Origin of the sequence: Anabaena sp. CCY 9402-a, from assembly GCF_963920945.1 — a bacterium.
Classification (GTDB): domain Bacteria; phylum Cyanobacteriota; class Cyanobacteriia; order Cyanobacteriales; family Nostocaceae; genus Trichormus; species Trichormus minutissimus.
Map to the genome: position 1 here is coordinate 1 of NZ_CAWUDL010000029.1, position 57,671 is coordinate 57,671.

Sequence of the window (57,671 nt, forward strand, 5' to 3'; positions counted from 1 at the left end):
GACCTATATTCATCAATTCACTATTTTGTTATTCTGTCAATGCGTAAGTCCTAATAACATAGATAAACTCTGGAGTAAACACAGTAATGGACGATTTGGCTTTAATGTTCAAAAACGAGTTTTAGAGAATATTTATAAACAAAAAAAAGAACAGTTTTACTTTAGTCAATATCAAGCTATTGAACAATTTGGTGATTTAGTAGGTTGGCGAAAAAAAGATGATTGGTTGTACTATGTTGACTTGTATGACTCGTTAAAAACATCAGCCCCTGGTCATCTCCCTGTAGCTTATATGCTACACTCAGGCAAATTAGCCAAATGTAATGTTGATTTTGATATTTTTATAGTTATTTTTGAGCGTTTATAAAAGGGATATAACAAGCGATCGCGGCATAATTAAGTTGATGAAGCGGATCTTGCAGTTGATGAAACTGCACATGACTGGAATAATGAAAAATATCTGCTATTCGAGTTACAAGCTTACGGCTCAAATTCTGATCAAACAGTAGTTTCAAGACACACCCACCGAGGCAACGAGACGATGCTCTCGATCAGCCGCAAATTCTAAACAAGCTCTGATATCTGCTTCTGTCAACTCAGGAAAGTCATCTAGAATCTCAGTGTGAGACATACCTGCTGCTAGCCAACCTAGAACATCGTAAACAGTGATTCTCATGCGTCGAATACAAGGTTTTCCACCTCTTTTGTCGGGTTCTATAGTAATGATCTCGCGGTAACTCATCTTTTTTACAGGCTGTGTTCAATAAAATTGTCATCAAATGCTTGTGAGTTCTCCCTGGATTGCGATGAGCTACGCTGCACTTTATAGTGGACGAAGCCAGGGCGGAGCATCGTCGCGTCATGGGCGTTCTGAAAACTTATGTCCATGCACAATTTTTAACTGACACGAGACATCATGGTGATTAATCCCTGCTGACCTAAGAGAATCTCTCTCAGCAAGCTCAAAATCCCAACCCAAATAATAGGGGTGATGTCAACTCCGCCTATGGGTGTTACTAGTTTTCGCAAAGGGATTAAAAATGGTTCAGTTGGCCAGGCAATGAGATTAAACGGCAACCGATTCAGATCCACTTGTGGATACCAAGTAAGAATGATGCGAAAAATAAACAAAAACGTCATTAGCCCCAGCACAGGGCCAAGAATCCAAGCAGTTAGGTTAACACCAGTCATGAAATTGATCTGAGCTACTATTTGTGAACAGAGAACAAACTTAAGGCGCAAGCTGAAAAATTTAAGCTTTGTAAAGCATTCTCTATTTAAATTCTAACCAAATGCGGTTAATTATTAGCGCGTATCGAAAAGTAACTAAGCTCAAGACTGCATTCAAGCTGATCTAGTTTTCCCTATTTTCTGTAACCTGTCCCCTGTCCCCTGTCCCCTGTCCCCTGTCCCCTGTCCCCTTTTCTTTGTTGCCTTTCAACACAATAGGCTTCTCAAGGATGTGATACACCATTAGAATTATGATGAAGTGTGTAAATAAAGGTTGAGATCCATGACACCATCTTTATCAAATTTTCTTTGGAGTCTAGGTTGGGGTACTTTAATTGTTGTTATCCCTGCTACAGTTGGGTTGATTTTCATCAGCCAAAAAGATAAAATCCAACGTTCCTAATGTTTGAGGGAGTCAGTTCGACTTTCTCAAACGATTGTCTGTCAGCTTATTAGACCTATTGCTGACAGACTTAAGCTTTTTTTAGCTTGGGGTGAATAGCTTCAGAGCTTCTTTGCCAGTTGCTTTGAAGCTTAAATATTATATTGTGATTGCGTAAAGTAGTGATTTTAAGTGTGGCTCGTTAACATAGATTTGATATTGGGATAAAGAACAATGCTAAATTTTGGGCTGAACTCAGCCAGTGTTCTGGCTCAGGTAAATTTTGGGACGAACTCAGCCAGTATTCTAGGGATTTTCCTGGCTGTGGCTGGGGCAGCACTGTATTTTCTCCGTACCGTGCGTCCAGAACTGTCAAGAGATCAAGATATCTTTTTTGCGGCTGTCGGCTTATTGTGCGGGTTCATTCTTGTTTTCCAAGGATGGCGTTTAGACCCGATTTTGCAATTTGGTCAACTGCTTTTGGTAGGGACAACTGTATTTTTTGCTATTGAAAGTATTCGCTTACGGAGTATTGCTACTCAACAAGCTAAACGTAACACTCCGATTGTGGATGAGCGCGAGGTGAGCAGAGATTACTCGTATAACAGGAAACGGAGCGGATACGAAGCTGAAGTGGAATCAGACTATGAACCACTACCTTATCAAGAGGAGGAAGAAGAAGAACGTCCTGTACGCGCCCGGATTCGACCTAGCAGAGATGATCGTTCCTCTCGTGATGACTATTATGAGGAGCAACCACCCCGCAGGGAACGCCGCACCAGTAGCGACAGACCAGAGCCGACGACAGATAGAACCTCGCGCCGCCGTCCTCCTACGCGTCCATCCAATCGGACTCCTGAAAGATACGAACAAGAAGATTGGAGTTCTTCCTCTAATAAAGAAGTTGATGATTGGGAAAGTTCCAGCCGAGAAACCAGAAAACCTTCTCGTCGGGGTAATAACACTTCCCCTCGCTCAGAAGTAAACGAAGATACGCCACCCAGACCAAGAAAACGTCGTCCACCTGCTGATACCAATCCTCGCAGACAGATAGAGGATGATGAAGCAATCCCAACTGATTATGTACCGTATAAACCCATAGATTCATCAGATGTAGATTCTGATAATTCTACAGATTATGAGGATGTATAAAGCGGTCGGGATAGATGTAAGCTTATAGGCGACGGAAAACAGTAGATATCTGAGGTGAAAAAATTTACTTCTCAGTTTTGGCTGCAAAAACCAATTTATTGGAGCTTAGTTTTTGGTTTGACCGCTTTGCTAGGCTCTTGTGGCTCTGGTGATATTCCTCTTGGCCCTACTTCCCTTAATAGTCGCTACACAGAAGAACAACCAGCTTTAAGTGGTAATGGTCGCTTTTTGGCGTTGATTTCTCATCGTAATAATACTCATCGGTTACTTGTGTATGATTTGCAACAGCAAAGTTTTATTAGTACACCAGGCTTAAATCGACGCGAAACAATTATCGAAAGTCCTAGTCTCAGCTACACTGGACGCTATATTGCTTACCTGACCAGTGACCAAGGTAGACCAGTGGTAGCACTGTACGATCGCGCCACACAACAATCACAAATTGCCACCCCAACTTATCGCGGTTGGGTCAGAAATCCTGCTATCAGTCCCGATGGACGTTATATAGTTTTTGAAACCGCCGCCCGTGGTCAGTGGGATATTGAAGTTCTCGATAGGGGTCCGAATATTGAGTTAGATATTCCCAATGGTGCGACTGTGAATCCGCCACAGTAAATTCAAAATTCAAAATTCAAAATTGAAGAGTGACTGGAACTAGGGGTTAGGGAAACAAGGAGAGAAACTTTGACCAATGACTAATGACTAATGACTAAACTGACTAATGAATAAACGTATTTTTATTCCTATATTTGCTTGTACAGGCTTATTAACTGGCTGTTTTGGCTATCCTCGGTTGGTGAGTTATCCTTTTGATCCAGGGGGTAGGAGTCTTAATAGTCTTGCGTCGGAACTCAATCCGCAAACTTCGGGTAGATATATTGTGTTTACTAGCGATCGCCGGGGTAGCCAAGACGTTTATTTATTTGATACCCTGGCGCGTAATTTAATCGAATTACCGGGTTTAAATGCTTTAGATACGATCGCCTCTCATCCCAGTGTTTCCGAAGATGCTCGTTATATTGTGTTTGCTGCTAGCCGTCAGGGGCGATCGGCTATTTTTCTCTATGATCGGGAAACACGGCAAGCACGCAATTTAACTGGCAACCTACAAGCAGAAGTTCGCAACCCTACGATTAGTGCTGATGGCAGTAGGATTGCTTTTGAGTTGAGTAATAACGGGCAATGGGATATTTCAGTCTATGACCGTTTTGGGCAGCCTGTAAACGTCCCTCAAGATCCACGATGAGGGAGTGCTGAGTGCTGTTAGCGGTAGCGCGGCGTTTAGCCGGTGCTGAGTGCTGAGTGCTGAGTAATGAGTAATGAATGATTAGTTTTCTCCCCAGTCCCCAGTCCCCAGTCCCCAGTCCCCAGTCCCCAGTCCCCAGTCCCCAATCCCCAGTCCCCAGTCCCAAGTTATTTAATTTTGAATTTTGAATTTTGAATTTTGAATTGATTTGTCACCTCTCCCCTTCCTCCTGTTTCACAGCTTCAATGAGCGATCGCACTTGTTCTGTTCCCTCGGATGGCTCAAATGAGAGGGGAAATTTACCTTTGGCAATCATGCGTAATCCTAGCGGTGCAAGACTAAGTAACCCTCTGAGGTCTTTAAAGTAGTTACCAACTACTTGTACACCAAATTGTCTTTCATCAATCCAGCCACCGGCTTTGACTAAATCTACTAATACTTTGCGGTGGCGAATTGAGCGACTGTCACTAGCTTGTTTATGGCTGAGAATTTCCTGTTTAATTTTAGTGATTTGCTCTAAGGGGGCGACTTCCATTGGACAAACTGCATCGCAGTATAGACAACGGGTACAGCCCCACACGCCTTTAGTCCCTTCGTTGTAATTTTCTAGGCGATCGGCTGTATCGCTGTCGCGCAAGTCAGCAACCATACGGTAGGCTTTAGCGAGAGCGTGAGGTCCGACAAAATCGGGATTGACTTCACGAGCATTGCATTCTGAGTAGCAAGCACCGCACATAATACAGTTACCAGTTTGATCTAGAAGCGATCGCTCTTCGGGTGTTTGCAAAAACTCTCTTTCTGGTACAAGTCTTGCGGCGGTACTAACATAGGGCGTTACCGCTTCTAAATTATTCCAGAAACTACTCATATCCACGACTAAATCCTTAATCACTGGCATATTACCCAAGGGTGCGATCGTGATTTCTGGAATATTATTGGCTGGATTTTTCAATCTTGCTAGTTCACTACCCACATTTTCTTTACAAGCTAGAGCTGAACGTCCATTAATTCGCATCGCACAACTACCACAAATAGTATTGCGACAATTTTTGCGAAATGCTAAAGTTCCATCTTGCTCCCACTTAATGCGATTAAGGCAATCCAAAATGGTATTGCTAGATTCTGTCTCTAAAAGGTAAGTTTCCACAACAGCAGCAGAATTTTGCTGTTGCCGAATGATTTTAAAATTAACTTCCATGATTACCAACCAAATTCTTAAAATTGCTGCATCAGCCTAAAAAATCTTGTGTAAAGGCTGGTGGTTGCAAAAAGTGACCTATATATATTGTTGCCCCTAATTCGAGGATTGGCATTAATAGGCTGATCCTTCAAGAGCGACTGATTCTAGTTTAAAGATAACTAAGATAATTTCAGTCGTGGAACGACCATCAGCTAGATTTATATTGCCATCTCAGATCGGATGCAAAAATTGATTGTAGTGTATTATTCTAATTACCTGTTTGGCAGGATCAGTCAAGGGGGGTTTACCAGGAATGAATATAGGTTTATCCTCTATATTGGCGAAATATATACAATAAATGCTCTTGAGGTTAATGAGACATCTTGAAGTCAACATCTAAGAGCATAAAGATTCATAAAACACCCCAAAGAGTTACTAAATTTTAAATCTTTTGTCTGTATTGAAGCATTAAAGCTGAAAATAAACATTTGATCGTCGCATAAAGTCTCCAGCAGAAGTGAGTAAATTTATTCTTCCCATAGACAGACGTACATAAAATAGCAGACCTTTTTCTCTAAAGACAATAAACCAGGAGGGTAATACTCAGAGCTTTTTGTCTGGGCTGAATCAAGATAACCAAAGGATATAACTTACTCATCAAAACTGCTCATCTGAATTTAGATTAATTTTTATAAAAGTCATACAGCAATAGTCACTCTTCGTCATGAACCCTAAATAAAATCCTTGCTGCTTTTTGTTTCTAGGAGCTAGGGGATTTAGATATAAGTTTACTTGCAAGTTAAATTTTAAAATAAACAATTATTTTGCTATTATTAGTCCATGCTAGTATTTAATATAAAATTACGAAGCAACAAAACCAGGATCAATCGCTGTACAAGTACAGCCAACACTGTTTAGTTTCTTTGTAGTCTAGAGACAGAAATTTCATGTCTCGACAGGTAGGACAAAAGGGTGTATGTCCGTAAGACCATATTTAAATACGATGCTGTCCTTAGCTCAAGAGTAAAGTAGGTAAAACCTGAGAACTCAAAAGCTATAAAGGTAGGCAGTGCAAAAGTAAAACCTGTAATTTCTTTGGTCTATAACTTCTTTGTAACGGTAAGGCCAAAAGAAAAAATGATTGCCTTCCCAATCATGAATAATGGTTTAAAATGCCGTAAAATCACCGAAACTAATACCTGTGGAACTCATGACCTCTCATCTGTTGTGGTCATCCATAATAGAGGTGCTTGAGGACAATATCAGCAGGAATTCACCCTTTAACTTGAAGTCCCCAGTAGCTTTGTAAAAATGCTAAAAAGTCAAATACTGGAATAGGACGACATAATTTATCAGTTTGGAGAGAGTAAGGAAAACTTAAGAATAATGAGTGAAACTGCAACCGCGCCTTTAACTGGAAAATCACTGCTGGCAAAGGTAAAAGAACTTTCTAATTTACCACGAAGAGAAAGAGCCAAGCAGTGTGGTTATTACACTGTTACTAAGAATAACCAAGTCCGCGTCAATCTTACTGATTTTTATGATGCTTTGCTATCGGCGAGAGGAATTCCTCTGAGTCCAGAAGCACCAAAAGATGGTCGTGGTCGTGAACCGACATATCGCGTTAGTGTTCATCAAAATGGTCAAATTGTGATTGGTGCTACATACACCAAAGCAATGGGCTTAAAACCAGGTGATGAATTTGAAATCCGACTAGGATACAAACATATTCACTTGATTCAACTTGGTGAAAGTGATAAGAAGCTTGTACCTGATGTAGATATTGAAGACGCTGACGAAGATTTGGAAGACGAAGAATAAAAAATTTTCTGGTACTGGGAGTGAGTTTCCGTAACTTATCCCTAAAACCAGAGGAAACTAGTGTTCCTAATTAAATAATTTTGTCTAACCCAAAAATACGATTAGACCCCTTGCAGAAGTCACCAATTTTGGTAGAGTCTTGATTAATCACCAAGATGTTTACTCTGCAAGAATTTTATCGTGATTTTTTTGTTTAGTTTGACTAATTTCCTTCAGCCATCCATCAACAATGTACTGGCATTTATGAAAGATGCACCAGTAATAGTTGTCGTGATGGCATTTTTCATTGCTTGGATAGTTTGTTGGCTACCAATTGCATTCATATTACTCAGGCTGTTAAATTGGCAACCCATAAAACCGTTACAGCCAGAGCAAAAATTACCATTAATTGTCTCATTGTATCTATTAGCACCTCTGATTGTTTGGGGTGTTATTTGGCTAACTAATAGTTCTTTTTCAGACTATGGATTTGCTGCTAATTTTGCCATGCTAGGCTCTTTAGCACTAGGTTTTGGGTTAGGAGTGTTAACTATAGCTATTTCGTATACCTGTCAATTTTGGCTAGGTTGGTGCGACTTTAAAAAAATAACTATCAAGCAAATAGCATCTATCTTGCCATCTATTTTATTGATAGCGTTGTTGGTTGGGGGGATAGAAGAATTAGTATTTCGGGGTTTTTTATTGACGGAATTAGAGCGAGATTATTCTGTATGGATAGCAGCAGCAGTTTCTAGCATAATTTTTGCTGTCTTACATTTAGTTTGGGAACAACAGGAAACCATCCCCCAACTACCGGGACTGTGGTTATTGGGAATGATGCTAGTTTTGGCGAGAATATGCGATCGCAATAACTTAGGTATAGCTTGGGGATTACATTCAGGTTTAGTATTTGCGATCGCTACTATAGATACAGCCGAACTAGTGACTTATACAGGTAAAGTCTCCGAGTGGTGGACTGGTAAAAACAAAAAACCCCTAGCCGGGGTCGCGGGAATTATTTGTGTTTTAGGAACGAGCTTGATTCTTTGGTTATTTTCTAAGTATTCTCATTAAACCTGTGCGTGAACTTCCGCGCCAGGGCAGTCGCTACAACGAGGGAAACCCCCGCAACGCGCTGCCTTCCCTCTGCGTTTATTAATATACTTTTTGAACTGACAAAAATGCGATCGCGCCCTGAAATCTACCAACGCGATCGCTAATTGCTCTAACCAATAAAACCGATCACCGCATTAACCACACGATGGGTAATGGGCAGACTATCTACCACCATCGCCAAACACAGCAGCATCATGTAAGAGATAGAGTAGAGAAACAAATTTCTAGCTGTAGTGCGGTCTTCGGGGTTGTGTAACAAACACCAAGACTTGCGGATAAATAATCCTCCTAAACCAGCTGCGAAGGCAGCGTAAACGATCCCGCTAGCGTGTAAAGGAAACACTAGTAACATCGTCGCTACAACTGTAATCAGGGTGTAGTACCAAATTTGCTTCACCGTGACTGTAGCACCTTCGACTACAGGTAGCATGGGAATGCCCACCTTGGCGTAATCATCACGAATCATCAGAGCTAAAGCCCAGAAATGGGGTGGTGTCCACAGAAAGACGATCGCAAAAATTAGCCATGCAGCCCAGCTTAAAGTACCTGTAACGGCTGCCCAACCGACTAAAGCCGGAATTGCACCAGCCGCGCCACCAATGACAATATTTTGGGTACTATGACGCTTTAGCCAATGGGTGTAGACCAAAATATAAAAAATAATGCCAGAGAATGCTAGGGAAGCAGCTAGGAGATTAGCAAATACGGTGAGGAGGGTAAAAGAAAGTATTGCTAGGGCGATCGCAAAAATCAGGGCATCACGCGGTTGTACCCTCCCAGAAGGCATGGGACGATGACGCGTCCGTTCCATGTCGTAATCAATATCCCGGTCATAAATGCAGTTAATTGTCTGCGCGCTAGCTGCGGCTAAAGTCCCACCAGCCAGAGTAACTAACAACAGCAAAGGGTCTACTGCGCCTTTTGCCGCAATCCACATACTCCCGGCAGTAGTAATTAGTAGCAATGGAATAATTCTAGGTTTAGTAAGCTGATAATAGCTTTGGACTACCTGAAGAAAGGTTTCGTGGTGGCGAGAGACATTAGTCTCGATCATTTTTGCTTTAATTCCTTTTTTTTCAAGAACTTATGTGCGGCCATTGCTCTAGATTGGTAATCCTTGCCTTTACTACTGCCATGTAGAGAGTGTTGAGTTAAAAGGCAGGGAGTAGAGTTTTGAGCTTCATTTCGTAGTGAGAAAGTCTGCCAGCGATGGGTGGAAGGAGAAAACGCTTCCTGCTTTTTCGCTCAGATACCTTCCTCCTCACTGTTTCATACTTTTCTGGTGTCAGTAGTTCATTACCAACATGGGGATTGGGCAGAAAAAAGTCAAAAGTCAAAAAATTATGTCTTGTCTCTTCTGCTCTTTTGTCACCTGTCACCTATCACCTCAATCTCACCGTTTGCAGCCCAGTCGCGGAGTGCGAGAACTGTAAAACCCACCAAAACACCTAAAAGTATCGCACCTACAGCTTGATGAGTGACAGTCAGAGGTTCGACTTGTAGATGTAATCGGAAGGTAGCAAATCCCAACAAGATTTGTAAAATTAACAACCCACCTGCCATATTAGCTAGTTTCCGCAAAGCTGGGTGTAGTGCTGGTGTACGCCAGGAAATCAACACTACGGCTAAAGTTGCGACTGTAGGCGGTACTAAGCCGAAAATGTGGCTATACATCACGCCACACAGTTGAGAACCACCAAAGCACTGATGTAACGCCCAACGAGAGCCGACCAAAGCACCTAATAGACTTTGCAGATAAACTAAAATCGCGGCTGTTAAACCCACCCAAGGCAGTTTACCAACGTTGCCTGTTCCCTGGTAGGGAGTCAGAGCCATGCCAATAATCAGTAGGGTAATGAAAAACAATAACGCTGTCCCCAAGTGGGCTGTGACGATATCAAATCGTAACAATTGAGTAACGGTGAGTCCGCCCAGAATCCCTTGGAAGACGATTAAAAACAGGGCAAATGTCCCCGCCCAAGGTAGCCAACGGGGTAACGCCTGGCGATGCCACCAGGATAAACCAAACAAAGCGATCGCACTAATGCCAATTAAACTGGCATCCAAACGGTGAAACCACTCCAAAAACACTTGGAGATTCATTTGCTTGGCTGGTACTAGTTCTCCATAGCAAAGTGGCCAGTCTGGGCAAGCCAGCCCAGCATTCATCACGCGGGTAGCACTGCCTATAGCCATCAAAATCAAGGTGGCTATGCTCATTTTCCACACGAGGCGACGAATTACTTCCTTGGGCTTTTGCTGCTCTGTTGCTGCTTCATTTTGTTGTTTTAGGACAAATTCGCTCATGAACAATACCTTCTGCCCACTTTTTGGTAGAACTTCTTAAAATTTGTAATTTTCATACCGACCCATATCCACCCTAGCGTATATACCAAGGTTTATTGATGGGCTTTCTTCTAATAATTTGAATCACTTTTGCCCTTGCTAGCCAGAAGCTTTAGGTATTTTTCAAGTTGTCAGCAATTGGTTATTATCAATACCATTTCATTTGCTAAATTTTCCTTAAATTTTTCTAATTTTTGATATCTACTCTGGAAAGTATGTAATAAATCTCTTTTACTCAAGATTAGGAAAATACTCGAAAAAATTAATAAAAATTTCAGACCTTTCGGGTCAATATCTAATAGCCTAGATTACCTTAGTAAGTAAGTCGCTTCGAGATAACGTCATTAATTCATTTAAGTGAGCCGTGAAAATCCCAAGTTCCATTTGGACATTATTAATTGGTATCGGGCTAACCCTAACAAGCCTATGGTACGGTCAAAATCACGGTTTGTTGCCAACAGCAGCCTCGGATGAAGCCGTGCTAGTAGATGGTCTTTTTAATACGATGATGACCGTCTCAGCAGGTATATTTTTGATTGTTGAAGGTGTATTAATTTACTGTGCAGTTAAATATCGTCGCCGGGCAGGTGATAATGAAGATGGCCCCCCAATTGAGGGTAATGTACCTTTAGAGATACTTTGGACAGCGATCCCCGCAATTATAGTTATCGGTATTTCTGTCTATAGCTTTGAAGTTTATAATGACATCGGTGGATTTGATCCCCACTCCGTCCATGAATCTCCCATTATGCAGGAATCGATGGCAATGCCTGGAGCGGCGATCGCTGCAACTTTAAATGATACGCCTCCTAGCACTGCACCCAATCTTAATCAGCAGAAATCTGATGAGGCGATGCAAGACCCAGCAACAGCCGCAGTCCGCAATGCTGACCAAATTCCTCAAAAGCGGGATGCTCCCGGTGTAGGTAGTGTATCTCCTAGCATTGGGGCTAGCCCTGAAAATGTCGGCAAACCACCTGGGTTAAAAATTAACGTCACCGGGTTACAATACGCTTGGATTTTTACCTATCCCGAAACAGGTATTACCACTGGGGAAATGCACGTTCCCATTGGTCGGGAGGTGCAAATTAATATGACAGCTAATGATGTGATTCACGCCTTTTGGGTCCCCGAATTTCGGCTGAAACAGGATGCGATCCCTGGTAGACAAAGCGAACTCCGCTTTACACCGAAAGTTGAAGGTGATTATACTCTCATCTGTGCTGAACTGTGCGGCCCCTACCACGGCGCGATGAGAACACAGGTGGTAGTGGAGAAACCCGAAGCATTTGAAAAATGGATGCAAGAGCAGTTAGTTGCGAATAATAACACTCTTAAGGAAGCCGTTGCTGTCAACCCAGCTAACCTAACTCCAGATGAATTCCTCGCACCTTATACCAAAGACATGGGAATTCAACCAGAAATGTTACATCACATTCATAAATAACGCCGTGTGCAACTTTCTCTCAAACCTAACCCCCAACCCCTTCCCTACATTCTCTTCGAGAGGCTACGCCAACGCGCAGCGTGTCGGAGACAGGGAAGGGGAGCAAAATTTAAAGCCTCTCTCCTTGCAGGGGAGAGGTTTGGAGAGGGGTTTCAAAAATAAGTTGCACATCGCGTTAAATAGTCAACAGTCCACAGTCCAAAGCCATAACCAATAACTACTGACTAATCACCATTGACTATTGACTCTTAACCATGACACAAGCTCAGTTACAAGAAACTGCCAACATCCCTGTTCATATTCCAGAACCAGGGGTCAGAAAATGGCAAGACTACTTTAGCTTCAATACCGATCACAAGGTAATTGGACTGCAATATCTAGTCACGTCGTTCATTTTTTACTGCATTGGCGGCGTTTTAGCTGACTTGGTGCGTACAGAATTGCGAACTCCAGAAGTAGATTTTGTGAGTCCAGAACTCTACAACAGCCTATTTACACTGCACGCCACAATCATGATTTTCTTGTGGATTGTGCCAGCCGGGGCAGGTTTTGCTAATTATCTAATTCCCCTGATGATTGGGGCTAGAGATATGGCATTCCCTAGGCTAAATGCTGTAGCTTTTTGGATGATCCCCCCAGCCGGCTTGTTGCTGGTTGCTAGTTTAGTCATCGGGGATGCAGCCGAAGCCGGTTGGACTTCCTACCCTCCCTTAAGTTTGGTGACAGGACAGGTAGGTGAGGGAATTTGGATTATGAGTGTCCTGCTGTTGGGTACGTCATCGATTTTGGGGGCGATTAATTTTCTCGTCACCCTGCTAAAGATGCGTGTTCCCAGTATGGGCTTCCATCAAATGCCCTTGTTTTGTTGGGCGATGCTGGCTACTTCGGCGTTGGTTTTACTCTCAACACCAGTTTTAGCAGCCGGTTTGATTCTGCTGGCTTTTGACTTATTAGCAGGAACGACATTTTTTAACCCGACTGGTGGCGGTGATCCGGTAGTTTACCAGCATATGTTCTGGTTTTACTCTCACCCGGCAGTTTATATCATGATTTTGCCGTTTTTTGGTGCAATTTCAGAGATTATTCCCATTCACTCCCGTAAACCAATTTTCGGTTATAAAGCGATCGCCTACTCATCGTTAGCCATCAGTTTTTTAGGGCTAATTGTCTGGGCGCACCATATGTTTACCAGTGGTGTTCCTGGTTGGTTGCGGATGTTCTTTATGATCACCACCATGATCATTGCCGTACCTACAGGGATTAAAATTTTCAGCTGGTTGGCGACGATGTGGGGTGGCAAAATCCAGTTCAACAGTCCCATGCTGTTTGCTATGGGTTTTGTCGGGACTTTCGTAATTGGTGGGATTAGTGGTGTAATGTTGGCAGCTGTGCCTTTTGATATTCACGTCCACGACACTTACTTTGTAGTAGCACACCTACACTATGTGCTGTTTGGTGGTAGCGTGCTGGGTATTTTCGCAGCCATTTATCACTGGTTTCCGAAAATGACGGGACGGATGTTTAATGAAACTTGGGGTAAAGTACATTTTGCTCTGACAATTGTGGGTTTGAATATGACCTTCCTACCCATGCACAAGCTAGGTTTAATGGGGATGAATCGCCGGATTGCTCAGTACGACCCCAAATTTACCTTGCTAAATGAAATCTGTACTTATGGTTCGTACATCCTAGCTGTTTCCACCTTCCCCTTCATCATCAACGCTATATGGAGTTGGTTGTACGGCGAGAAAGCTAGCAATAATCCGTGGAAAGCTCTTACCTTAGAGTGGATGACCACCTCACCACCAGAAATTGAGAACTTTGAAACTCTCCCAGTCTTGACCACAGGCCCCTACGACTATGGGGTAAAACACGCACCCGCGAATGTATCTCCATCTGAGAATCCTGTATTCAGGGCTGATCTCGATGAGCCATACCCTAGCATTGAGTCGGATGTAGAGACTAGAACCTAAGAAGAAACAGAGGAGACGAGGGAGAATTTCTTCCCTCTCCCCCATCCCCAATATATTCACACTTCACACTTGTCAAAATTCATGCAAAGTCAAACTATTGACCCAGCGAAAACGGAACTGAATCATCACCACGCGGCGGCGGTTGAGCATCATGAAGAACATCCCGATCATCGCCTGTTTGGGATATTTGTTTTCTTGATTGCTGAAGGGATGATTTTTATGGGGTTGTTCGGAGCTTATTTAGCTTTCCGTTCAACTTTACCTGCGTGGCCGCCAGCAGGTACACCAGACTTAGAATTATTGTTACCTGGAGTGAATACTGTCAATCTGATTGCTAGTAGTTTTGTCATGCACAATGCTGATACTGCTATCAAAAAGAATGATACGAAGGGTATGCGTACCTGGTTAGCAATTACTGCCGCAATGGGTGCGATTTTCTTGGTAGGACAGGTTTACGAATATACGCATCTAGAATTTGGTCTGACGACTAATTTGTTTGCTAGTGCGTTTTATGTGTTGACTGGTTTCCACGGTTTACACGTAACTATCGGAGTTTTAGCGATTGTGGCTGTGTTATGGCGATCGCGCACTCCTGGTCACTACAGTAACGAAAAACACTTCGGTGTGGAAGCTGCGGAAATCTACTGGCACTTTGTTGACGTGATTTGGATTATTTTGTTCGGATTACTGTATTTACTGTAGGTATTCTTTATTAGTTGTTCACTCCACGCGGACAACTAAAAATTCTGCCCCCCCTATGGGGGTTTTTTTATTGCTCTGTAGATATTCTTTAGGTTGAAAATAGACTTTTTTACCACAGAGACACGGAGACACAGAGAAGAAAATATTATTTTATGTTTGAGTGTACTTTGATTGATTGTATAAAAAGTCATTTTACATAATAGTCAGGTTTGCATACGAGTGATCGTAACTACTTTGTTAGAATTGGTCAGAACTTTTATGCTTAGTTCGGTTGATTGGGTTGGCAAATGTATACAAAGTTCTTATCAGTAATTTTGCGATCGCGCACAGTAGGTGTTTCATACTGCTAGAGGAGACAGGAAAATATGACTAAAACAGCCTTAATTACCGGAATTACTGGTCAAGATGGCTACTATCTCAGCCATTTACTCCTCAAGCATGGTTATAGAGTGGTGGGATTGGTATCTCCACACCGACAACCAAATTTAGCAAAGTTGGGTGACTTAGCTAACAAAGTGGAAATCTACACTGTGGACTTAAGAGACAGCACCGCAATTTTGAATGCAGTCGAACAACTCCGTCCCCAAGAAATTTATAATTTGGCTGCACCTAGTTTTGTCCCTGATTCTTGGAAAGATCCATTAGGAACACTAGACCTAATTACTGGGACTGCTACACGCTTATTAGATGCAGTCCGACAAGTAGGTTTATCTACCCGGTTTTATCAAGCTAGTAGTTCCGAGATGTTTGGGGATGTTTTCTGTTCTCCTCAAGATGAAGAAACCCCCTGTAGACCCAAAAATCCCTATGCAGCAGCCAAACTACACGCTCATTGGACAATGGTGCATCATCGTCAACGCTATGGTCTATTTGCCTGTAGTGGCATTTTGTACAATCATGAATCGCCTCTACGTCCGCCACAATTTGTTACCCGTAAAGTTTCTTTAGCCGCAGCATCAATCAAGCTTGGTTTAGCTGACAAACTGGAAATGGGTAGTCTTGATGCTAAACGGGATTGGGGTTTTGCCGGTGATTACGTAAAAGCTATGTGGTTAATGCTACAAGTTGACGAGCCAGAGGAATATGTAATTGGCACAGGTAAACTACATAGCGTTAGGGAACTAGTATCTATAGCTTTTGAATGTGTAGGATTAAATTGGCAAAATCACGTAGTCATAAATCCTAATTTACTGAGAACAGACGAGCATTTCCAACTAGTAGCTAACCCCACTAAGGCGAAAAAGAATTTAGATTGGGAAGGGCAAATTAGCTTTGAGAAACTTTTGGAGCAAATGGTACAAACAGATATAGAGCGATTACAAAACGGTAAAATAGCTGAAGTGTCTAGCAAACAACTGCTAGTAGAGTAGGGTGTCTTTGATGACATTCTTAACTTCTGCACTGTATGTACAACAAGAATATAAATGCTAATTGATCCGGTGGCAGAAAAAACTAATTTAGGTGAAGATTTCAGTCAACAAGTTAATCATGTTTTCGTCTTCTTAGAGATTTTTGCACTGGAAGGCGGCATTCAATCTTATGTGAAGGATATTTTTCGTGCATATTCAGGCTTGGGTGCAGGTTATCAAGCAGATGTATTTTTGTTGCGCGATAGTCCTAATTGTTCAAATCCGTTTGAGTGCGATCACTTAAAATTTCATTACTTTAAAAATCAGTCGCCCCAGATAGGTAGAATTACAATGGCTGGGGCGTTACTTAAGTATTTATTGCAAAAACGCCCCCAACGGGTTTTCTGCGGTCATATTAAACTAGCTGCACTCATCCAAACCCTCTGCCAACCTTTGGGAATTCCTTACACCATCCTCACCTACGGTAAGGAAGTTTGGGAAGCACTGCCAAAACGAGAACGTCGGGCATTAGCCGCAGCCAACGACATTTGGACAATTAGCCGCTACAGTCGAGATCAAGCCTGTGCTGCTAATGGTATAGATCCTCATAAGGTAAAAATGCTACCTTGTGCTATTGATGGGGATAGATTTACTCCCGGTGCAAAGCTACCCGAATTAGTGACGAAATACGGCTTAACGGATGCTAAGGTCATCATGACCGTGGCGCGATTGTGGTCAGGAGATATATATAAAGGTGTAGATGTGACAATTCGCGCCCTACCTAAAATATTGCAGGTTTTCCCAGAAGTAAAATATTTAGTTATCGGTCGTGGCGATGACCAACCGCGATTAGCACAGCTAGCCCAAGATTTAGGTGTAAGCGATCGCGTCATCTTTGCTGGTTTTGTACCCACAGAAGAGTTAATAGCACACTACCGCCTCGCTGATGCCTATATCATGCCTTCTCAAGAAGGTTTTGGCATTGTTTATCTAGAGGCCATGGCCTGTGGCATCCCAGTATTATCGGGCGATAATGATGGATCTGCTGACCCCTTGCAAGATGGTAAAGTCGGGTGGCAAGTCCCCCACCGTAACCCAGAAGCTGTAGCCGCAGCTTGTATAGAAATTCTTCAAGGAGAAGATCAGCGTTGTGATGGACAATGGCTAAGAGAACAAGCGATCGCTAATTTTGGTCAAGCTGCCTTGCAACAGCAACTTTTGTCTCTACTTGACTAGAAATAGGTGACAGGGGACAGGGGAGAGTAACTAATAACTAAACTCGTTATCCTAGATAAAGAGCAAGATAATATTTAAAAATGCGGCTTAACAATTCTCAACTGAATCTTTTGAATCTCCGTCCCTTGCTGACACTGTTAGCAATTACTTGGTTGCTGGCTTCTTTGGGTTTGGGCTGGTTAGTGAATTCGTTAGTGATTCTTTTTGGATTGCTATTGCTAGCCCCTGTAGTAGCGTTTTTCGGTTTACGCTGGTGGTTGGAACGCAACTTAGTGGCTGATAAATGTCCGGTCTGTGCATATGAATTTACAGGTTTAAATAAGAGCCAATTGCAATGTCCTAACTGTGGAGAACAACTAACAGTACAACAAGGTCATTTTCAACGCTTCGCACCAGAAGGGACAATCGATGTCACAGCAGTAGAAATACCAAGTCAGCAATTAGAAGATTGAATTGGGGAATCAGTCAGGTTTCCATCCCCTATTTCTTATGCCAATACCCAACCCAAATCATTGAATTATCGTTACTCATGCGTAATTCCTCTCTATCTTGCGTCTCATAGAGAAGATGGAGAGGAATAGGCGCGATCAGTTAAATTTTTTAAGTAGCACTACCTAATTTACTCTCAATGTCTGTTAGCTGTACAGCCCCAGAATAGTTTTTACCATTCATTACAAAGAAAGGTGTACCTGGGACCCCCAATTTTTGGGCTAGCTGCATATCTTGTTTAATGCTTGGCTCGGCAAGTAGGCGATCGCTGTTAAACTTCTCCATATCTAGATTTAGTTTCTTGGCAATATCTAAATACAAATTGTCTCCAAGTTGCTTTTGATTGGTAAATAAAGCATCATGATATTCCCAAAACTTGCCCTGCTGATTTGCAGCCCAAGCCGCTTTTGCAGCTGATAGGGCTTCAGAATGAGTGGGCAAAGGTAAATTTTTATAAACTAATGTCACCTCATTTCGATGCTTGACTAACAAATCCTGCAATTTTTTATGCGCCTCAGCACAGTAGGGACATTGAAAATCAGAAAATTCTATTAACACGTTTTTTGCTGGTATCGTTCCCATTGTGGGGGAATTTGCAATCACCGCTTCGGGATTAGCTTGCAAATCCTCTAAAAATACCTGTCGTGATTGATTAATTTGCTGTTGTTGCTGCTGCTGATATGCTTGGACAGATTCAATAATTGCTTCTGGGTGTTTGCGGAGGACGTCTAAGACTTGCTGTTCTAGTTGAGGATTAGGATAAGTAACCGCTTGTGCAGGGAATGACCAGCTTAGGACTAGACAAAGTAAGCTGAGTATTAGGTAGGTGGGTAAATAGCGAAAGAAGTGACCCATAGCAAAATACTGGATAAATTAACATCTCCCTAAGTATTCCCTGGAATAATACCAATTCGTAATTCGTAATTCGTAATTCGTAATTAATCAAGTCTGAAAAGAGGGAATGGGGAAGAGAGATTTTCATGCCCTAGTTGTGGGGTTTTAGCTTGAATACTATCTTTCTTTGACTCACAACTCAGCACCCTGCTCACGCCTCGTTACCGCTAACAACATACTGCTCAACGTTACGCTCCGCACTCAGCACCGGCTAACGCCGCGCTACCGCTAACACAACTCAGCACTCTCAAGACCCTGTTGGTACTACTTGTGGTTGTAAATAACCAATTAAATCTTGAATTCCCTTTTGCAAATACCGCGTTACTGTCATGGGGCTAGTACCAATACTTTTGGCGGCATCCTTACGGGACAATTCTTTTAAAAATACCATTTCCACAGCTTGGCGGGGCTTTTCTTCTAACATATTAATTGCCCCTTGCAGTTGTTGCCGTTCTTCGTTTTGTTGCTGCAAAGCTGTAGAACGGGGACAAGGAAGTGCTTCACCCAAGGTAATTTGGCAATCAACATAGTGAACGGCTGTAGCATCTAAACTCAAAGGCATCCGATTTTGGGCTGCTAACTTGGTTTCTTGCCATTCTTGTACAGATACCTTGAGTTCCTTAGCAATTTCTGAATCCTTGGGAGGACGACCTAAAGACACTGCCAACTCTTTACGGACTTTTTGTCCTTCGTTGTACAATTCTTGCCAACGGCGGGGTATCTTTAATAGAGTACTGCGATCGCGCAAGAAATGCAGCATTTCACCGCGAATATATGGTACAGCAAAGGAACTAAAAGCGTATCCTTGGCTGGGATCAAAACGCTCAATCGCCCTGATTAAACCAAAATAACCAATCTGTTCTAAATCTTCATAAGGTTCATTACATTGATGACTAAATTTGTGAGCCATCTTTCTCACTAATCCAGTATGTAACTGAACTAGTTGATTACGAAGTTTAATAGAAGGATTGTGGTGGTATAAGTGCAATAACTCCATACCATCAATTTGCATAGAGGACTCACTTGCTGTCATATAAAAATTCCTTGTTTGTAACTCCTTTTTTTGCCAAAATGGAGCTGCGTATCTCTTTAAATCTGTAATTATTTTCCTTAGACAAGGCTGATTAAACCATCGTCGTTTCACTGAAATTATTGGTGGGACATCTCCACCATTCCGTATTTTTACGCATGATTTATATTGCCTATTTGTTGCAGGCTGTTTTGCTTTTTTAAATAGCAATTACTCTTTTAACAAAGTTTATTTTTCGCAACAAAGCTAGTTATTTGTACTGAAAAATACTTGACTAAGCCCACCAAGCAAGTAAACGAATTTTGGATTTTGGATTTTGAATTTTGGATTTGTTTCACTCACAAGGGGCGTTAGCGTAGCGTGACGTTAGTCCGGCATGAACCAAAAAAATCTAAAATCAGCTTTTCTTCAATCTAAAATAGGTATCGGTCAAAAATTAAAAATCAAAAGAATGAAAATAAGTCCTGCTAAAGAATTTAGCTAAATGATCTGTGCAAATTAAATCTGGTACAGCTTACCTGCTATATATTGCTGATAGATTTTATGATTACGATGAAATCAATGCTCCAGCCAAATAGGTAAAATTATTTACAGATTTTCTGCCTGGCTAAAAAAATTAAATATGGGTAAGAATAAGAATAATCAGGAAGTTTTTCTAAAAAATTAGTCTTGCCATATGAGTAATACCAGCAATTTTCGCGAAGCTTTCCGTAAAGCCCAGTCTCACACCTTAATAGGCCCCAATGTCATTGCCAATGCCCTGCCTTATGTGGGTGGTGGTCTAATACTTACAGCATTGGGAACTTACGGTGGTCTGAGTATTATCCGTAATAACCCCGAAATTTTCTTCCCTACCTTTATTGGTGCAGTAATTCTAGAGTTAATACTGTTTTTTATTGCCCAGAATGTTGCTCAAAAAGGTAACAAGAGTCTAGCATTGCCACTTTTAGCTACCTACAGCTTGTTGTCGGGATATACCCTGAGTGGTTTAGTGTTTGTGGCTTTGAAAACTCAAGGTGTTGGTATTCAAGGCATTGGTTTAGCAGCCCTTGGTTGTGGAGTTACCTTTATAGTTGCCCGTCCAATTGGTTCAAATCTCTCAGAACAAGATGGTATGGCTTTGACTAAAACCATCTCTCTTGGCATTATCGCCTTGGTGGTGGTCTGTCTGACTCAATTTGTCTTTGCCTTGTTTGGTGTTTACACACCTAATTGGTTAGAAATTGCCATTTCCGGTTTAGGGGTATTTCTTTTTGCTGGGGCATCAGTTGTTGATTTTTACATCTTGCCCCGTACTTACCACGATGACCAATATCTGCCTGCGGCTTTGTCGATGTATCTGACTTACATCAACCTATTCATCTTTATTTTGCGCTTGCTGATTGCCATCAATGGCCGTCGTTAAGCAATTATGCAATTATTAGGTATAAAAACTTAAAGATTTATAAACCGTAGTAACAGCATCAGCAACTACGGTTTTTTATGACCTAGCAGCAGTGACAGCCTATGGTGTGATTGAAGATATAAGCTTTCCATTAACATATTTGACTTTTACACCTTCAAGCATTGAAATTATCAATTAGTCTTAAGCGTTTGAGAAAATTTCTCGAAAAATTGACAGCCTATGGCAAGCAATATTATCCGTGAATATATCTTGCGACCAATTACAGCTAGAATCAAAAATTCAAATACAATAAATACCAATATCTCAAAATTTATCGATTTACTTCAAGCCAGCACAATGGACGTATTAGAACTTAAACGCGAAATCGAAACGTTGTCTAGTCGCCTGGGTAAGACCCAGGACTATCTTTGACGTACCTGCACTAAAAGCCAAAATTCATGACCTAGAGCAAATAGCCGCACAGCCAGAATTTTGGGATGACCAAAACACAGCTCAAAAAACGCTCCAAGAACTCAATGACCTGAAAGCCCACCTAGAACAGTATCATCAATGGCACGTCAGTTTGGACGATACTAGGGCAGTTGTTGAGCTTTTGGAACTGGAAACGGATGAGGCACTATTAAAAGAGGCCGAATCTACCATCACCAAGCTGAATCGTGAGCTTGACCAGTGGGAATTGCAACAATTGTTGTCTGGCCTCTATGATGCAGAAGGGGCAGTATTGACCATCAACGCAGGGGCTGGCGGTACAGATGCTCAAGACTGGGCATTTATGCTGTTAAGAATGTATACACGTTGGGCAGAAGCGCATGGTTACAAGGTAGCTCTAGCTGAAGAGTCAGAAGGTGACGAAGCTGGGATTAAATCAGCCACCTTAGAAATTACAGGTCGCTACGCCTACGGCTATTTACGTTCTGAAACAGGTACACATCGCCTTGTGCGGATTTCACCTTTTAATGCCAATGGTAAACGCCAAACCAGTTTTGCTGGGGTGGAGGTGATGCCGCAGATAGATAGTAAAGTGCAGTTGGATATCCCTGACAAGGATTTGGAAATCACCACAACTCGTTCTGGGGGTAAAGGTGGACAGAACGTTAACAAAGTAGAAACAGCTGTGCGGATAGTTCACCTGCCCACAGGGTTGGCTGTGCGCTGCACAGAAGAACGTTCCCAGTTGCAAAACAAAGAGAAAGCCTTAGCCCGCCTTAAAGCCAAGTTGTTAGTGATAGCCCAAGAACAACGCGCTCAAGAAATTGCTGACATTCGGGGTGATATGGTGGAAGCTTCCTGGGGCAACCAAATCCGTAACTATGTTTTCCACCCTTACCAGATGGTAAAGGATTTGCGTACCAATGCGGAAACAACTGCGATCGCTGACATCATGAACGGTGACCTAGATATGTTCATCCAAGCCTATCTACGTCAGGAAAACCAGCTTGTAGAATCAGTGTAATGGGGGACTGAGGACAAACCAAATCAAAAATTTTTGAATTTTGGCTTGGTTTGTCCCCCTCTATTCCCCGAACTTGACTAATCTGGCGATATAAATCCTGGCAAACTGTTACATTTATATATATAAAGAACTTGTTATTTAATTTATGAGTAATTCTCCTGCAACAGAAAATCAACCCAGCTACGTTAAACTGGCGATGCGAAATATGGTGCGGAAGGGTGGTACTTCTTTGAAGCATTTCCTGCTCACCACAGTAGGGCTGTTAGCGGTTTTTGTCGGTTTAGCTTACCTCACACACTAAGCGCACCATTTTATTAATTCGTAGCGAATTTTCTGCGTACTTCTGCGCGTCACTCCGCATTGAAATCTCCCTCCTCAATTCGCCACGATGCTAAACCCTTATAAGGAGATTTTGGAGTTGGTAGAATTCGACCTTGATGTACAAGATGTTTTTTGTGAGTCTTCACTAGAAGAAGCTCTCAAATCTAACTATCTTGAGAATCAAATTGCATCTGAAACTTGGAAAAACTGGTTTGATTGCTGGTTAGACATTCTCCAACCCCATCTACCGCCAGCATCTAGTTATGAAATTGGGCTACGTTTGACTAATGACGTAGAAATTCAAGAGCTAAATGCTCAGTATCGCCAGCAAAATAAGCCAACGGATGTCCTATCCTTTGCGGCTTTAGAGGTAGATTTTCCACAAGTGGCGGAAATGTCGTTTGCGCCGTTGTATTTAGGGGATATAGTTATTTCAGTAAACACAGCACAATGTCAAGCTCAACAACAAGAACATAGTTTATCCACTGAGTTTGCTTGGTTGGTAGCTCACGGTTTACTACATTTGTTGGGCTGGGATCATCCTGATGAAGAAAGTTTAACAGAAATGTTAAAGCAGCAAGCAATTTTACTGAGGTCAATCGGTATTCATATAGACATAGAATATTAAAGATTTTTGTGTTTGTAAGTATGAAATTTAAGCGATCCTAATATAATACTTCTGTAAAAAGCTGCGTTAAAGTTGATTGCAATAGTAAAATCATCCCAGATTCTCAGTATATGTACCTTATTGTTCTAATTTTAAGCCTATGTCTCAACAAATCTCTCCCCCACCTACTCAAAATCAACTATTTACCTTTGTGAACAAAGAACGAGGCCTTTCTTGGCAAGTGGCCTCTAGTTTAGTAGTGAGTTTCCAGTACGCTTGGGCTGGAATTAGCTATAGTTTTCAGACGCAACGGAATTTTCGGATTCATGTGAGTGTTTGCACTTTCGCGATCGCTCTCAGCGTCTTTTTACATCTGCAAGCAGTGGAAATTGCAATTATTGGTATCACTAGCGGTTTAGTATTGGCACTGGAGTTATTAAACACGGCGATCGAGTCCCTTGTAGATTTAACCGTCAAGCAGACTTACCATGAATTGGCAAAAATCGCCAAGGATTGTGCGGCTGGTGCGGTGCTTGTCTCTGCTTTGGTAGCAGTGTTAGTTGCATCTGTGCTGTTGCTTCCACCATTGGTAGTTCTAATTATGTCAGCTTTTTAAAATTAAATTGTTTACTCCACCTGCCGCCGCATTAATTACTAAGATGTACTTGGCGTATAGTCATAATTAATGGCGATCGCATCTACACTAGTGCAGAACTGGTGACAATTAAACATGGTGAGAGTAAAAATTAGGAGCTATTATAGGCTGTGATTATAGTTATAGATAATTACGACAGCTTCACTTATAATTTAGTGCAGTACCTCGGAGAACTAGCAGCTGAGTTCCCCGTAGCGTCAGATATTCAAGTTTTTCGTAACGATAAAATATCCTTAACCGAAATTCAGCAATTACAACCGGATGCTGTAGTCATCTCCCCTGGCCCTGGTCGTCCAGAAGATGCGGGTATATCCCTAGATTTGATTAAAGAATTAGGAACTAGTTTGCCAATCTTAGGTGTGTGCTTGGGTCATCAAAGTATTGGTCAAGTATTTGGTGGTAAAATTGTTTCTGCTCCAGAATTAATGCACGGTAAAACTTCTCAGGTAACTCACACTGGGATAGGTGTTTTCCAGGGGTTGGAAAATCCGATGACTGCCACTAGGTATCATAGTCTGGTGATTGACCGCGAGACTTGCCCGGAAGTTTTAGAAATCACCGCTTGGGTAGAAGATGGCACAATCATGGGAGTACGACACCGGAACTATCCTCACATTCAAGGTGTCCAATTTCATCCAGAGAGTGTTCTCACATCTTTAGGAAAACAGTTACTGCGAAACTTCCTGCAACAGTTACAAGAGAAGAATTAATGAAACGACGACAGTTTATTGGCTATGCTGGGGCGGGACTCACCACGGCTATTGCTCCTACCTTTGCTTCTTTTCTCCCAGCTAATGCTCAATCTGGTGGGGTATCAGTACAGTGGTTGGGTCATACTTGCTTTCTATTTACTGGTGGTGGGGTAAAACTTCTGGTTAATCCCTTTCGGAAACTGGGTTGTACTGCTGGATATCGTTTGCCAAAAGTCTCAGCCGATTTAGTGTTGATTAGCAGCCAATTACTAGATGAAGGCGCAGTTGATGGCTTACCAGGGAATCCTAAGTTAGTATTTACCGCCGGATCTTATGAATTTAAAGGGATTCAGTTGCAAGGAATTGCTATCGACCACGATCGCAAAGGTGGTAAGCAATTTGGGGTAAATACTGCTTGGAAGTGGAATCAAGGGGGAGTTAATATCTTACATCTAGGGGGGGCAGCCGCGCCTATTTCTCTAGAACAAAAAATCCTCATGGGACGACCAGATGTATTGTTAATACCCGTGGGTGGTAGTGCCAAAGCTTATAATGCGGAAGAAGCAAAACAAGCGATCGCAGTTTTAAATCCCAAAATTGTCATTCCCACCCACTACCGTACACAAGCTGCTGATCCTAATGCCTGTGATATTACGCCAGTAGATGAATTTTTAACCTTGATGCAGGGTACAACCGTCCGCCGTAGTAATAGCGACACGATTAATCTTAATTCTGGTAATTTACCTGATAGTAGTGTGATTCAGGTTTTAAGTTACAAGTTTTGAACTGTTGACTGATCACTGTTAATAGCGATCGCATCAAATTCATCACATTGAGATAACTCTGTCACAATCCCCTGATACTCTAGGTATTAAGCAAACATTCTGTTTGCTCCTCACACCATACACTGCCCTCTGACTATTAATTAGCAGAGGGAGTTTTTTTTTACAACGATAAAAAAAATCTTTTGAAGAAAAGTAAACTTTATATAAATAAATTCCACAAATAAAAATATTGAGAATCATTTAACTAGAAAATTGTTATCTACAAACATTGGCTAAATTCAGAAGATGGACACTCTTAGATTGCGTCTCTTGGATGCCAGCTATCAACCACCATTGGTGACAGTTGCCCCAAATACCCCAGTGGTTGAAGCAATCCATCTGATGAGTCAAGCTCATACTAGCTGTGTATTAGTTCTAGAACAGCAAAAATTAGTAAATATTTTCACAGAACGAGATGTAGTACGAGCGATCGCTAATAAAATTAATTTCGCAGAGATGACCATTGCAGAACTGATACTGCAACCTGTAATTACCTTAAGCGAGACAGAAGTTGAGGATCTAAACACTGTTTTACAACTGTTTCGCCAGCATCATATTTCTCATCTACCCGTGATTGATGGTCAAGGAAAAGTTTTGGGTGTGCTGACACCATTATCGGTGCGAGATGCGTTACAACCCAGTGATTTACTGAAGTTGCGAACTGTTGCTGATGTCATGGAAACTAATGTAATCTCTGCGCCTGCTAAGGTTGCAGTGGAGACTTTAGCGCACCTCATGACTAGTCATCAAATCAGTTCTGTAGTTATTGTGTCAGAATCGCAGGCAGAAGATTCAGCACTAATACCCATCGGAATTATAACTGAACGAGATATTGTCAAATTCCAATCACAGGGTTTGGATCTAGTTTCTACCATAGCAGGGGAGGTGATGAGCGATCGCCTCGTGACTGTTGCGCCGGAAGATACATTGTGGAGTGCGTATCAACGGATGCAGTCGCTAGAAATTCGCCGCTTAGTGGTGACAGGAAGCGATCGCGAATTATTAGGAATAATCACCCAAAGCATTGTATTGCAGGCATTAGACCCCATCAAACTGTGTAAAGTGATTACTGTCCTGCAACAAATAATTGATAGCAAGAAAGCAGAATTAGCACAAGAAATCACCCAGCGACAACAGATAAGTCAAGTGTGCTGGGAAAGAGAAGCACACTATCGCGCCTCAGAAGCGAGGTTAAATGACATTCTCAATAGCGCAATCGCTAATTCTATAGTTAGTTTTCGGGTATTCTCGAATCATGATTGGGAATATGAATACCAATCTCCCGGTTGTGAAGCTATCTTTGGCTATACAGCAGGGGAAATTATCCAGGATAAACACCTGTGGAGGTCACGAGTACATCCCCAAGATGTAGAAACAGTAATTATGCCTCTGTTTGCAGATATCTTGGCGGGAATTACAACCAGTGTAGAATTCCGATTTGCTCACAAAAATGGTTCTCTACGTTGGATTTCAGCCACCTACACCTCCCGCCATGACCCCGAAAACAACTGCTGGATTGCCACTGGTATTAGTAAAGATATTACTGACCGCAAACAAGCAGAAATAGCTCTCCGCAAAAGTGAGGAACGTTGGCAACTAGCGATCGCCGGTACTAATGAAGCCATTTGGGATTGGGATATACTAACGAATAAAACCTTCCGGTCTGACCGTTGGTTTGAGATGTTAGGCTATGAAGGCCATGAACTGAGCAATTGGGATGATGAATGGAGCAAACGCCTGCATCCTGATGATTATGAACGAGTCATGGCGGCTCAAGAAGCTTATCTATCAGGGCAAACTCCCGTTTATAGCTGTGAATATCGTCTGCGTCTCCAAGATGGTAGTTACGGCTGGTTTAAATCCCGCGCCAAAGCAGTCTGGGATGAGCAAGGTAATGCCATCCGATTAGTTGGTTCTCTGGGGGATATTGGCGATTACAAGACCGCAGAAATCGCTTTGCAACAGAGTGAAGCCATGCTGCGGAGAATCGGCGATAACCTTCCTAATGGAGCAATATATCAGGTTGTCCGTGAACTAGATGGTAGCGATCGCTTTTCCTACCTCAGTGCAGGGATTGAAAAATTGATGGAAGTCAAAGCAGAAGATGCACTGCAAGATTCGAGCTTACTTTATCGCCAGTTTATTGGGGAAGACAATCTGCGCCTAGAAGCAGCAGTTAATGAATCTATGCACGATCTTTCCGTGTTTGATATTCAACTGCAAATCTGCACACCTAGTAAACAAGTCAAATGGCTGCATTTTCGTTCTTCACCCCACAAATGGCCAGATGGTCGCATAGTCTGGGATGGATTGGTAGTTGGTATCACGAACATCAAACACATTGAAGCCACACTACGCAAGAGTCAAGCATTTTTGGCAGAATCGCAACGCGTTGCTCGTCTTGGGTGTTGGGAGTTTGATCTAGCTACACAAAAAATTATTTGGTCAGAGGAGCTATTTCGTCTTTTCAATCTAGATCCCACCCAAACAGAACCAACTTATCAGGAAAATTTGGAGTTGTATCACCCAGAAGACAGGGCAAAACTAGAGCAAGCTGTCAACCAAGCAATTATTACTGGTGAATCTTATAAATTGCTGCTGCGTAAGTTGACTCCTGATGATACTGTCACCTATATTGAATCCATTGGATATGCAGAATTCAACGCAGATGGACAAGTAGTGCGCCTCTACGGTACTGCCCAAGATATCACCGAACGCATCCAGGCAGAAGAAAAACTCCGCCACAGCGAAGCACGGCTAATCACTACTCAAAAAATTGCCCATGTCGGCAGTTGGGAATTGGATTTAAACACTTATCAGCGCAGTTGGTCAAAGGAAGCTTTTCAGATTTTTGGGTTAAATCCCCATCAGGTAGAACCAACCCACACTGAGTTTTTAGAGATGGTTCACCCAGACGATCGCGCCATAGTCCAGACTCAGTTAGAACAGGCGATCGCACATAGCATCCCTTTCAGCTTAGAATACCGCATTATCCGACCGGATGGCTCAATGCGTTATGTTGAATCGAGGGCAGAAGTAGCTAAAGATAGTCAAGGAAAGGTAGCACAGCTACTGGGAGCTATTTTAGATATTACAGAACGCAAACAAGCTGAGTTAGAAATCATCTACAGCCGCGACTTGCGAGAAGCTATTTTTAACGAATCTGCGGATGCGCTGTTTCTAGTAGATCCAGTGACATTCCTGACTACTGACTGTAACCAGCAAGCACTAAAAATGTTTGGTGTATCTAGTAAAGCTGAACTGATTGGGATAGAGGGTTATACTTTTCATAAACAACCCTTACAACCTGAAGAGATAGCTACTTGTGCTGCACAAATAGACCAGCTAGGGTTTTGGCATCGAGAAATCGAATACCTCTCCAAGCAAGGAAATGTCTTCTGGGGAAGCCTAGTAATGAAACGCATTCGGGTTGCTGGACAAGAGATGAATCTTGTCAGAGTCACAGATATTAGTGAACAGCAAGCTGTACTGCGCGATCGCCAACAAGCAGAAGCAGCCTTAGCCAGAAGTGAAGAGCAACTAAGGCTCACATTTGAATTTACCAACATCGGCACTTGGGACTGGAATGTACAAACTGGTGAAGTGGTTTGGAATGACAACCACTATCGCTTGTTAGGTTTAGATCCAACCTCATCCACAAAGCAGTATCAAATATGGCGTAATGCTATCCATCCAGAAGATGTAAACCGAGTGGAACAGGCTTTATTGAGCGCGCTGCAACATCGTACCAATTATGAAACTGAATATCGCATCATTCATGCCGATGCTAGTATTCGCTGGCTGATTGGTAGAGGACGGGGAATTTATGACACAGTAGGACAACCGATCAGAATGCTAGGCGTAATCATTGATACTAGCGAACAGCAAGCTGCACTTCGGGAACTCAAACGAGCAGAACAAGCACTCCAAGAAAAAGAACAGTTTTTACGCAGTATCTATGATGGCGTGGGAGAGTCGATTTTTGTGATCGATGTTCAGGATGATGTTTTTCGCTATGTAGGTTTGAACCCGACTCACGAGAAACTGACAGGTTTGCACTCTAGTGATTTGCAAGGTAAAACCCCAGAACAAGTTCTACCGCCAGAAGTAGCAATGCTTGTCCAGCAGCATTATCAAGATTGTGTAGATGCTGGAGAAACCATCACCTACGAGGAGTGTTTGCGATTCCAAGGTCAGCTAAATTGGTGGATTACTAGCTTGACTCCTCTACGGGATGAAACCTCACGCATTTACAGGATTATAGGCAATAGTCTGAATATTAGCGATCGCAAACACTATGAACAAATGTTGGAATTACAAGCGGTGATTACCCGCAACATGGCAGAGGGAATTTGTCTAGTTCGCATCAATGATGGCATGATTGTCTATACAAACCCCAAATTCGACCAAACATTTGGTTATGACGCTGGTGAATTGATCGGTCACCATGTGTCAATTTTGAATTATGAAGATCACCAAATTACAGCTACAGGAGTTCACCAAGCAATCGCCTCCGTCGTCAAAAAACAAGGTGAAGCTACCTACGAAGTCCAAAATATCAAAAAAGATGGTACTCTCTTTTGGTGTAGTGCCAATACCTCTGTTTTTGATCATCCTGATTATGGCACAGTTTTAGTTGCTGTCCAACAAGATATCACTGAACAAAAACAAGTAGCCGAAACAATTAAAGCATCTTTAAAAGAAAAAGAAGTATTGCTCCAAGAAATTCACCATCGCGTCAAAAATAACCTAGGAATTGTCAGCAGTTTACTGCAAATGCAGTACAGACGCACTCAAGATTCTCCAGCCACCGCCATTCTCCTAGATAGCCAAAATCGTATCGCTTCCATTGCTCTAGTACACGAAAAACTTTACCGTTCTGATGATTTGGCTAATATCGATTTCGCTCAATATATTCCCGACTTAACAACTCATTTATTTGATTCTTACAATGTAAGTTCTACTCATATTCAATTAAAAATTCAAGTTGAAAATGTCAATCTAGATATTGAAACAGCTATTCCTTGTGGCTTAATTATTAACGAATTAGTTTCTAATGCCTTGAAATATGCGTTTTCTGCGGATCGTGCAGGCGAAATTCAGGTCAGCTTATCTCAAGCAACTAATCAAACCTTAATACTCATCGTTCGTGATAATGGTGTTGGGCTACCTGCGGAATTTGATAGTAAGAAAACTAAAACTCTGGGTATGACTCTGATTCAGGGTTTAGTCAAGCAATTGAGAGGCAGTTTAGAGATTAACATTCACCAGGGAACAGAATTTAAAATTTATTTTACAGCAACTAGGGTTTAAACATGATCACACTCTCCTCTGACACACAGAAAATTACAACAATTAGAATCCTAGTTGTGGAAGATGAATATATCTTGGCCATCAACCTACAAGAAACTTTAGAATCCCTAGGTTACAGCGTTGTTGATATTGCCGATACTGCCGAATTAGCAATTGCCAAAGCTACTGAGTTACGACCAAATTTAGTTTTGATGGATATCCGACTGCGCGGCGAAAATGACGGTATCCAAGCAGCAGAACAAATCTGGAATACTCTCCAAATTCCTGTTATCTATGTCACTGGACACTCTGACAAAAGCACTGTAGAACGAGCTTCGCTCACATTTCCCTTTGGCTATATCTTGAAACCCGTTAGAGACCAAGAACTCTATGTTGCCATACAAACAGCACTCAATCGCTATGAACACGAACAATTTTTGAGTTCTGTGCTGCGAGGAATGGGGGACGGAGTGATTGTTGTTGATGCTCAGTTACACATCAAATACATGAATCAAGTTGCTGAAGAACTTACAGGATGGCAACTAAATCAAGCCAAAGACCAAATAGTAACTGAAATCTTACAGTTAATTAACGAAAAAACGCTACAACCTGTTCAAAATCCCATGTCCTCTGCCATCCAACAAACCAGCACTGTCTATCTAGGCAGTAATATCCTATTAAGCACTAAAAATGGCAGATTAATTCCCATTGCAGATAGTGCTACTTGCTTGCAAGATCACAGTGGCGTGATTACAGGTGCTGTCATGGTGTTCCGAGATGACACCCAAAGAAGACTAGCAGAAGAACGTAATATTAAAGCCGAGCGTTCCCGCCAGCTAGAATTGCAAATGGCAGAAATGCAAAGAATCAACCAGTTGAAAGAGGATTTTTTGGCTACTACTTCCCATGAAATGCGATCGCCATTATCGAATATCAAAATGGCTATCAGTACACTTAAAGATATTCTCAATCAACAGAATATTTTCAAAGTCTTTGCCCCTGCTGCCTTTGAGTCTACATTCCATTACCTCAATATCCTATATCATGAATGCGAACGAGAATTAAATTTAGTAGATGATTTGCTGAGTATGCGAATCATGGATGCAGAGTCTTATCCATTAGAATTAACTTTGATTCAAGTCCAAGAATGGCTACCGCAACTAGTTGAAAGTTTTCAAGATATTACCCAAAATCAAAAACAGATTTTAAAAGTAACTGTTCCGCCAGACTTACCACCTTTAGTTTCTGATTTAGGTCTTCTGACTCGCATCATATCAGAGTTACTGACTAATGCTTGTAAGTACACTCCTGCTTTTGGTCATATCACAGTAACCGTTCATTTTACCCAAAACCCGCAAAATATCAGCAATCAGGATAATCCTGTAGATGGTGACGAGTTTCATCTATTACCCTCCTTGCAAATTACAGTTAACAATTCTGGAGTAGACATTTCCACACAAGAGCAATCTCATATTTTTGAACCTTTCTATCAAATTTCTCAAAATACAACAAAAGACCAGTTATCAATTTTTGATACATCTTACCAAATTCCTCAAGATAATTCCTGGCAAGATAGTGGTACAGGCTTGGGGTTAGCATTGGTTAAAAAGTTAGTGGAATATCTCCAAGGCACAATTGAAGTTATGAGTGGTAATGGTTTGACAAGTTTTATGATTGAATTGCCTTTACGATTTTCAAAATCAAAGTGCTTTGATATACAAGTTTGAGGACTTGAGAGAACATTTTATCTATCTAATGGCAGAATTGCAGTTAAGGCAATAAATATTAAATAAATAACTATTCCGATCACCTGACGAACTGGAATTTTAAATCTACCCGTTACTATCTAGCAACGGGAGATTTTTTTATCAATATAAATCATTATTTTAGTAGGTTGGGTTGAAGCTTTGCAAAACCCAACATATACTTGCAACTGTTGGGTTACTCTCCCAGTAGGCTTGCGCCTACGCCTAATCCATCATTGTCGCCTTGTGATAAATGGTCAAGGATTACAGTACATACATTGAGCAGGATTGGCAAATTCTTGACCATGAGGAAATAAATTTTCTTGTCTAAAACCACATTTTTTACACTGATATATGGCTGTATGGATTAATGTAGTTGGCGTATGGCAAACTTCACAGGGTAATCCGGGAATGCGTTCAGTAATTTCAAATCCTGGTGTTTGGCATTTAGGGCAACAACTATTGATTTTCTGTAGTAAATTACGGGTAGCTTTTTCTATGTTTTTCATGCGGGTTGGATTGTAAATTGCCCGCATATCTGTCTCAAGATTTATTTGGTTGTTATGTGCATTTTCTAAAGCAAAGTTCACAGTTTTGAGGAATTTTTCTTCTGTGTTAATCCCTTTGATAATTTCACTATAACGATTTGCAGAAACTTCAAACCAGAGACAAATGCCATGTTCAGGGAAGCCTATTTTGTCAGCAAATTCATAGGCTTCTGCTAAACTTTTAACAACCTGATGATTAAAGTTAGTTTCTGTAGAAACTTCCTCACCAATAATTTCTAAATTATTAGCTTTATCCAAGAAAATAACGATTTCTAAATTAGCATAAATGTAAGGTATTATCGGATGAGGATTAAAACTACCTTCGCTAGCGATCGCTAAATTTTCTCCAGTGATTTCTAAAGCTTTTTGGGCTTTTAACTTAGCGGCGGCGATTTGCGTACCTGGGCGTTTAATTTCTCTGGTAAATGTGCCGAAAATATCTGTATTGAAACCCTGGGGTACTATAGCCCTAATTCCTAATTCCTGTTCTAATAGGGGAGCAATCACTTTTTCTTTGTGGTGCATTGTTGCTATGACAGCCACGCGATCGCTAAATAATTCCTGATATTTCATATAAGAGTTACCTGAGATATCGCAACTATTTTCTGATAGTTCTTAATTTAGGATATCTCAGGCAATCCAGTCTAACTTTGTTCTTGAGGAACTTGTCCTATTTGGGCTGTCAGTTTTTCTTTATCCAGCCTGCGTTTTCTCGCGTACAGTTGAATTGTCACCGCCATCAAAATAATCAGTGCAAAAATCAACCAAGCTGTAAGGTCGGTGGGTAGATTATTCTTAAACACAGCCAGCATCACTATCACCACTAGCATGACTGTAGGTGCTTCATTCAAAGCCCGTAATTGCTGACCACTCCAGCGACATTCATCGGCGGCTAACTTCTTCATTAAGCGACCGCAGTAATGATGATAACCCAACAGCAAAACCACAAACAGCAACTTGAAGTGTAACCAACCCTCTTTTAAAACTTCCGGTTCTGTACTTAATAAACCAATAGCCATTGCTACCGTCACCAACATTCCTGGGGTAGTGATGATGTGATAGAGGCGTTTTTCCATAATTTGATACTGATTTTTCAGTATCGTCCGTGCTGGTTCTGGTTCTTGGTTGGCTTCTACATGATAGATAAATAGACGTACCAGGTAGAACAACCCCGCAAACCAAACCACAATCCCAATAATATGAAATGCTTTAAACCAGGAATAAGCCATGAATTGCAACCTGCCTTTGTGAATCTCTTCTCTCAATAATTGCCAGTCCTATCATTATCAGGTTACGGCAAAACATGATTCCACATTGCAGATATGTGAAGAAGTGTAACTTGGTGATAGGTGACAGGTGATAGGTGATAGGTAACAACTGGAGTTTAGACATTCTCGCCTCAATCCCCTGACAAAGAAGAAAAAAGTTTGCTGATAACTACTTGACTCTCCAGTTGACTGGAGGATTAAAGATGAAGTTAGTTGTCAGCATCCCTTGTTAATGGGGTTACTAATTATGGATAATGCCACATTAAAACTGCGCGGTATGAGTTGCGCGGCTTGTGCCAAAAATATTGAAGATGCTATTCTTGCCGTTCCTGGGGTTGAGGAATGTAGCGTTAACTTTGGGGTAGAACAGGCAACAATCAAATATGATGCCAAAACTACGGATTTACAAACTATTCAAGGTGCAGTGAGTGCAGCCGGTTACTCTGCTTACCCATTGCAGGAACAAACCCTGATGACAGGGGAAGATGATGAGGACAAGAGACATCGCCAGCGAGAGTCCCGCGATTTACAGCAGAAGCTAATAGTGGGAGGAATCATTAGTATTGTGCTGCTAATTGGTTCACTACCAATGATGACAAGTTTACACCTACCTTTTATTCCTACATGGCTGCATAACCCTTGGCTGCAATTCATCTTAACTACACCTGTACAGTTCTGGTGTGGTCAAAAATTCTATCTCAACGCCTGGAAAGCTTTCAAACGTCATAACGCCACAATGGATACATTGATAGCTTTAGGTACAAGTGCAGCATATTTTTATTCCCTCTTTGCTACGATATTTCCTAGCTTTTTCATCAGTCAGGGGTTGATGGCAGATGTATATTATGAAACTGCTGTGATTGTCATCACCTTAATTTTGTTAGGACGATTATTTGAACATCGTGCTAAAAGTCAAACCTCAGAAGCCATCCGCAAGCTAATTGGATTACAAGCTAAAACAGCGCGGTTGATTCGCAATGGAAAAGAAATAGATGTGCCAATTGCCCAAGTGCAGATTAGTGACGTGGTGCTAGTCCGTCCTGGGGAAAAGATTCCTGTGGATGGGGAAGTAATTAACGGTGCATCTACAGTTGATGAAGCGATGGTGACAGGGGAAAGTTTACCTGTGAAAAAGCAGCCAGGGGATGAGGTAATTGGCGCGACTATCAATAAAACTGGAAGTTTCCAATTTCGAGCTACACGGGTAGGTAAGGATACCGTACTGGCGCAGATTGTGCAGTTAGTGCAGCAAGCACAAGGTTCAAAAGCTCCTATTCAAAGACTAGCAGACCAAGTTACAGGTTGGTTTGTGCCGGCAGTGATTGCGATCGCTATTCTTACCTTTATAATTTGGTTTAACAGCACGGGTAATATCACCCTGGCGTTGATGACCACCGTCGGGGTGTTAATTATCGCTTGTCCCTGTGCTTTGGGTTTAGCCACACCAACATCTGTGATGGTGGGTACAGGTAAAGGTGCAGAAAACGGTATTTTAATTAAAGGTGCTGAAAGTTTAGAACTGGCACACAAAATTCAAACCATTGTTTTAGACAAAACAGGCACAATTACCCAAGGAAAACCCACCGTTACTGATTTTTTGACAGTTAACGGCACAGCTAACAGCAACGAAATCAAGCTATTGCAACTAGCCGCAGCGGTAGAACGCAATTCCGAACACCCGCTAGCAGAAGCCGTAGTAAGATACGCCCAATCTCAGGAAGTCGAATTAGCAGAAGTCAGGGATTTTGCAGCAGTTGCAGGGAGTGGTGTGCAAGGTATTGTGAGTGAAAATCTTGTCCAAATTGGTACACAACGCTGGATGGAAGAATTGGGAATTAACACCCAAGCTTTGCAACAAGATAAAGAACGTTTGGAATACTTAGGCAAAACAGCCGTTTGGCTAGCAGTAGACGGAGAAATTCAAGCATTGATGGGAATTGCTGATGCTATTAAACCTACTTCTGTTCAAGCGGTGAAAGCGTTACAAAAACTCGGCTTAGAAGTCATAATGCTAACAGGCGACAACCGCCGCACAGCTGAAAGCATCGCCCGTGAAGTTGGTATCAAGCGCGTGTTAGCAGAAGTCCGCCCTGAGCAAAAGGCAGAGGTGATTAAGTCTCTGCAAATGGAGAAGCAGGGGAGAAGGGGAGCAGGGGGAGCAGGGGGCAGGGGGCAGGGGGAGCAGGGGAAGCAGGGGGAGAAAAATACAATGCCCACTCACAACTCACAACCGGCTAAACGCCGCGCTACCGCTAACACAACTCAGCACTCAGCACTCAGCACTCAGCACTCAGCACTCAGCACTCAGCACTCAGCACTCAATTGTGGCAATGGTTGGTGATGGGATAAATGACGCGCCAGCTTTGGCTCAAGCTGATGTGGGCATTGCAATTGGGACTGGTACAGATGTTGCGATCGCTGCTAGTGACATTACTCTAATCTCTGGTGATTTGCAAGGTATTGTCACAGCTATTCAACTCAGCCGCGCCACAATACACAACATTCGACAAAACCTATTTTTCGCCTTCATTTACAACGTTGCGGGCATTCCTATTGCGGCTGGTATTCTCTTTCCTATCTTCGGGTGGTTACTTAACCCTATTATTGCCGGTGCAGCAATGGCATTTAGTTCGGTGTCAGTAGTCACTAATGCCCTACGTCTGCGTAAATTTCAGCCTAAAGCAATTCTATAGGAGCAAGACTAAAATGTTGAATAGAAAAATAATTCTTGCCAGTTTAGTAACTTGGGGATTGATGTTTAGTTTAGCTAACAATCAAGCCCTCGCAGAAATAAATCATAACCATGAAGTGTCAACAACTCAATTCCGCCAGATTGAACAATCACTACCAATCAAAGCTGCTGTGACAATCGGTGGACTTGGGTTAATTGGGTTGGAATTATGGTGGTTTATTTTGAGTAAACCTAAGTCCTAAAAACTTTATAATTAAGATAAATGCTGATATCAAGGGTCACAGTATTATGTTAGTCCAAGAAGAATCAAAACTGATTGGTTTAGTCGCCAAGGAAAGTAGCGTTCCGATTAAAACTATTCGTTACTATGAAGAACTTGGTTTACTCAAATCATCAGGCAGAACTGAGGGTGGGTTTAGATTATTTAATCCTGATGTTTTAGCTCGTTTACACTTTATTAAACGCGCTCAAAGTTTGGGTTTGACATTATCAGAAATTAAAGAGTTTTTGCAAGTTCATGATGCTGGAGAATTGCCTTGTGAACATATAAAAACTAAGTTAGAAGATAAAGTAAAAGACATTGATGAACAAATTCGACAATTACTAATTCTCAAACAAGAGTTAGAAGGACTACTTTCAGGTTGGGAAATCAAACCTGATAATGCTCACACTACAATTTGCCCCATTCTTGAAAAAGATTGAGCCTATTTCTGGGTTTTGATATCTAGTATTGTGTCCAATAGTGATTGGTATACTTGGTTTTGAGCGCGTAAATTAGCAATTTCCTGCGCCATGTCTAGAACCATTGCTGCTCCTACTAAATTCAGTCCTAAATCATGGCGTAGGCGTTGGATTTGAGCAATGCGAGTAATATCACGCCGACTGAGCATAACTCCTATGGGTTCAATTAATCCTAACTGGGCAAAACTTTCTACTAAAGTGGTAGATGTTTCCGTGACTGTTGCAGCATATTCAAAAGAGTAAAGCTGTTCTCCCTCTTGTGAGACAACTACTTGAGACAGGCTAAACTCTGTCATAATCTTACCTCCTGCAATTGGGCGCGGGGGTCAAAACTGGTATTGGCTTGAATAGTTTCGTAGGCTTCCCGTTCAATGGGGCTAATATCCTTGGGAGGAACAATTTGTAATTTTACTATCAAGTCGGTTCTTCGGCCTTGGGGCTGTCTCCAACCTTGACCACGTAATCTGAGAGATTGCCCAGAACGCACTCCTGGCGGTATTTTCATTGTGACACTGCCATCAGGAGTAGGTACTTGAATTTGTGCGCCTAATACAGCTTCATCAGGACGAATGGGGATTTCACAAAGGATATTATCGTCTGCAAATTTGAAAAAGGGATGCGGTAAAACTTCAATAGTCAAGTACAAGTCTCCCCGTTGCTGGGAAAATGGACTAGGATGACCTTTGCCTTGAATGCGAATCCGGCTACCTGGTTTAGCACCTGGTGGGATTCGGACGTTAATAACTTCATTATCTAATTGCAGCCGCTTTTGTACACCGTGAAAGGCTTCTGAGAAATTAAGAGCGATCGCAGCTTCTGTATCCGCAGGCGGACTTGTAAATCCAGTTGGTTCACCTGTGGGGGTACGGTAAGTATAGGTTCTACCTCTAGTTCTACCTGCACCACCAAAGCGACCTAATAAGTCATTAATAAAGGAATCAAAATCACCATATTGGTCAAAATCAAAGCCTTCCACGCCCACACCCGCGTCTCTAGGTGGAGGTGCAGCACCTTGGCTGGCTTGATGCCAATATTGTCCAAATTGGTCATACTTTTTCCGCTTCTCAGGGTCAGAAAGTACCTCATTGGCTTCATTGATTTCTTTAAAGCGTGTTTCAGCCTGCTGATCTCCAGGATTTAAGTCAGGGTGATACTTACGGGCAAGTTTGCGGTATGCTCGTTTAATTTCCTCTGGTGTAGCATTTTTGTCTACACCGATAATTGCGTAATAATCTTTAAAGTCTGTCGCCGTTGGCATATCTAATCAATTCAAAATCCAAAATCTAAAATCTAAAATTCTTCACAGTCTGCGTTGATAACTCCAATTACGTAATCGGAAAGAAAGAGCTAATAGTAATACTCCAAAGACAAGGGCATAAATACCAATAATCCAGACAATGGCTACTGCTCCAGCTAGCGGCCAAATCGCTAACAGTACACCAAAGAAGAATGAAGCAACTCCGGCTATTACTAGCAGCCATTCATTCTCAATTGCCCTTCGCAACTGAAAGGCGGCAATCATCTCAAAAATACCAGTGATAATTGCCCAAGCAGCAATAAGATAAAGCAACAATAAGAAAGTAATGCCCGGCCAGATAAAGGCTAAAATGCCTACAATGATCCCTACTGCACCTTCAACTAACATTAGCCAAGCATTAGTATCATCAAGACGGTCTTTAAATGCTGCGATCGCTAATAAAATTCCTCCCACCACCAAAAAGGCAGCAAAGAGCAATACTAAGGCCGTAATAGTAATTCCCGGCCAAAATAGTGCTATTAAACCAAAGAGAATAGCTAGTGTTCCCCGCAAAGCCAATGTCCACCAGTTCCTTGCTAGGCGGTTTCCCATTCTCATTGGATCAAAGTTATTTCTCATTGCTTCATAATTTATGTAGTTGGCAGAAATTATCTTTTCCCAATCCCTATCTAAAGAGCCGAAGGAAAAGTCTCTGGTGCTTCGCCCATTTCCCAGTAAGCAGTCCTGTCTAGGGGTTCGACTCCCCTAGTATCATCAATGTGAATCACCGCATCAAATTGATCCGGTAGACAAGCATAAAAATAGTGACTGATACGCTCGGTTTCGGGTTGGTAAATGACACCTATTGCTCTTTCTAATCTGGGTTCTCTAAGACTGGCAATAGCCGGATTTTCACCCCGCAGCAGGAGTAAAAATTGCGGTATTCCTGTTTGATGGAATAGGGCTTCATAACTGCCTGCTAAGGCGGAGCGTACTTGCTTAAGCTCCGTTGTTCCCCCCCAATCAGAAGCGGCTGTGACTGTACCTGTGTAGGTGCTAAAACCAATTAACACTGCATCTTGTCCGTAGCGATCGCGTACTAATTGACCCACATTCACTTCCCCCAATTTTCCCATGTCGGTGGCTCTTGCGTCTCCTAGGTGGGAATTATGTTCCCAAACAACGACTTTGCTGGGTGTTCCTCGTTGATCTAAATGGTCAACTAGCTGTTCTAGCATTTCTGCCATATGGCGATCGCGAATATTCCATGATGAAACTCGCCCACTAAACATTGAGCGATAGTAAGCTTCGGCATTTTTAACTAATCGAGCGTTCTGCATAGCAGAGAAAAACTCATCTGCTGCTAGTTGATGATCTTTATGGATGTACTCGGCAGATCGTTGTTGTAGTTCCAGTAGTTGGCTGACTACTTCTTGCTCACAGGATTTAGTTAATCCAAAACTGGTTGTATAACCATATTGCTGGCTATCTTCCCCAAAATGATCAAAGCAAGAATAACGGTAACGGGCGCGTTGGGCTGCTTGGGGATCTACTTGATCAAGGTAGTTGATTACTGCTTCCATCGAAGCATACATACTGTACAGGTCTAACCCATAGAAACCAATCTTAATCGCATTGTCTGGTAAATTGTCGTTGTATTCACGCAACCAATTGACAAAATTCAAAACATCTGTATTGCGCCACATCCAAGTAGGGAAGCGTTGGAAACCTGCAAGTGCTTCTGCTGGTGTGGGATCTTCACTTACGCCTTGAATATAGCGATTGACACGATAAGCATCAGGCCAGTCTGCTTCTATGGCGACGGCTGTAAAACCCTGCTCTTGAATTAGTCGTTTAGTAATTTCAATCCGTTGCTCATAAAATTCATGAGTTCCGTGGGAAGCTTCACCAATCAAGACAAAACGAGCATTCCCAATTAAATTAATCAATGGATCGTAGTCGGTGGCTGTACCTGTGATTTGGTATGCAGACTCACGCAATGCCTCAACTACGTTAGTTATAGTTGTGTCTACCATAGGATTTACAAAGAAGCACTGCTTTTTTAACCCTGTATCTTCTTTAAGCCAAGAATGATACAGTTTTGCGCTTCTGGGGATATATTCTTGGCCTGTTTAAACTCAGCGTAAATATTTCCCCCTCATCTTCCATCTAGCTATTGACGCATGAGGTTTGATGCCTTGATCTATCTGGGGGATGAACAGCTAAAATGCAAATTCTGCATCCTTAAAACAGCCAGAAACTTTGGGAAATATTGAAATGTCTAATCAGGTTTGGTTATCACAGTTGCAACAACAGCGATCGCTTGCAGTTATTCGCGCACCAAAGCTGGAATTAGGACTGGAAATGGCTTTGGCTGTAGCTGATGGGGGGATGAAACTGATTGAAATTACCTGGAATAGCGATCGCGCCGGCGAATTAATTACGCATCTACGCAGCAAATTACCCGAATGTACCATTGGGACGGGGACATTATTTAATGTACAGCAGTTGCAAGAGGCGATCGCCGTTGGGGCGCAATTTCTCTTCACGCCTCACGTTGATCCTGCGATGATTCAAGCCGCCGTAGCTCAAGACATACCAATTATCCCTGGCGCACTCACCCCGACAGAAATTATTATGGCGTGGTCTTATGGTGCTAGCTGTGTGAAAGTCTTTCCTGTGCAAGCGGTGGGAGGTGCTAGCTACATTAAGAGTTTGCAAGCCCCACTCGGTCATATTCCCTTAATTCCCACTGGGGGAGTCACCCTAGAAAATGCTCAAGAACTGATCCAAGCTGGTGCGGTTGCTGTTGGGTTGAGTGGGGAGTTATTTCCCAAACATTTAGTCATAGAAAGAAATTGGCAGGCGATCGCACAATTGGCTAGTGAGTTACTGCAAAATTTAGCTGAAGCCGGCTTAAGTCGCGGTTTCTGAGGAGTTCATTAGTGAGTTCTCAAAAGTTTGCACACTGTTTAAAAATATTTCGATAATGCTTCATATTGATTTAAGTACGTCGATTCTTCCAGATCCCCTTGATACATAAAATAATTCAGATATTTCAATAATTTTATGTATTTTTCTAATTGATAATAAACTCAGATTTATTATTAACATTCTAAGCACAAATATAATAGATAAAAATTAGCCAGATTTCAGATAAAAACTTTCTGAATACAAAAAATATATTGAAGTGATGTTTATTGATGCAACTATACTTTTTTAGTAAGTAAGTATTTATAAGTCATCTGACATATCTACTTCTATAGCATTACATATCAATGTTTGAATTTAAGTCTTATCTCCAGATTAAGATGTATAAGATCAATGTATAACGTTTGATTTTGCCACAAATGTTAAAAAAAATTGAGAGTATCTCTTGAATTTTGTATAATTTTAATCAAGAGAAATTTTCTATCACAGAAAAAACTCTAAGATTAAAGATGTTAATAAAACTTTAATTTGTTGATTTTATGATTAAGTTTTTGTCCTATGGTCAAGCGATCGCTACAAGCATCAATCAGTGGGATTCAAGAGGCTAAAAAAGCATTCGCTCGCAAGGGGTGGACACAAGAGAATCTAGCAGAAGAAGTCAACATCAAGACTAGACAACCAATTTGGCGGTTTTTCAGTGGTCGTCCGGTTGAGCGTCATACCTTTATGGAAATTTGTACGGTGTTGGAACTGAATTGGCGGGAGATTGCAACTAATCCCCCAGCAGAATTTGTTGAACGAGAAGAACTCACCCAGCCCCCTGTCCTGGATATTGAGACATTAGTGCAGCAAGTGCGATCGTCTCGCTTCGACAAAATTCAAGACCAGTGCGGTATTTTGCAGTTATTGGATATCAGCCGTCCTGTTGCGATCGATGACATATATATTGATGTGAATATTTTGGAGGAAATTGCCAGCTTTCAGTCGTTAGAAATTACTGATCTGCAAAACCTTGATCCCAAAGAATTTGACCGTTTTGGTTTAGGTGAGGTTGACCAAAAACATATACCCGGTATACGGGCAGTTGCAACATACTCCAAGCTCAGGGTACTTGGCAAACCAGGGGTAGGTAAAACCACCTTTTTGCAACATCTCGCTATTCAGTGTAACCAAGGCGCATTTGCAGAGAATCAAGTGCCAATCTTCATCACCCTGAAAAATTTTGCCCAAGAGTCTAAGTTGACTAACGAGTTCAACCTATTAAACTATATCCACCAAGAGTTTGTCTCATCTGGCATTACCGATCTCTCAATCATAGAAACCTTACTAAATGCCGGCAGAGTATTACTTTTGCTTGATGGGATGGATGAAGTTCTTCACCAACAAAGTAATGCTCTGTTAAGTGAAATTCGCAGATTTTCAGATAAGTATCACAAAAATCAGTTTGTAGCGACCTGTCGAACAGCAGCTCAAAGACTCAGACTCCGAGGCTTTACCGATGTTGAAATTGCCCCATTTACCTCAGAACAAATCCGAGCCTTCGCTCAAAAATGGTTTGTGGCTTTTACCAAGACTAACGCTCAAGATGGTCAATCCCAGTCCGTTGAGTTTATTCAGAAGCTGGACTTAGATGAAAACTGGCAATTTCGCCAACTTGTCGTCACACCCCTATTTCTGCATCTTGCCTGCTGGGTGTTTCACGGTCAAGAAAAATTTCCGACTAAGCGCACTGACTTTTATAAGCAAGGTCTAGACCTGCTGTTGGGTAAATGGGATGAAGCCAGAGGTGTTGAACGGGATGAAGTTTACCGGGGGTTTTTATTACCCCAAAAGCTCAAATTATTGAGTCAGATTGCAGCCGTGACATTTGAACAAGGTCAGTATTTTTTTGAGCAACGCATCGTTGAGCAATATATTGGTGACTACATTCAGAATCTGACAAACCTACCAATGGATGCAGAGGAACTGCAAATAGAAAGTGAAGCAGCACTGAAGGCCATTGAAGCCCAACATGGGCTACTTGCAGAACGGGCGCGGGGAATTTTCTCTTTTTCATATCTGGCGTTTCAAGAATACTTCACAGCGAGAAAAATCGTTGCTAGCCATAACCTAGAGGCATTAGAGCAAGCAATGGGAGGCCTAGTCAGTCACATCACTGACCCGCACTGGCGCGAAATTTTCTTGTTGACAGCTACCATGCTGCGGAGTGCAGACTCTTTGGTGCAGTTGATGAAGCAACAGATTGATGCACTAGTTGCCCAAGACCCTTATCTACAAGAGTTTTTGACCTGGGCTAGCCAAAAATCCCGTACTATTCCCGCCCAACCAAAAGATGCGACAATTCGAGCATTTTACCTGGGCTTGAGTCAGAATCCTCGCGTAGCTCCTCACTTTGCTTTAGCCAGCAGCCTTGATCAAGGGATGTTTCTCGATGCAGCATTAGATAACCTCCTAGTGGAGTGTGCAATTGATAAGAGTCAGGACTTTGCCCACATCCACGTCTGTGGCGATGCTCTCTCGAACATTCTGGGTATTGTTCTAGATATTGGACTCTATAAATCCCTGCAACAACTCTCAGACCAATTACCAAATTCTCGTCAAAATCAAGAACGGTTTCGGCTATGGTGTCAAACGAGTTACTCAGCCTGGGCTGAACAGTTAAAAATGACGGTCATGAACTATCGCAATATTAATCACCAGTGGGAGTTTAGCCTTGAGCAACAGCAAGTGCTGCAACGCTACTACGATGCCAATCAGCTACTACTCGATTGTCTGCATAGCAATTGTGAAGTGACGGCTGCTATTAGGCAGGAAATTGAAGCCACATTATTATTGCCTCAGAAGGAACTTGAGGATAGGGAATGGCAATAGCTCTCTTGCTTAACTCCTCAAAGATGTTTGTATGGCAAAAATAATTTTTTAACTACATTTTATTTCGTAATTAATCAACTCATTCACGAAATGAAACAGTCCCAATTTATAGTACAAAGGATAGAATATTTCATCTGCACCTGATGGTAAACTTTCCACTTAGTTTAAACCGTAGCTTTATTTGCGACGTATCGTCATAGAAATGGAGAAAAAGACTGGATGATTTGGTATTTATAACTATTGTATATCAGTTTTTGTTGTTATCAATCAATTCATGCACCAAATCAAACAACACAAAATTTTACTATGGAAACAGAACATTCCATCTGCACCATTTTCAGTTATTTTCCCCTGCTGTTGATGCAAATACCCAATTATTCATCCTCCTTGTAATTACAGTTGTTTCAACCCCATTGTGTGCTTAAATACTAATCGCAGGTTTTGTTATGAATTTAACGATTGCTGGTACTTCTGAGGTTGAGATCCTCAAAGGTGTGCAAATACTAGTTGTAGATAACGATCTCGATAGTGGAGTGCTATATAGTATCTTTCTCGAAGATTTTGGTGCAAATGTCATAGCATCTGGTTCTATCAAAGAAGCTTTAGAAATTCTCAGTTGGTTTGTTCCCAACATGATAATTTGTGAAATTACTTTTTTAGGTGAAAGTATTTATACATTGCTTAACAAATTAAATGCTATGGAAGCAGACAATGGGAATCATATTCCAATTATTGTTACTTCAACGTGTACCAGAAGTAGTATCACCACAATTCCAGAGATAGAGTTTGAAAGATATTTACTGAAACCAATCGATCTTGATCAATTGATTTTAATCATTAATAACTTAGTATTGTCTAACGAAAATAATTCATCAGTTTCTGTGATAGAAAAACGATGTAGTAATTTGATGGCAGTTAAAGATGTCTTAGTGCTAGAAGCAGAGGTTGCATAAATACATAAAAATCATGAGGAATAGTAGCTATTTTCAGGGTGAGTTACGTTAAAGGCTAAGAGGATGTTAAAAAAGTCCCTGGTAGTTTAGCAAATACTTTTTTAACATCCTTTAATGCACTTTATTTTTTGTTCAAAAATCAAATATTAATCCTATATATATGCCCCAAAATTTTGAAATTGCAAATATTAGAAACGATATAAGAGACTTAGCTGTCTTGAAAGGATTTACAATCCTCGCAGTAGATAATGATCAAGATATCCTGGTATTAATTACTGATATTCTTGAAGCCTATGGTATTCAAGTGCTGACGGCATTATCAGCTATATCTGCCTTGGAGATGATTAAACAATTCCCCGTGGATCTTTTAATTAGCGATATTAATATGCCAGGAGAAGACGGCTATTGGTTAATACAGAAAGTCAGAACGCTTACGCCTCCTCAAAAAAGAGAAATTCCAGCGATCGCTTTTACTGGCAATGTCAAAGATAAGGTAGATCAGAAGGCTCGTGAGTCTGGGTTTCAAACTTATCTCCAAAAGCCTTCGACCGTGGATAAGTTAGTCACAGAAATAGCAAAATTGCTGCAACACTCTGGTAAAAGTAGTCCACTTTGACACTCACCGCCCTAAAAGTGCGGTGATTCTTGGGCTGAATTAACTACTCTAATGAAAGCTACTCTTGAGAAAAACCAATCTTTAGTTTTCATGTCACCCTGACTGCTGGGTTATCTACAGTAATTCCTGAACCTGGTTCTAGTTTTGAAGAAATAATTGTGGCGGCGAATCTGGCATTGTATCAAGCCAAGACAGACGGGCGCGATCGCTTTTTACCGCATATAGGATGAAAACAACAGTAAAAATATCTATGCCTAATGACTAAGACAGTAGGCGGAGGTTCATTCTATCCCTAGAAATATCAGACTTTCTCACCATTTTTCTGTATTTTTCTGGATGAAATTATTTCCCAACCACAGTTATATTTGATTTCTACAAAACCGGTTGAAATTTCGTTATTTGTCTGTTTCTACCATGAAAAGATTAAGTTCTCACGACTGGACACGCCACTTAAAACTATTTCTGGCTGGTGCAGCATTGTCATTAAGTACAATTAGCATCAGTTCGGGTACAGTTTGGGCTAGTTCAATTAACCCCAAAATTGCTGAAAGTATCCAAACCCTACAAAAATCAGAGGAACGCTGGATTCAGATTAATCTCTCAACGCAGAGATTAATCGCTTGGGAAGGAAAAAAACCAGTGTATGCGATCGTTATTTCCTCTGGTAAAAAAGCCACACCTACGCGCATAGGTACTTTTAAAATTCAATCCAAGCACAAGTCTACCCGTATGCGTGGTAGAACTTATGATGTTCCCAACGTTCCCCATGCCATGTTTTATCAAGGTAATTACGGAATTCATGGTGCTTATTGGCATAAAAGATTTGGTACACCAGTCAGCCACGGCTGTGTAAATCTCGCCCCCAATCATGCTAAATGGCTATTTAATTGGGCTTCTTTAGGTACACCAGTCGTTATTCATAAGTGAAGGGGTGATGAGACGCAATAAATTGCGTCTCATCAAATGGGTTTTGAGCTTATTGAAACTGTATTAGCCAATCAGCATAAATTTTTATATATAAGTTTAAAAATAATTCTTGAGTATATAAGTAGCTATCATGTATTCTTCATTAGCATCTAATTGTTCATAGCTTTGGGCTAATTGCCGAGAGGATATTTATACACTTATACAGTTATCTTACAACAGTATGATAATTGTATTAACGAGTGGAATCATCAATTAACCCTCTATGATATTTGGAAAGCTTGACCGACTATAAAAATATAGGGATTTTGCACAACTAGCGAACAATTTTAGCCGATTTAAAGTAATGCCTTTTACAGCATTCAAGACTGCTAATCATTTATTAGTAATTAAGAATGCGTAAATGAATAATAGGGGGAGATTGTGGATAAAAATCTAGTCAGCTTGATCAGTTTTATAGCTGCGATAGGTTTCAGTATTGGAGCAATCACCATAATTCAATCGATGAATGTACCTATTTTAATTACTCTTAGTGTTTCTATATTCACCAGTTTTGCTTTTATAATTTTTATTTTTATACATAGTTTAATATCTCATTTTAAATAATGAATGGCAAAAGTTAAGGTTATAGTCATGAACTTAGAAAGGCGATCGCTATAATTATTTACTATACTTAGGTGTAGCTAGTGTTAGGCGATCGCCTGGATTATTTGGGTGTAGAACTTAAACATTTAGCTGATTTTAATTATACCCCTATCAAAAACTCGATGATTAGTACCAATAGCACTAACCTCGATTCTATCGGGATACACTTCATAGGTAGCAAAGCTTAAATTACTAGTGGAATATTCCGTCCATTCTGAACGTCCTACAGGACGATTACCTGCACCTGCACCACAAATTAAGTAAGTTGTCCCATCTATAGCGCGGGTACGTTCGTAACTGTGTTCATGACCATTGATATACAATTGCACACCATATTTTTTAAACATGGGTGTGAAAGTTTTAATAAATGCTTGATTACTACCGTAGACACCAGATGAATAAATTGGGTGATGTCCAAATACCACTTTCCAAATAGCATTACTACTACTTAATTCTTTTTCTAACCAAATTAATTGATTTTGCCAATCAGCATTATTATTAGTATCTAAAGCAAAAAATTCCACGCGATCGCGGCGAACACTATAATATCTGCGTCCGTTCATATTAAAGCCAGGATATTTGACTTGTGGCTCACCGTTATCAGTGCGAATATCATGATTACCTAAGCAAGCTTGAAATTTCACACCTTGTTTGAGTAAATCTTGATAGGGACGCTCAAAAACAGCCTGAATTTTCTCAATTTCGCCGTTGTTGTAAATATTGTCTCCAGCTAAAACTACCAAATCATAAGGATTTCGCTGGTGATGAAGCGTCATCGCCTTAGCTACAGCATACTGTCCTTTTGCTCCAGTCCCAGTATCGGCTACAGATATAAACCGCAAGAGTAAGTCTTTTTTAATCGGGGTGGCGGCGGTTGCTACATCTATGAGTTTACTTTGGCCATTTTGACGAATCAATGTCCAACTTAAAACACCAGTCCCAAGGGTGCTGACACTACTTAACAATAAAAATTGTCGGCGGGTTAGTTTCATCACTTTCTAAATTCAATAATTGATAATTCGTTATTGTATTCTGTAAGCACAGCTTTACCACAGGGTATTACATAATGCAATTACTCATGATTTTGCTCGACGAAGTGATACATTAAGGCACAAGAGGCAGTAGCAGCAATCATGCTCACCATTCGTCTTTGATTCTCTGTTGTTGGTGAAAGTTCCATGTCAGAAGACAATTCCCCTGAACCCCAAGCTAATCAACCAGAACCGACAAATGAATCGAGAAATCAACCCCGCCAAAGGAGAGTCCAGCCTATTTGGAAGGGGACAATTATTCAATTTCTCAGGGGAGCGATCGCAGTTTTAGAAACCACCGTAGACAAACTAGAGACAGCACCGCCTCCAGATACTGAAGCAACACCGGGATTTTGGCGTTCTCTCCCATCTCAATGGAGTAGATTTTTACTTAGACAAGTTCGTCCTTTTTTACCATCAAATTTGTCTATCAAGTTGACGGATGACGCTTTGACAGGCATCATCGCTACCATCGCCGTAATTTTAGTGTGGACAACAGTAACTGTATTTACTAATAAACCCACAGAGATAGCCACAGTTCCTCCAGTGGAAGAAATTCCCACATCAACGCCAACGCCAACAATAACTACGCCACCGGAATCACCCGCACCAGCACCACAGCCACCAGAAGAAATTACACCACCGCCTGAACCAGAACCGACTCCCACACCAACGCCAACGCCAAAACTAGAGCTAACCCCAGAACAAAGATTAATTGCATCTATTGAAAATCAAGTCGCAGACATTAGCGATGCGATCGCCTCTGGCATCATAAAATCAATTCAAGCTAACTTCCGCACCAGTAGCCTGACTGTGAAAATCAATGATGATTGGTACACGCTCAAAGCATCTGAGCAAAATCAACTAGCAGCCGAGATATTACAACGTTCTCAAGAATTAGATTTTGCTCATTTAGAAATTATCGACTCTCAAGATAGGTTAGTAGCGCGTAACCCTGTTGTTGGTAGTGAGATGATTATTTTTCAACGCAGCATTTAGAAATATTGCCATTACTCACCACAGATTTATTTACGCTATGTTGTATTAGGAATAAAACCTCTAAGACTCTAATAGCCATAGAGGTTTTATTAACAACTAATAAACGTGTATCCTGTTAATACATTTAGCTACACGATAGGATAGATTGCAAAAGTAACCACTTAATAATTAGCCCTTATTAAGCGGTTACTTTTGCTTTACTCTTTTTAGCCAAGTTCTTTGTCAAGAAAGCACCGATTCCTAGAGCAACAAGTGCGCCTGCGTTTGCAGGTTCTGATACCGGTTGTCCTATATTTGTATTTCCACTAGTCAGAGTGAAGGAGAAGCTACCATCAATATCAGTAGCATTGATTTGATTTGCAGTTAAAACTCCTGCACTCATAAATTCACCAGTATTAGTGAATAATGTTCCTTGTAATTCGGGAAATGAGTATCCTACGATATTACCTAAAGCAGAAGCAGTAAAATTTCTACCAACAACCGGAAGATTATCAACCACGAAGGTTGAACCATCAACAAAACTAATGAATGGCGTGGGGATTGTAGCTGAGTAAGGTGTTAACGTTGTTCCGAAAGTGTTTAATCCTGCTTCTAAACTCTCTAAATTAATAGTAGATATTGAGTTAGCAACCAAACCAGAAAATCCACCACTAGCTGATACAGTTGTGAAAGGACTGACAAATGAAATAGTGTCATTCTCAGGCGATGGATCAGTAAGGTTACTTATAATAGCCTCACCAACAATATTGATTGTCCCAAATGTTGCAGCCTGAGCAGATGAGATGCTTGATGAAATAGCTAAAACAGAGCCTAAAGCTAATGTGCTAGTTGCTAATGCAACACCATGTCCTAAGTTATTTAAGTTTTTCATGTTTTTACTCTCTGAGTAGTTTTCGTGTATTTAATTTCAAAATCATCCTAAATTAAGTAAGTACAAACACCGCGAATTAACTACAGGTATCGCTAACATAAAAATCTTATGCAAAGAGAATAATTTACCTAACTAAGTTGCAAAAAACAAAGTTAAGTTTATGCCTATAGATGTAATGATGTACTTTACTTAACCAGCATCATTACATATAAACTTTATATTGTTATTGAGATTTTCATGAAGAAACTACTAAGTTTAAGTGAACTATTTTAGGGTTTTAATTGATACAAGATACTACAAATTTTCAACCTTTAGATAGATAGATAAACGAATCAAAATATATACATAATCTATTTAATTAGTCGTGATAACTTAAATAAGGATAATACTTGAATTGTCATAAATTCATATCTAGTAAGCTCTTAAAAATCGCTATAATACTTACAAGAAAGGACTTTAGAGTATTTTTTTTTATGTTGGTATGCAGATATTTACTATAAAAGCTAGTAAATTTAAAATCTTATTAACTGCTACCTACTATTTCTAGACATAATTTTTTCGTTCCAATAAAACACCTTTTCAGCTTTTCACATTTTCTCTTACCTTTGATAGATACAGCACTTTGCGGACGCTTAGGTACAAGAATTTAGTACATCACAAGGAAATGGGTATGAGGTAATTTTTGAAGATTATAAATTAACTAAAAAAAGTGATCGGTAATGATGAATATTAAAGATTTAGCTGATTCTATCCTCCAAAAGCAATCAGAATTGTCAGTAGATAGAGGTTTTTTAGTTGCTGTCAGTGGTATTGATAGTTCTGGCAAAGGTTATATTACTGAAAAATATTGAGTTGCCGCAGTATAACGCTCCGCTAGTATTTTTCTGTTTGCAAAATATAGCACTCACATTCTGGTAAATTATGTACCCAAAGAACTTGAGAACAATCAAATAAGGGAATTTCTACTAGCGACCATGTTCCACCCCGTAGGCGACGATACCAACAATATTTAGATAGGGTTAAATCTATTAATTCCATATAAATATACCATTTTAATGTGAGTTCGACGGAACTAAAAAAGTAATTATCGTGAACACAGACTAGGGGGGAAATAATTTTAACTAGCAGGTATTTAAGGACTTCCAGACATTAAATTATCCAAGTTTGAAAGTGAAAAAGATGATTCTGATTGTTTTTTCTCTACCCCCACTGCTCCCACAGCAATGGGACATTTTTTGGGTGCATCCACTTTTGAAATTGGAAGTTCCTTACACCAACTAAAAGCATATTACACTTTATCGGTCTTTTTAACGTAGTATAAGTATTGTACAGGTTTTCTGTCAATAGAAATCCTTTGGTATAGAGAAGTTTATTGAACTCACTTGACTTTTAGAACCTCACGCAGAGGCTTCCGGCGATGGCTTCGCCAACCAACGCCAAAGGTGAACTGAATTTTTCAAGACAGCCCCTATGAAGGAAGTTTCACAGCCAAGTATGAAAGTGGTCTTTTCCACACTCCCCAATGCCAGTTCGTTCTCCTGACAGAGACGCTATGCGAACAAGTCGGGAAACCCGCTAATGCGCCTAACTCTGCAACTTAGTAGCTCCTCCCTACTCCCCACTTACAAGTCAGAGGCGCAGAAGAGATAAGAGAGACAAGAAAAACACTAATGACTCAGCACTCTCATCGGCTGAGACGGTATCCAAACTGTAAAAATTGAGCCAATCCCTACCGTCGATTCTACTTCAATGCGACCTCGATGTAGTTCTACTAATTGTTTAGTTAAAGCTAAACCTAGTCCTGTCCCTTCATAACGGCGACGATATGGTGTATCCAGTTGATGAAATTTTTCAAACAATAGAGGTATTTGGTTTTCAGAAATGCCAATACCTGTATCTTCAATCTGAAAAATAGCAGTGTCATCTTCCACCCACAAACGCAAAGTTACGTTACCACCTTCAGGGGTAAATTTGATCGCATTAGTTAATAAATTCCAGAGGACTTGTTCTACTCGTCCTACATCAGCAGTGAAACGATCGCGGCTCGGATCAATTTGCAAATCAAGTTTTAGGCTAATTTGCTCAGTTTGAGCTTTATCTAACAATGATTCTATGGTGTTTTCGGCAATTTTGACTAAAGAAAACTCTGCAATATTTAATACTGCTTTACCAGCCTCAATTTGCGATAAATCGAGGATGTCGTTAATCATTTCCAAGAGATGTTCGCCGCTATCGTGGATTGTTTGTAAATAATCCCGTTGGCGTTGACTCAATTCACCCAAAGGCCAGCGTAATAATGTAGATGACATCCCAATTACGTAAGTCAGAGGCGTGAGCAGTTCATGGCTGATAGTTGCTAAAAATTCATTTCTGAGACGGCTAGCAACTTCCGCCGCGAGTAAAGCATCACGCAAAGCCATTGTGCGCTCAATGACTCTTTGTTCGAGAGTTTGTTTTTCTTGAGTGAGCGATCGCATTAATTCAGATTGATGAATGGCGATCGCTAATTGTTCAGCGATTGAAGTCAACAAACTTTTTTCGCTCTCAGGCCATTGATGGGGACTGTAACATTGATGAGCAATTAGCAAACCCCATAGTTTATCTTCAAACACAATTGGTGCTGCTAACTTGGCTCTGACTTGGCTTTGCCTTAAAAAATTCAATAAACACTCTTCGAGAGCGTAAGTTTTTTCAATATCGTCTACAACTAAAGTAAAACCTTGACGATATTTCTCCCAACATGAGGAAGTTATAGCAAAACAACTTTTTTCCTGGTAATGTAATATTGATGGAATCGTATCTGTCGCACGAGCTTCATAAACTATACAACCCCCATATTTTTGCAAGTCTGAAATTGAAGGGCGCAGGGAATTATGATTATTGACTCGTGAACTCTCAAATTTATATATTACTAATCTGTCTAATTGCAAAAACTCCCTTACTTGTGCAACTGCCGTCGTCATAATTACCGACAAATCTAGGCTTTTGCGAATTTGGGTTGTTACCTGATTCAGTAATCGCTCTTGGGAAATCTGTTTTTTTAAAGCATCTTCTACTGGTTGACAGCTATAAATTTCAGGCAACCTAGCAAGTGTAGGTGTTGCTAATTCCCCGTCTGGCTGTGGTAAGAGATATTCTAATAACAATAAAGAAAATTGACTTTGTAGTGTAGCATCATTAGGTTTGAGAATTTGGCGATAATGTTCCAGATGTTGGTAAGTGTCAGAATCACAACTAAACAAATCTCGTAATTTCGAGATAAAGGAGGCGATCGCCTCTGCATCAAATGTCAACCTAGTATAAAGTAATGAGTCTGTATAATTATCTCCTACCTGGTTTGAAGGAATAATTGTTTCCCACAACAGACTCTGTTGTTCTTGCTCACCTACCATCAGCGCACTAAATCGCTCAGAAACTACCAATGTAAATCTCTGCCTTTCCCACTCTACAGGTACACGAATCCTAGACAAAATGGTTTCTGTGAGTACCAAAGCAGCAGTTTCTACTGCATGAGCCATGTGCTGTAACAATTCCCCAAGTTGATTAAATACAACTAAAGGTAAATTTCGAGAAAAGCTCAAATCAGGAGAACTAAGCATTTTCAATGGTTTTCTAAGAAGGATAGGGTTCTGGGCGGAAATATTGTTTGATTATGTTCTAACCAACAGTTTAAAGCGGTAATACAGGATTATGCATCGTTTAAGTACCACATCGGTAGGATTAAATCAATCAGAAGGTGTTATTTTTTTAGAACAAACTCCAGCTAGCTTTGTATTTATTACGGCTGCTGATACCGACATTCAAACCCTGGCTGCTACAGTCCCCCAATTACCTGCAACATTTCCTACCTTGAGAGTGGCGAATTTATTGCTGTTGCAGCAACAAATAAGCATTGATACTTACGCCGAACAAGTTTTAGAACTTGCCCAAGTCATCATTTTGCGCCTGATAGGAGGACGTTCCTATTGGGCTTACGGTTTAGAAATTGTGCAAGAAATTGTGCAACGTAACGGTATACACCTAATTGTAATGCCAGGGGACGATGCACTCGATCCTGAATTGTTTTCTCAGTCTACCTTGCCTGCGGCTACTGTTAACCAAATATGGCAGTATTTCAACGAAGGCGGCGTAGAAAACTTTGTTAACGCTCTCCAGTTTATCAGCGATAAATGTCTAGTAACTGCATATAACCCCGCACCACCGCAACGAGTTCCCCGTGTGGGGGTATATGTAGGGGACAGGTTACAGGTGACAGGTGACAGTGGTTTAGGGGAGCAGGGGAGTTTTTACCCCAATGCGCCATGTTCAATTCCCAAAGTTGGTATATTGTTTTACCGCGCCCACTATTTGGCAGGAAATACTAAAGTTATTGACGCGTTGTGTGCGGCTTTGGCGCAAAGAAACTTACAACCTTTGCCGGTGTTTGTTTCTTCTTTGCGTGACCCTGATGTGCAAACAGAGTTAATGGAGTTTTTTCAAGGTCAGAACTCGGAGCAAGTTGCAGTATTACTCAATACCACTAGCTTTTCCTTGGCACGATTAGATACAGAAACACCCCAGACTGAACTGTGGGAAAAATTAGATGTGCCTGTATTACAAGTTATCCTCAGTGGCGGATTTTTAGAGCAGTGGGAAGCTCTATCACAAGGACTTTCTCCCCGCGACATTGCGATGAATGTTGCTCTACCAGAAGTGGATGGCAGAATTATTAGTCGTGCTGTGTCCTTTAAGGCGGTACAAACACATCATCCTGACTTAGAAACAGATGTGGTAGTTTATGAACCAGTGAGCGATCGCATTGAGTTTGTCGCTGAACTGGCAGCGAATTGGGTTAAACTACGCGCCAAACCACCCCAAGAGCGCAAAATAGCCCTGATATTAGCTAATTACCCCAGCCGCGATGGACGTTTAGCTAATGGTGTCGGACTAGATACCCCAGCTAGTTGTATAGAAATCCTCAAAGCATTACAAGCAGAAGGGTATTTAGTAGAAAATTGCCCCACTAATAGCGATGAATTAATCGCACGTTTAACGGCTGGTGTCACCAACGATCCAGAAGGTAGAGACTGGCGGCCAGTACAGCAAAGTTTATCAACCACCCAGTATCAAGCATATTTCACCTCTTTACCAGCAGCAATACAGCATGGTATTGGGGAACGTTGGGGAAATTTTGAGCAGGGGAGCAGCAATTCCCTATTTCCCATTCCCGGTATTCAACTAGGTAACGTATTTGTAGGTATTCAACCATCACGGGGTTATGATCTTGACCCTAGTTTGAATTATCATGCACCGGATTTAGAGCCAACCCATAACTATTTAGCTTTTTATTATTGGGTGAGGGAATGTTTTGGAACTGATGCGATTGTCCACGTCGGGAAACATGGAAATTTGGAATGGCTTCCCGGTAAGAGTTTGGCGTTATCTAGCACTTGCTATCCAGAAGTAGCCTTTGGTGCAATGCCTCACTTATACCCATTTATTGTCAATGACCCCGGTGAAGGTTCTCAAGCCAAGCGTCGCGCCCAAGCGGTGATCATAGATCATCTTACGCCCCCGATGACTCGCGCAGAACTCTATGGTGCTTTGCAAAAGCTGGAAAATTTAATTGATGAGTATTATGAGGCGGAAAGTTTAGATCCTTCCCGCTTACCAGCCTTGCGCGATCGCATCCGAGAACTAGTCATCCAAGAAAATCTTTACAAAGACTTAGGCATTCAAGATGAGCAAGAAATTTTGAATTTTGAGTCTTTAATTTTAAATTCCTTAGATGGCTATCTATGCGAATTAAAAGAAGCACAAATTCGGGATGGTTTGCACATTTTTGGACAATGTCCTCAAGGTAGACAATTACGTGACTTAATTGTAGCGATCGCTCGCATTCCCAACCGCTATTCTCCAGGGATTACCAGAGCATTAGCCGATGATTGGGGTTTAGACCTCGACCCCCTCACAGCCGATTTCAGCAGTGAATTATCACTAAGCGACAAGCAAATTTTAGCCCAAAAAACTCAAAATCCCTGTCACACCGCAGGCGATGCCGTCACCACCCTAGAAGAACACGCCGCGCTATTGGTAGAAACAATTATTAGCGAGGGAGCAGGGGGCAGGGAGCAGGGAGCAGGGAGCAGGGGAGCAGGGGAGCAGGGGAGACATGAAAGAATTTTATCCCAGTCCCCAGTCCCCAGTCCCCAGTCCCCAGTTCCTAATTTCCTCGACTGGATTAACGCCAAACTCCTCCCCGCACTGCAACAAACCCAGATGGAAATCACCCATCTGTTGCGGGGGCTGGATGGGAAATACATCCCCAGCGCACCATCAGGCGCACCCACACGGGGAAGACCAGAAGTGTTACCCACAGGGAGGAATTTTTACTCAGTAGATATTCGCGCTATTCCTACAGAAACCGCTTGGGATGTGGGTAGAAAAGCAGCAGAAAACCTGATTGAATGCTACACCCAAGAACACGGCGAGTATCCCAAGACCCTAGGCTTATCTGTCTGGGGAACGGCAACAATGCGGACAGGGGGAGACGACATTGCTGAGGCGTTAGCGTTACTGGGTGTAAGACCCGTGTGGGATGGCGCAGCGCGGCGCGTCATCGATTTAGAAATTTTGCCGTTGAGCATTTTGGCAAGACCCCGTGTAGATGTCACCTTACGCATTTCAGGATTTTTCCGTGATGCTTTTCCTAATTTGATGGATTTATTTGAGCAAGCCGTCAACGCAGTCGCCGCCCTAGATGAACCACCAGACCAAAACCCCATAGCAGCGCAAGTTA

General features: G+C 41.4%; 52 protein-coding genes and 1 pseudogene (1 of these 53 running past the window's edge). 35 read left to right on the forward strand and 18 right to left on the reverse strand.

Going from position 1 to position 57,671, the window contains the following annotated elements:
* Positions 1 to 367 (forward strand): GUN4 domain-containing protein (locus ACM0OR_RS12585; protein ID WP_414576480.1); only part of this gene is annotated, 367 nt, incomplete at its 5' end.
* Here ACM0OR_RS12585 and ACM0OR_RS12590 read toward each other — a convergent pair.
* The 3 genes from ACM0OR_RS12590 to ACM0OR_RS12600 all read right to left on the reverse strand — a co-directional run bounded on the left by ACM0OR_RS12590 (position 348) and on the right by ACM0OR_RS12600 (position 1,191).
* Positions 348 to 515 carry a DUF5615 family PIN-like protein gene (locus ACM0OR_RS12590; RefSeq protein ID WP_414576482.1) on the reverse strand — a complete coding sequence of 56 codons (168 nt, stop codon included), beginning with the start codon at positions 513 to 515 and terminating at the stop codon, positions 348 to 350. The two genes, ACM0OR_RS12585 and ACM0OR_RS12590, sit on opposite strands and share 20 nt — an antisense overlap.
* A complete protein-coding gene (locus tag ACM0OR_RS12595; protein WP_323267301.1) occupies positions 512 to 742 on the reverse strand; it encodes a DUF433 domain-containing protein in 231 nt (76 codons plus the stop codon). Before ACM0OR_RS12595 ends, ACM0OR_RS12590 begins: the two co-directional genes overlap by 4 nt.
* Positions 743 to 897: 155 nt before the next feature.
* A complete protein-coding gene (locus ACM0OR_RS12600) occupies positions 898 to 1,191 on the reverse strand; it encodes a YggT family protein (protein WP_414576484.1) in 294 nt (97 codons plus the stop codon).
* A gap of 322 nt (positions 1,192 to 1,513) precedes the next feature.
* Here ACM0OR_RS12600 and psbX point away from each other — a divergent pair, with 322 nt between their 5' ends.
* The 4 genes from psbX to ACM0OR_RS12620 all read left to right on the forward strand — a co-directional run bounded on the left by psbX (position 1,514) and on the right by ACM0OR_RS12620 (position 4,010).
* On the forward strand, positions 1,514 to 1,633 hold the full coding sequence (gene psbX, locus ACM0OR_RS12605; RefSeq protein ID WP_237988577.1) for a photosystem II reaction center X protein: 120 nt from the start codon (positions 1,514 to 1,516) through the stop codon (positions 1,631 to 1,633).
* Between the two features lie 213 nt (positions 1,634 to 1,846).
* Positions 1,847 to 2,764 (forward strand): Ycf66 family protein, encoded by a 918-nt coding sequence (locus ACM0OR_RS12610; RefSeq protein WP_190703602.1) that lies wholly within the window; start codon positions 1,847 to 1,849, stop codon positions 2,762 to 2,764.
* A 54-nt stretch (positions 2,765 to 2,818) separates the two neighbouring features.
* On the forward strand, positions 2,819 to 3,379 hold the full coding sequence (locus tag ACM0OR_RS12615) for a hypothetical protein (RefSeq protein WP_323267299.1): 561 nt from the start codon (positions 2,819 to 2,821) through the stop codon (positions 3,377 to 3,379).
* Between the two features lie 106 nt (positions 3,380 to 3,485).
* Positions 3,486 to 4,010 carry a Tol biopolymer transporter periplasmic protein gene (locus ACM0OR_RS12620; RefSeq protein WP_323267298.1) on the forward strand — a complete coding sequence of 175 codons (525 nt, stop codon included), beginning with the start codon at positions 3,486 to 3,488 and terminating at the stop codon, positions 4,008 to 4,010.
* Between the two features lie 211 nt (positions 4,011 to 4,221).
* Here ACM0OR_RS12620 and ACM0OR_RS12625 read toward each other — a convergent pair whose 3' ends face one another.
* Positions 4,222 to 5,208 (reverse strand): succinate dehydrogenase/fumarate reductase iron-sulfur subunit, encoded by a 987-nt coding sequence (locus ACM0OR_RS12625; RefSeq protein ID WP_414576486.1) that lies wholly within the window; start codon positions 5,206 to 5,208, stop codon positions 4,222 to 4,224.
* A 1,368-nt stretch (positions 5,209 to 6,576) separates the two neighbouring features.
* On the opposite strand from ACM0OR_RS12625, the gene ACM0OR_RS12630 reads away from it, so the two are divergent.
* Together ACM0OR_RS12630 and ACM0OR_RS12635 are read left to right on the forward strand one after the other, a co-directional pair.
* Positions 6,577 to 7,011: an AbrB family transcriptional regulator gene (locus ACM0OR_RS12630; protein WP_190703592.1), complete on the forward strand. Its 435-nt coding sequence runs from the start codon at positions 6,577 to 6,579 to the stop codon at positions 7,009 to 7,011.
* Positions 7,012 to 7,254: 243 nt separating this feature from the next.
* Complete coding sequence (locus ACM0OR_RS12635) at positions 7,255 to 8,064, forward strand: lysostaphin resistance A-like protein (RefSeq protein WP_414576487.1); 810 nt, start codon at positions 7,255 to 7,257, stop codon at positions 8,062 to 8,064.
* 151 nt (positions 8,065 to 8,215) lie between these two features.
* On the opposite strand, the gene ACM0OR_RS12640 is transcribed toward ACM0OR_RS12635, so the two are convergent.
* Both ACM0OR_RS12640 and ACM0OR_RS12645 read right to left on the reverse strand, forming a co-directional pair.
* Positions 8,216 to 9,160 carry a heme o synthase gene (locus ACM0OR_RS12640; RefSeq protein WP_414576488.1) on the reverse strand — a complete coding sequence of 315 codons (945 nt, stop codon included), beginning with the start codon at positions 9,158 to 9,160 and terminating at the stop codon, positions 8,216 to 8,218.
* A 314-nt stretch (positions 9,161 to 9,474) separates the two neighbouring features.
* The gene (locus tag ACM0OR_RS12645) at positions 9,475 to 10,413 is read right to left on the reverse strand and encodes a COX15/CtaA family protein (RefSeq protein WP_414576489.1); all 939 of its coding nucleotides are present in this window, start codon (positions 10,411 to 10,413) and stop codon (positions 9,475 to 9,477) included.
* Between the two features lie 403 nt (positions 10,414 to 10,816).
* Between ACM0OR_RS12645 and ACM0OR_RS12650 the strand changes: the two genes are divergently transcribed.
* The 6 genes from ACM0OR_RS12650 to ACM0OR_RS12675 all read left to right on the forward strand — a co-directional run bounded on the left by ACM0OR_RS12650 (position 10,817) and on the right by ACM0OR_RS12675 (position 17,611).
* Positions 10,817 to 11,899 (forward strand): cytochrome c oxidase subunit II, encoded by a 1,083-nt coding sequence (locus ACM0OR_RS12650; protein WP_414576490.1) that lies wholly within the window; start codon positions 10,817 to 10,819, stop codon positions 11,897 to 11,899.
* A 254-nt stretch (positions 11,900 to 12,153) separates the two neighbouring features.
* A complete protein-coding gene (gene ctaD / locus ACM0OR_RS12655) occupies positions 12,154 to 13,872 on the forward strand; it encodes a cytochrome c oxidase subunit I (protein WP_414576491.1) in 1,719 nt (572 codons plus the stop codon).
* Positions 13,873 to 13,953: 81 nt separating this feature from the next.
* Positions 13,954 to 14,574 carry a heme-copper oxidase subunit III gene (locus ACM0OR_RS12660; protein ID WP_323267292.1) on the forward strand — a complete coding sequence of 207 codons (621 nt, stop codon included), beginning with the start codon at positions 13,954 to 13,956 and terminating at the stop codon, positions 14,572 to 14,574.
* Between the two features lie 365 nt (positions 14,575 to 14,939).
* A complete protein-coding gene (locus ACM0OR_RS12665; protein WP_414576492.1) occupies positions 14,940 to 15,944 on the forward strand; it encodes a GDP-mannose 4,6-dehydratase in 1,005 nt (334 codons plus the stop codon).
* Between the two features lie 54 nt (positions 15,945 to 15,998).
* Entirely contained in the window at positions 15,999 to 17,159 is a 1,161-nt protein-coding gene (locus ACM0OR_RS12670) for a glycosyltransferase (protein WP_414576493.1), read from the forward strand.
* 80 nt (positions 17,160 to 17,239) lie between these two features.
* On the forward strand, positions 17,240 to 17,611 hold the full coding sequence (locus ACM0OR_RS12675) for a hypothetical protein (RefSeq protein WP_323267289.1): 372 nt from the start codon (positions 17,240 to 17,242) through the stop codon (positions 17,609 to 17,611).
* A 148-nt stretch (positions 17,612 to 17,759) separates the two neighbouring features.
* On the opposite strand, the gene ACM0OR_RS12680 is transcribed toward ACM0OR_RS12675, so the two are convergent.
* Together ACM0OR_RS12680 and ACM0OR_RS12685 are read right to left on the reverse strand one after the other, a co-directional pair.
* Positions 17,760 to 18,503, reverse strand: coding sequence for a DsbA family protein (locus tag ACM0OR_RS12680; protein WP_414576495.1), 744 nt, complete (start codon positions 18,501 to 18,503; stop codon positions 17,760 to 17,762).
* A gap of 286 nt (positions 18,504 to 18,789) precedes the next feature.
* Positions 18,790 to 19,575, reverse strand: coding sequence for an RNA polymerase sigma factor SigF (locus tag ACM0OR_RS12685; protein WP_323268890.1), 786 nt, complete (start codon positions 19,573 to 19,575; stop codon positions 18,790 to 18,792).
* A gap of 673 nt (positions 19,576 to 20,248) precedes the next feature.
* Between ACM0OR_RS12685 and ACM0OR_RS12690 the strand changes: the two genes are divergently transcribed.
* The 10 genes from ACM0OR_RS12690 to ACM0OR_RS12735 all read left to right on the forward strand — a co-directional run bounded on the left by ACM0OR_RS12690 (position 20,249) and on the right by ACM0OR_RS12735 (position 32,548).
* Positions 20,249 to 20,977 (forward strand): Bax inhibitor-1 family protein, encoded by a 729-nt coding sequence (locus tag ACM0OR_RS12690; RefSeq protein ID WP_414576496.1) that lies wholly within the window; start codon positions 20,249 to 20,251, stop codon positions 20,975 to 20,977.
* A gap of 219 nt (positions 20,978 to 21,196) precedes the next feature.
* Complete coding sequence (locus ACM0OR_RS12695; RefSeq protein WP_414576551.1) at positions 21,197 to 21,388, forward strand: hypothetical protein; 192 nt, start codon at positions 21,197 to 21,199, stop codon at positions 21,386 to 21,388.
* Positions 21,314 to 22,430, forward strand: a protein-coding gene (gene prfB, locus ACM0OR_RS12700; protein WP_323268908.1) for a peptide chain release factor 2 whose coding sequence is annotated in 2 segments (ribosomal slippage) — positions 21,314 to 21,385 and positions 21,387 to 22,430 — 1,116 coding nt in all. Because the reading frame shifts where the segments join, the coding sequence is not laid out codon by codon here. The genes ACM0OR_RS12695 and prfB overlap by 75 nt, the downstream gene beginning before the upstream one ends.
* A gap of 145 nt (positions 22,431 to 22,575) precedes the next feature.
* On the forward strand, positions 22,576 to 22,731 hold the full coding sequence (locus tag ACM0OR_RS12705; RefSeq protein ID WP_323268892.1) for a DUF3285 domain-containing protein: 156 nt from the start codon (positions 22,576 to 22,578) through the stop codon (positions 22,729 to 22,731).
* 87 nt (positions 22,732 to 22,818) lie between these two features.
* Entirely contained in the window at positions 22,819 to 23,379 is a 561-nt protein-coding gene (ybeY, locus tag ACM0OR_RS12710) for an rRNA maturation RNase YbeY (protein WP_323268893.1), read from the forward strand.
* 139 nt (positions 23,380 to 23,518) lie between these two features.
* Positions 23,519 to 23,974 carry a diacylglycerol kinase family protein gene (locus ACM0OR_RS12715; RefSeq protein WP_414576497.1) on the forward strand — a complete coding sequence of 152 codons (456 nt, stop codon included), beginning with the start codon at positions 23,519 to 23,521 and terminating at the stop codon, positions 23,972 to 23,974.
* Positions 23,975 to 24,123: 149 nt separating this feature from the next.
* Entirely contained in the window at positions 24,124 to 24,723 is a 600-nt protein-coding gene (locus tag ACM0OR_RS12720; protein WP_414576499.1) for an anthranilate synthase component II, read from the forward strand.
* Positions 24,723 to 25,490, forward strand: a complete 768-nt coding sequence (locus ACM0OR_RS12725) for an MBL fold metallo-hydrolase (protein ID WP_414576500.1) — start codon at positions 24,723 to 24,725, stop codon at positions 25,488 to 25,490. Before ACM0OR_RS12720 ends, ACM0OR_RS12725 begins: the two co-directional genes overlap by 1 nt.
* Before the next feature lie 285 nt (positions 25,491 to 25,775).
* Entirely contained in the window at positions 25,776 to 30,842 is a 5,067-nt protein-coding gene (locus ACM0OR_RS12730; protein ID WP_414576501.1) for a PAS domain-containing protein, read from the forward strand.
* A gap of 2 nt (positions 30,843 to 30,844) precedes the next feature.
* Positions 30,845 to 32,548 carry a response regulator gene (locus ACM0OR_RS12735; protein ID WP_414576502.1) on the forward strand — a complete coding sequence of 568 codons (1,704 nt, stop codon included), beginning with the start codon at positions 30,845 to 30,847 and terminating at the stop codon, positions 32,546 to 32,548.
* 275 nt (positions 32,549 to 32,823) lie between these two features.
* Here ACM0OR_RS12735 and ACM0OR_RS12740 read toward each other — a convergent pair whose 3' ends face one another.
* Complete coding sequence (locus ACM0OR_RS12740; RefSeq protein ID WP_414576504.1) at positions 32,824 to 33,687, reverse strand: DUF6671 family protein; 864 nt, start codon at positions 33,685 to 33,687, stop codon at positions 32,824 to 32,826.
* 71 nt (positions 33,688 to 33,758) lie between these two features.
* Positions 33,759 to 34,343: a protoporphyrinogen oxidase HemJ gene (gene hemJ / locus ACM0OR_RS12745; RefSeq protein WP_414576506.1), complete on the reverse strand. Its 585-nt coding sequence runs from the start codon at positions 34,341 to 34,343 to the stop codon at positions 33,759 to 33,761.
* A 286-nt stretch (positions 34,344 to 34,629) separates the two neighbouring features.
* Between hemJ and ACM0OR_RS12750 the strand changes: the two are divergent.
* The 3 genes and pseudogenes from ACM0OR_RS12750 to ACM0OR_RS12760 all read left to right on the forward strand — a co-directional run bounded on the left by ACM0OR_RS12750 (position 34,630) and on the right by ACM0OR_RS12760 (position 37,776).
* A pseudogene (locus ACM0OR_RS12750) lies at positions 34,630 to 37,075 on the forward strand (heavy metal translocating P-type ATPase).
* Between the two features lie 13 nt (positions 37,076 to 37,088).
* Positions 37,089 to 37,316: a hypothetical protein gene (locus ACM0OR_RS12755; protein ID WP_323268901.1), complete on the forward strand. Its 228-nt coding sequence runs from the start codon at positions 37,089 to 37,091 to the stop codon at positions 37,314 to 37,316.
* A 46-nt stretch (positions 37,317 to 37,362) separates the two neighbouring features.
* Entirely contained in the window at positions 37,363 to 37,776 is a 414-nt protein-coding gene (locus ACM0OR_RS12760; RefSeq protein ID WP_414576508.1) for a heavy metal-responsive transcriptional regulator, read from the forward strand.
* A gap of 2 nt (positions 37,777 to 37,778) precedes the next feature.
* Here the strand turns inward: ACM0OR_RS12760 and ACM0OR_RS12765 are convergent, their stop codons facing one another.
* From ACM0OR_RS12765 to ACM0OR_RS12780, 4 genes are read right to left on the reverse strand one after another with little or no spacing between them, the layout of a single operon-like run.
* Positions 37,779 to 38,111 (reverse strand): chaperone modulator CbpM, encoded by a 333-nt coding sequence (locus ACM0OR_RS12765; RefSeq protein WP_414576510.1) that lies wholly within the window; start codon positions 38,109 to 38,111, stop codon positions 37,779 to 37,781.
* Entirely contained in the window at positions 38,108 to 39,073 is a 966-nt protein-coding gene (locus ACM0OR_RS12770) for a DnaJ C-terminal domain-containing protein (RefSeq protein ID WP_414576511.1), read from the reverse strand. The genes ACM0OR_RS12765 and ACM0OR_RS12770 overlap by 4 nt, the downstream gene beginning before the upstream one ends.
* 42 nt (positions 39,074 to 39,115) lie before the next feature.
* Positions 39,116 to 39,691 (reverse strand): HdeD family acid-resistance protein, encoded by a 576-nt coding sequence (locus tag ACM0OR_RS12775; RefSeq protein WP_414576513.1) that lies wholly within the window; start codon positions 39,689 to 39,691, stop codon positions 39,116 to 39,118.
* Positions 39,692 to 39,741: 50 nt separating this feature from the next.
* Positions 39,742 to 41,088 (reverse strand): erythromycin esterase family protein, encoded by a 1,347-nt coding sequence (locus ACM0OR_RS12780; protein WP_414576514.1) that lies wholly within the window; start codon positions 41,086 to 41,088, stop codon positions 39,742 to 39,744.
* Between the two features lie 241 nt (positions 41,089 to 41,329).
* Between ACM0OR_RS12780 and ACM0OR_RS12785 the strand changes: the two genes are divergently transcribed.
* The 6 genes from ACM0OR_RS12785 (at position 41,330) to ACM0OR_RS12810 (ending at position 47,350) form a co-directional block, all read left to right on the forward strand.
* On the forward strand, positions 41,330 to 41,986 hold the full coding sequence (locus ACM0OR_RS12785) for a bifunctional 4-hydroxy-2-oxoglutarate aldolase/2-dehydro-3-deoxy-phosphogluconate aldolase (protein WP_414576516.1): 657 nt from the start codon (positions 41,330 to 41,332) through the stop codon (positions 41,984 to 41,986).
* A gap of 555 nt (positions 41,987 to 42,541) precedes the next feature.
* Positions 42,542 to 44,854, forward strand: a complete 2,313-nt coding sequence (locus ACM0OR_RS12790) for an NACHT C-terminal helical domain 2-containing protein (RefSeq protein ID WP_414576517.1) — start codon at positions 42,542 to 42,544, stop codon at positions 44,852 to 44,854.
* A 446-nt stretch (positions 44,855 to 45,300) separates the two neighbouring features.
* Positions 45,301 to 45,807: a response regulator gene (locus tag ACM0OR_RS12795; RefSeq protein WP_323266296.1), complete on the forward strand. Its 507-nt coding sequence runs from the start codon at positions 45,301 to 45,303 to the stop codon at positions 45,805 to 45,807.
* A 160-nt stretch (positions 45,808 to 45,967) separates the two neighbouring features.
* Positions 45,968 to 46,423, forward strand: coding sequence for a response regulator (locus ACM0OR_RS12800; RefSeq protein ID WP_414576518.1), 456 nt, complete (start codon positions 45,968 to 45,970; stop codon positions 46,421 to 46,423).
* Positions 46,424 to 46,521: 98 nt separating this feature from the next.
* The gene (locus ACM0OR_RS12805; protein ID WP_414576549.1) at positions 46,522 to 46,653 is read left to right on the forward strand and encodes a hypothetical protein; all 132 of its coding nucleotides are present in this window, start codon (positions 46,522 to 46,524) and stop codon (positions 46,651 to 46,653) included.
* A 184-nt stretch (positions 46,654 to 46,837) separates the two neighbouring features.
* The gene (locus tag ACM0OR_RS12810) at positions 46,838 to 47,350 is read left to right on the forward strand and encodes a L,D-transpeptidase (RefSeq protein WP_323266298.1); all 513 of its coding nucleotides are present in this window, start codon (positions 46,838 to 46,840) and stop codon (positions 47,348 to 47,350) included.
* Positions 47,351 to 48,078: 728 nt separating this feature from the next.
* Here ACM0OR_RS12810 and ACM0OR_RS12815 read toward each other — a convergent pair.
* Complete coding sequence (locus ACM0OR_RS12815) at positions 48,079 to 48,984, reverse strand: metallophosphoesterase family protein (RefSeq protein WP_414576520.1); 906 nt, start codon at positions 48,982 to 48,984, stop codon at positions 48,079 to 48,081.
* A 186-nt stretch (positions 48,985 to 49,170) separates the two neighbouring features.
* On the opposite strand from ACM0OR_RS12815, the gene ACM0OR_RS12820 reads away from it, so the two are divergent.
* Positions 49,171 to 50,022, forward strand: a complete 852-nt coding sequence (locus tag ACM0OR_RS12820) for a hypothetical protein (RefSeq protein ID WP_414576522.1) — start codon at positions 49,171 to 49,173, stop codon at positions 50,020 to 50,022.
* Positions 50,023 to 50,200: 178 nt separating this feature from the next.
* Here ACM0OR_RS12820 and ACM0OR_RS12825 read toward each other — a convergent pair whose 3' ends face one another.
* Positions 50,201 to 50,893, reverse strand: a complete 693-nt coding sequence (locus ACM0OR_RS12825; RefSeq protein ID WP_414576524.1) for a hypothetical protein — start codon at positions 50,891 to 50,893, stop codon at positions 50,201 to 50,203.
* A gap of 719 nt (positions 50,894 to 51,612) precedes the next feature.
* Here ACM0OR_RS12825 and ACM0OR_RS12830 point away from each other — a divergent pair.
* Positions 51,613 to 51,744 (forward strand): hypothetical protein, encoded by a 132-nt coding sequence (locus ACM0OR_RS12830; protein WP_414576526.1) that lies wholly within the window; start codon positions 51,613 to 51,615, stop codon positions 51,742 to 51,744.
* A gap of 22 nt (positions 51,745 to 51,766) precedes the next feature.
* On the opposite strand, the gene ACM0OR_RS12835 is transcribed toward ACM0OR_RS12830, so the two are convergent.
* Entirely contained in the window at positions 51,767 to 51,931 is a 165-nt protein-coding gene (locus ACM0OR_RS12835; protein WP_414576528.1) for a hypothetical protein, read from the reverse strand.
* A gap of 629 nt (positions 51,932 to 52,560) precedes the next feature.
* Entirely contained in the window at positions 52,561 to 54,492 is a 1,932-nt protein-coding gene (locus ACM0OR_RS12840; protein ID WP_414576530.1) for an ATP-binding protein, read from the reverse strand.
* A 91-nt stretch (positions 54,493 to 54,583) separates the two neighbouring features.
* Between ACM0OR_RS12840 and cobN the strand changes: the two genes are divergently transcribed.
* On the forward strand, positions 54,584 to 57,671 hold the 5' portion of the coding sequence (cobN, locus tag ACM0OR_RS12845) for a cobaltochelatase subunit CobN (RefSeq protein ID WP_414576532.1). Its footprint extends 890 nt past the window's final position; the window shows 3,088 of its 3,978 coding nt (coding positions 1–3,088); its start codon is at positions 54,584 to 54,586; its stop codon lies off the right edge, out of view.

What these genes read in the sequence shown, in the direction of transcription:
- ACM0OR_RS12595 (WP_323267301.1), bottom strand. Translation starts at nt 742, where the DNA reads ATGAGTTACCGCGAGATCATTACTATAGAACCCGACAAAAGAGGTGGA.
- ACM0OR_RS12600 (WP_414576484.1), bottom strand. Translation starts at nt 1,191, where the DNA reads ATGACTGGTGTTAACCTAACTGCTTGGATTCTTGGCCCTGTGCTGGGG.
- psbX (WP_237988577.1), top strand. Translation starts at nt 1,514, where the DNA reads ATGACACCATCTTTATCAAATTTTCTTTGGAGTCTAGGTTGGGGTACT.
- ACM0OR_RS12610 (WP_190703602.1), top strand. Translation starts at nt 1,847, where the DNA reads ATGCTAAATTTTGGGCTGAACTCAGCCAGTGTTCTGGCTCAGGTAAAT.
- ACM0OR_RS12620 (WP_323267298.1), top strand. Translation starts at nt 3,486, where the DNA reads ATGAATAAACGTATTTTTATTCCTATATTTGCTTGTACAGGCTTATTA.
- ACM0OR_RS12625 (WP_414576486.1), bottom strand. Translation starts at nt 5,208, where the DNA reads ATGGAAGTTAATTTTAAAATCATTCGGCAACAGCAAAATTCTGCTGCT.
- ACM0OR_RS12630 (WP_190703592.1), top strand. Translation starts at nt 6,577, where the DNA reads ATGAGTGAAACTGCAACCGCGCCTTTAACTGGAAAATCACTGCTGGCA.
- ACM0OR_RS12635 (WP_414576487.1), top strand. Translation starts at nt 7,255, where the DNA reads ATGAAAGATGCACCAGTAATAGTTGTCGTGATGGCATTTTTCATTGCT.
- ACM0OR_RS12640 (WP_414576488.1), bottom strand. Translation starts at nt 9,160, where the DNA reads ATGATCGAGACTAATGTCTCTCGCCACCACGAAACCTTTCTTCAGGTA.
- ACM0OR_RS12645 (WP_414576489.1), bottom strand. Translation starts at nt 10,413, where the DNA reads ATGAGCGAATTTGTCCTAAAACAACAAAATGAAGCAGCAACAGAGCAG.
- ctaD (WP_414576491.1), top strand. Translation starts at nt 12,154, where the DNA reads ATGACACAAGCTCAGTTACAAGAAACTGCCAACATCCCTGTTCATATT.
- ACM0OR_RS12660 (WP_323267292.1), top strand. Translation starts at nt 13,954, where the DNA reads ATGCAAAGTCAAACTATTGACCCAGCGAAAACGGAACTGAATCATCAC.
- ACM0OR_RS12665 (WP_414576492.1), top strand. Translation starts at nt 14,940, where the DNA reads ATGACTAAAACAGCCTTAATTACCGGAATTACTGGTCAAGATGGCTAC.
- ACM0OR_RS12670 (WP_414576493.1), top strand. Translation starts at nt 15,999, where the DNA reads ATGCTAATTGATCCGGTGGCAGAAAAAACTAATTTAGGTGAAGATTTC.
- ACM0OR_RS12675 (WP_323267289.1), top strand. Translation starts at nt 17,240, where the DNA reads ATGCGGCTTAACAATTCTCAACTGAATCTTTTGAATCTCCGTCCCTTG.
- ACM0OR_RS12680 (WP_414576495.1), bottom strand. Translation starts at nt 18,503, where the DNA reads ATGGGTCACTTCTTTCGCTATTTACCCACCTACCTAATACTCAGCTTA.
- ACM0OR_RS12685 (WP_323268890.1), bottom strand. Translation starts at nt 19,575, where the DNA reads ATGACAGCAAGTGAGTCCTCTATGCAAATTGATGGTATGGAGTTATTG.
- ACM0OR_RS12690 (WP_414576496.1), top strand. Translation starts at nt 20,249, where the DNA reads ATGAGTAATACCAGCAATTTTCGCGAAGCTTTCCGTAAAGCCCAGTCT.
- ACM0OR_RS12695 (WP_414576551.1), top strand. Translation starts at nt 21,197, where the DNA reads ATGGCAAGCAATATTATCCGTGAATATATCTTGCGACCAATTACAGCT.
- ACM0OR_RS12705 (WP_323268892.1), top strand. Translation starts at nt 22,576, where the DNA reads ATGAGTAATTCTCCTGCAACAGAAAATCAACCCAGCTACGTTAAACTG.
- ybeY (WP_323268893.1), top strand. Translation starts at nt 22,819, where the DNA reads ATGCTAAACCCTTATAAGGAGATTTTGGAGTTGGTAGAATTCGACCTT.
- ACM0OR_RS12715 (WP_414576497.1), top strand. Translation starts at nt 23,519, where the DNA reads ATGTCTCAACAAATCTCTCCCCCACCTACTCAAAATCAACTATTTACC.
- ACM0OR_RS12725 (WP_414576500.1), top strand. Translation starts at nt 24,723, where the DNA reads ATGAAACGACGACAGTTTATTGGCTATGCTGGGGCGGGACTCACCACG.
- ACM0OR_RS12730 (WP_414576501.1), top strand. Translation starts at nt 25,776, where the DNA reads ATGGACACTCTTAGATTGCGTCTCTTGGATGCCAGCTATCAACCACCA.
- ACM0OR_RS12735 (WP_414576502.1), top strand. Translation starts at nt 30,845, where the DNA reads ATGATCACACTCTCCTCTGACACACAGAAAATTACAACAATTAGAATC.
- ACM0OR_RS12740 (WP_414576504.1), bottom strand. Translation starts at nt 33,687, where the DNA reads ATGAAATATCAGGAATTATTTAGCGATCGCGTGGCTGTCATAGCAACA.
- hemJ (WP_414576506.1), bottom strand. Translation starts at nt 34,343, where the DNA reads ATGGCTTATTCCTGGTTTAAAGCATTTCATATTATTGGGATTGTGGTT.
- ACM0OR_RS12755 (WP_323268901.1), top strand. Translation starts at nt 37,089, where the DNA reads ATGTTGAATAGAAAAATAATTCTTGCCAGTTTAGTAACTTGGGGATTG.
- ACM0OR_RS12760 (WP_414576508.1), top strand. Translation starts at nt 37,363, where the DNA reads ATGTTAGTCCAAGAAGAATCAAAACTGATTGGTTTAGTCGCCAAGGAA.
- ACM0OR_RS12765 (WP_414576510.1), bottom strand. Translation starts at nt 38,111, where the DNA reads ATGACAGAGTTTAGCCTGTCTCAAGTAGTTGTCTCACAAGAGGGAGAA.
- ACM0OR_RS12770 (WP_414576511.1), bottom strand. Translation starts at nt 39,073, where the DNA reads ATGCCAACGGCGACAGACTTTAAAGATTATTACGCAATTATCGGTGTA.
- ACM0OR_RS12775 (WP_414576513.1), bottom strand. Translation starts at nt 39,691, where the DNA reads ATGAGAAATAACTTTGATCCAATGAGAATGGGAAACCGCCTAGCAAGG.
- ACM0OR_RS12780 (WP_414576514.1), bottom strand. Translation starts at nt 41,088, where the DNA reads ATGGTAGACACAACTATAACTAACGTAGTTGAGGCATTGCGTGAGTCT.
- ACM0OR_RS12785 (WP_414576516.1), top strand. Translation starts at nt 41,330, where the DNA reads ATGTCTAATCAGGTTTGGTTATCACAGTTGCAACAACAGCGATCGCTT.
- ACM0OR_RS12790 (WP_414576517.1), top strand. Translation starts at nt 42,542, where the DNA reads ATGGTCAAGCGATCGCTACAAGCATCAATCAGTGGGATTCAAGAGGCT.
- ACM0OR_RS12795 (WP_323266296.1), top strand. Translation starts at nt 45,301, where the DNA reads ATGAATTTAACGATTGCTGGTACTTCTGAGGTTGAGATCCTCAAAGGT.
- ACM0OR_RS12800 (WP_414576518.1), top strand. Translation starts at nt 45,968, where the DNA reads ATGCCCCAAAATTTTGAAATTGCAAATATTAGAAACGATATAAGAGAC.
- ACM0OR_RS12810 (WP_323266298.1), top strand. Translation starts at nt 46,838, where the DNA reads ATGAAAAGATTAAGTTCTCACGACTGGACACGCCACTTAAAACTATTT.
- ACM0OR_RS12815 (WP_414576520.1), bottom strand. Translation starts at nt 48,984, where the DNA reads ATGAAACTAACCCGCCGACAATTTTTATTGTTAAGTAGTGTCAGCACC.
- ACM0OR_RS12820 (WP_414576522.1), top strand. Translation starts at nt 49,171, where the DNA reads ATGTCAGAAGACAATTCCCCTGAACCCCAAGCTAATCAACCAGAACCG.
- ACM0OR_RS12825 (WP_414576524.1), bottom strand. Translation starts at nt 50,893, where the DNA reads ATGAAAAACTTAAATAACTTAGGACATGGTGTTGCATTAGCAACTAGC.
- ACM0OR_RS12830 (WP_414576526.1), top strand. Translation starts at nt 51,613, where the DNA reads ATGATGAATATTAAAGATTTAGCTGATTCTATCCTCCAAAAGCAATCA.
- ACM0OR_RS12835 (WP_414576528.1), bottom strand. Translation starts at nt 51,931, where the DNA reads ATGGAATTAATAGATTTAACCCTATCTAAATATTGTTGGTATCGTCGC.
- ACM0OR_RS12840 (WP_414576530.1), bottom strand. Translation starts at nt 54,492, where the DNA reads ATGCTTAGTTCTCCTGATTTGAGCTTTTCTCGAAATTTACCTTTAGTT.